The sequence below is a fragment of the Mycobacterium barrassiae genome (genome assembly GCF_025822765.1).
In the GTDB taxonomy this organism is placed as follows: Bacteria; Actinomycetota; Actinomycetes; order Mycobacteriales; family Mycobacteriaceae; genus Mycobacterium; species Mycobacterium barrassiae.
In genome coordinates this window covers 54,893-110,478 of the sequence record NZ_JACKUK010000035.1, presented here as the reverse complement: position 1 = coordinate 110,478, position 55,586 = coordinate 54,893, and the positions used below count along the sequence as shown (strand labels likewise).

Annotated in this window: 57 protein-coding genes, 2 tRNA genes and 2 pseudogenes (2 of these 61 running past the window's edge); 27 read left to right on the top strand and 34 right to left on the bottom strand. The window is 66.3% G+C overall.

What is annotated here, in order from left to right; translation table 11 throughout:
* Positions 1 to 581, bottom strand: partial view of a TPM domain-containing protein gene (locus H7J93_RS23820; protein ID WP_267308756.1) — the 5' portion only. Its footprint begins 1,429 nt before the window's first position; only the first 581 of its 2,010 coding nucleotides appear in the window; it begins with the start codon at positions 579 to 581; its stop codon lies off the left edge, out of view.
* Between H7J93_RS23820 and H7J93_RS23815 the strand changes: the two genes are divergently transcribed.
* From H7J93_RS23815 to H7J93_RS23805, 3 genes are all read left to right on the top strand, one after another.
* A complete protein-coding gene (locus tag H7J93_RS23815) occupies positions 580 to 1,878 on the top strand; it encodes a deoxyguanosinetriphosphate triphosphohydrolase (RefSeq protein WP_267308755.1) in 1,299 nt (432 codons plus the stop codon). The two genes, H7J93_RS23820 and H7J93_RS23815, sit on opposite strands and share 2 nt — an antisense overlap.
* Before the next feature lie 34 nt (positions 1,879 to 1,912).
* Positions 1,913 to 3,829, top strand: a complete 1,917-nt coding sequence (gene dnaG, locus H7J93_RS23810) for a DNA primase (protein ID WP_267308754.1) — start codon at positions 1,913 to 1,915, stop codon at positions 3,827 to 3,829.
* A 64-nt stretch (positions 3,830 to 3,893) separates the two neighbouring features.
* The gene (locus H7J93_RS23805; RefSeq protein WP_267308753.1) at positions 3,894 to 4,214 is read left to right on the top strand and encodes a DUF7155 family protein; all 321 of its coding nucleotides are present in this window, start codon (positions 3,894 to 3,896) and stop codon (positions 4,212 to 4,214) included.
* Here H7J93_RS23805 and H7J93_RS23800 read toward each other — a convergent pair.
* Positions 4,211 to 4,474, bottom strand: coding sequence for a hypothetical protein (locus H7J93_RS23800; RefSeq protein WP_267308752.1), 264 nt, complete (start codon positions 4,472 to 4,474; stop codon positions 4,211 to 4,213). The two genes, H7J93_RS23805 and H7J93_RS23800, sit on opposite strands and share 4 nt — an antisense overlap.
* Positions 4,475 to 4,623: 149 nt before the next feature.
* Between H7J93_RS23800 and H7J93_RS23795 the strand changes: the two genes are divergently transcribed.
* Positions 4,624 to 4,696 (top strand) — tRNA-Asn (locus tag H7J93_RS23795).
* A gap of 56 nt (positions 4,697 to 4,752) precedes the next feature.
* Here H7J93_RS23795 and H7J93_RS23790 read toward each other — a convergent pair.
* The 11 genes from H7J93_RS23790 to H7J93_RS23740 all read right to left on the bottom strand — a co-directional run bounded on the left by H7J93_RS23790 (position 4,753) and on the right by H7J93_RS23740 (position 15,057).
* Positions 4,753 to 5,061 (bottom strand): hypothetical protein, encoded by a 309-nt coding sequence (locus H7J93_RS23790; RefSeq protein ID WP_267308751.1) that lies wholly within the window; start codon positions 5,059 to 5,061, stop codon positions 4,753 to 4,755.
* Positions 5,061 to 5,375 carry a hypothetical protein gene (locus H7J93_RS23785; RefSeq protein WP_267308750.1) on the bottom strand — a complete coding sequence of 105 codons (315 nt, stop codon included), beginning with the start codon at positions 5,373 to 5,375 and terminating at the stop codon, positions 5,061 to 5,063. The genes H7J93_RS23790 and H7J93_RS23785 overlap by 1 nt, the downstream gene beginning before the upstream one ends.
* A 111-nt stretch (positions 5,376 to 5,486) precedes the next feature.
* Positions 5,487 to 6,350 (bottom strand): phage major capsid protein, encoded by an 864-nt coding sequence (locus H7J93_RS23780; RefSeq protein ID WP_267308749.1) that lies wholly within the window; start codon positions 6,348 to 6,350, stop codon positions 5,487 to 5,489.
* A gap of 303 nt (positions 6,351 to 6,653) precedes the next feature.
* Positions 6,654 to 7,106, bottom strand: a complete 453-nt coding sequence (locus H7J93_RS23775) for a hypothetical protein (protein ID WP_267308748.1) — start codon at positions 7,104 to 7,106, stop codon at positions 6,654 to 6,656.
* Positions 7,103 to 7,672, bottom strand: a complete 570-nt coding sequence (locus H7J93_RS23770) for a VG15 protein (RefSeq protein ID WP_267308747.1) — start codon at positions 7,670 to 7,672, stop codon at positions 7,103 to 7,105. The genes H7J93_RS23775 and H7J93_RS23770 overlap by 4 nt, the downstream gene beginning before the upstream one ends.
* Positions 7,669 to 9,033 carry a phage portal protein gene (locus H7J93_RS23765; protein ID WP_267308746.1) on the bottom strand — a complete coding sequence of 455 codons (1,365 nt, stop codon included), beginning with the start codon at positions 9,031 to 9,033 and terminating at the stop codon, positions 7,669 to 7,671. The genes H7J93_RS23770 and H7J93_RS23765 overlap by 4 nt, the downstream gene beginning before the upstream one ends.
* Positions 9,030 to 10,484, bottom strand: a complete 1,455-nt coding sequence (locus H7J93_RS23760) for a terminase large subunit domain-containing protein (protein WP_267308745.1) — start codon at positions 10,482 to 10,484, stop codon at positions 9,030 to 9,032. Before H7J93_RS23760 ends, H7J93_RS23765 begins: the two co-directional genes overlap by 4 nt.
* Before the next feature lie 478 nt (positions 10,485 to 10,962).
* Positions 10,963 to 11,220, bottom strand: a complete 258-nt coding sequence (locus H7J93_RS23755) for a hypothetical protein (protein WP_267308744.1) — start codon at positions 11,218 to 11,220, stop codon at positions 10,963 to 10,965.
* 459 nt (positions 11,221 to 11,679) lie between these two features.
* Positions 11,680 to 13,416 carry an AAA family ATPase gene (locus H7J93_RS23750; RefSeq protein ID WP_267308743.1) on the bottom strand — a complete coding sequence of 579 codons (1,737 nt, stop codon included), beginning with the start codon at positions 13,414 to 13,416 and terminating at the stop codon, positions 11,680 to 11,682.
* Positions 13,417 to 13,490: 74 nt separating this feature from the next.
* Positions 13,491 to 13,724 carry an excisionase family DNA-binding protein gene (locus tag H7J93_RS23745; protein WP_267308742.1) on the bottom strand — a complete coding sequence of 78 codons (234 nt, stop codon included), beginning with the start codon at positions 13,722 to 13,724 and terminating at the stop codon, positions 13,491 to 13,493.
* A 187-nt stretch (positions 13,725 to 13,911) separates the two neighbouring features.
* Entirely contained in the window at positions 13,912 to 15,057 is a 1,146-nt protein-coding gene (locus H7J93_RS23740) for a tyrosine-type recombinase/integrase (protein WP_267308741.1), read from the bottom strand.
* Positions 15,058 to 15,383: 326 nt separating this feature from the next.
* Here H7J93_RS23740 and H7J93_RS23735 point away from each other — a divergent pair, with 326 nt between their 5' ends.
* Together H7J93_RS23735 and H7J93_RS23730 are read left to right on the top strand one after the other, a co-directional pair.
* On the top strand, positions 15,384 to 15,761 hold the full coding sequence (locus tag H7J93_RS23735; RefSeq protein WP_267308740.1) for a hypothetical protein: 378 nt from the start codon (positions 15,384 to 15,386) through the stop codon (positions 15,759 to 15,761).
* A 106-nt stretch (positions 15,762 to 15,867) separates the two neighbouring features.
* Positions 15,868 to 16,032 carry a thiazole synthase gene (locus H7J93_RS23730; RefSeq protein WP_267308739.1) on the top strand — a complete coding sequence of 55 codons (165 nt, stop codon included), beginning with the start codon at positions 15,868 to 15,870 and terminating at the stop codon, positions 16,030 to 16,032.
* 6 nt (positions 16,033 to 16,038) lie between these two features.
* Here the strand turns inward: H7J93_RS23730 and H7J93_RS23725 are convergent, their stop codons facing one another.
* Together H7J93_RS23725 and H7J93_RS23720 are read right to left on the bottom strand one after the other, a co-directional pair.
* Positions 16,039 to 16,881, bottom strand: a complete 843-nt coding sequence (locus H7J93_RS23725) for a hypothetical protein (protein ID WP_267308738.1) — start codon at positions 16,879 to 16,881, stop codon at positions 16,039 to 16,041.
* Between the two features lie 147 nt (positions 16,882 to 17,028).
* A complete protein-coding gene (locus H7J93_RS23720) occupies positions 17,029 to 18,948 on the bottom strand; it encodes an acyl-CoA dehydrogenase family protein (RefSeq protein WP_267308737.1) in 1,920 nt (639 codons plus the stop codon).
* A gap of 100 nt (positions 18,949 to 19,048) precedes the next feature.
* Here H7J93_RS23720 and H7J93_RS23715 point away from each other — a divergent pair, with 100 nt between their 5' ends.
* A complete protein-coding gene (locus H7J93_RS23715) occupies positions 19,049 to 19,762 on the top strand; it encodes a VIT1/CCC1 transporter family protein (protein ID WP_267308736.1) in 714 nt (237 codons plus the stop codon).
* 31 nt (positions 19,763 to 19,793) lie between these two features.
* Positions 19,794 to 20,894: an esterase-like activity of phytase family protein gene (locus H7J93_RS23710; RefSeq protein WP_267308735.1), complete on the top strand. Its 1,101-nt coding sequence runs from the start codon at positions 19,794 to 19,796 to the stop codon at positions 20,892 to 20,894.
* Positions 20,895 to 20,950: 56 nt separating this feature from the next.
* On the opposite strand, the pseudogene H7J93_RS23705 reads toward H7J93_RS23710, so the two are convergent.
* From H7J93_RS23705 to H7J93_RS23695, 3 genes and pseudogenes are all read right to left on the bottom strand, one after another.
* Positions 20,951 to 22,119 (bottom strand): annotated as a pseudogene (locus H7J93_RS23705) (MFS transporter).
* Positions 22,120 to 22,222: 103 nt separating this feature from the next.
* Positions 22,223 to 22,465 (bottom strand): hypothetical protein, encoded by a 243-nt coding sequence (locus H7J93_RS23700; protein WP_267308734.1) that lies wholly within the window; start codon positions 22,463 to 22,465, stop codon positions 22,223 to 22,225.
* 170 nt (positions 22,466 to 22,635) lie between these two features.
* A complete protein-coding gene (locus H7J93_RS23695) occupies positions 22,636 to 23,073 on the bottom strand; it encodes a MarR family winged helix-turn-helix transcriptional regulator (RefSeq protein ID WP_267308733.1) in 438 nt (145 codons plus the stop codon).
* Between the two features lie 97 nt (positions 23,074 to 23,170).
* On the opposite strand from H7J93_RS23695, the gene H7J93_RS23690 reads away from it, so the two are divergent.
* From H7J93_RS23690 to H7J93_RS23670, 5 genes are read left to right on the top strand one after another with little or no spacing between them, the layout of a single operon-like run.
* A complete protein-coding gene (locus H7J93_RS23690) occupies positions 23,171 to 25,216 on the top strand; it encodes an ABC transporter ATP-binding protein (protein ID WP_267308732.1) in 2,046 nt (681 codons plus the stop codon).
* Positions 25,213 to 26,061, top strand: coding sequence for a CbiQ family ECF transporter T component (locus H7J93_RS23685; RefSeq protein ID WP_267308731.1), 849 nt, complete (start codon positions 25,213 to 25,215; stop codon positions 26,059 to 26,061). The genes H7J93_RS23690 and H7J93_RS23685 overlap by 4 nt, the downstream gene beginning before the upstream one ends.
* A gap of 42 nt (positions 26,062 to 26,103) precedes the next feature.
* The gene (locus H7J93_RS23680) at positions 26,104 to 27,621 is read left to right on the top strand and encodes a TldD/PmbA family protein (protein WP_267308730.1); all 1,518 of its coding nucleotides are present in this window, start codon (positions 26,104 to 26,106) and stop codon (positions 27,619 to 27,621) included.
* A gap of 3 nt (positions 27,622 to 27,624) precedes the next feature.
* Positions 27,625 to 29,001, top strand: coding sequence for a TldD/PmbA family protein (locus tag H7J93_RS23675; protein ID WP_267308729.1), 1,377 nt, complete (start codon positions 27,625 to 27,627; stop codon positions 28,999 to 29,001).
* An 8-nt stretch (positions 29,002 to 29,009) separates the two neighbouring features.
* Positions 29,010 to 29,855 (top strand): carboxymuconolactone decarboxylase family protein, encoded by an 846-nt coding sequence (locus H7J93_RS23670; protein WP_267308728.1) that lies wholly within the window; start codon positions 29,010 to 29,012, stop codon positions 29,853 to 29,855.
* A 113-nt stretch (positions 29,856 to 29,968) separates the two neighbouring features.
* On the opposite strand, the gene H7J93_RS23665 is transcribed toward H7J93_RS23670, so the two are convergent.
* Positions 29,969 to 30,622: a nitroreductase gene (locus H7J93_RS23665; RefSeq protein ID WP_267308727.1), complete on the bottom strand. Its 654-nt coding sequence runs from the start codon at positions 30,620 to 30,622 to the stop codon at positions 29,969 to 29,971.
* Positions 30,623 to 30,691: 69 nt separating this feature from the next.
* Here H7J93_RS23665 and H7J93_RS23660 point away from each other — a divergent pair.
* Positions 30,692 to 30,765 (top strand) — tRNA-Ile (locus H7J93_RS23660).
* Between the two features lie 246 nt (positions 30,766 to 31,011).
* On the opposite strand, the gene H7J93_RS23655 is transcribed toward H7J93_RS23660, so the two are convergent.
* From H7J93_RS23655 to H7J93_RS23640, 4 genes are all read right to left on the bottom strand, one after another.
* On the bottom strand, positions 31,012 to 31,215 hold the full coding sequence (locus tag H7J93_RS23655) for a hypothetical protein (RefSeq protein ID WP_267308726.1): 204 nt from the start codon (positions 31,213 to 31,215) through the stop codon (positions 31,012 to 31,014).
* A 268-nt stretch (positions 31,216 to 31,483) separates the two neighbouring features.
* Positions 31,484 to 31,699 carry a hypothetical protein gene (locus H7J93_RS23650; RefSeq protein WP_267308725.1) on the bottom strand — a complete coding sequence of 72 codons (216 nt, stop codon included), beginning with the start codon at positions 31,697 to 31,699 and terminating at the stop codon, positions 31,484 to 31,486.
* A 2-nt stretch (positions 31,700 to 31,701) separates the two neighbouring features.
* Positions 31,702 to 33,039, bottom strand: a complete 1,338-nt coding sequence (locus tag H7J93_RS23645) for an ammonium transporter (RefSeq protein WP_267308724.1) — start codon at positions 33,037 to 33,039, stop codon at positions 31,702 to 31,704.
* Positions 33,040 to 33,264: 225 nt separating this feature from the next.
* On the bottom strand, positions 33,265 to 33,960 hold the full coding sequence (locus H7J93_RS23640; protein ID WP_267308723.1) for a C39 family peptidase: 696 nt from the start codon (positions 33,958 to 33,960) through the stop codon (positions 33,265 to 33,267).
* A gap of 135 nt (positions 33,961 to 34,095) precedes the next feature.
* On the opposite strand from H7J93_RS23640, the gene H7J93_RS23635 reads away from it, so the two are divergent.
* The gene (locus tag H7J93_RS23635; protein ID WP_267308722.1) at positions 34,096 to 34,932 is read left to right on the top strand and encodes a hypothetical protein; all 837 of its coding nucleotides are present in this window, start codon (positions 34,096 to 34,098) and stop codon (positions 34,930 to 34,932) included.
* Between the two features lie 4 nt (positions 34,933 to 34,936).
* Here the strand turns inward: H7J93_RS23635 and H7J93_RS23630 are convergent, their stop codons facing one another.
* Positions 34,937 to 35,581, bottom strand: coding sequence for a class I SAM-dependent methyltransferase (locus H7J93_RS23630; protein ID WP_267308721.1), 645 nt, complete (start codon positions 35,579 to 35,581; stop codon positions 34,937 to 34,939).
* A gap of 18 nt (positions 35,582 to 35,599) precedes the next feature.
* The gene (locus tag H7J93_RS23625) at positions 35,600 to 36,841 is read right to left on the bottom strand and encodes an MFS transporter (protein ID WP_267308720.1); all 1,242 of its coding nucleotides are present in this window, start codon (positions 36,839 to 36,841) and stop codon (positions 35,600 to 35,602) included.
* A 207-nt stretch (positions 36,842 to 37,048) separates the two neighbouring features.
* On the opposite strand from H7J93_RS23625, the gene H7J93_RS23620 reads away from it, so the two are divergent.
* The 3 genes from H7J93_RS23620 to H7J93_RS23610 are packed head-to-tail and all read left to right on the top strand — an operon-like array spanning position 37,049 to position 40,325.
* A complete protein-coding gene (locus H7J93_RS23620) occupies positions 37,049 to 38,434 on the top strand; it encodes a class I tRNA ligase family protein (protein ID WP_267308719.1) in 1,386 nt (461 codons plus the stop codon).
* 36 nt (positions 38,435 to 38,470) lie between these two features.
* Positions 38,471 to 39,622 carry a hypothetical protein gene (locus H7J93_RS23615; protein WP_267308718.1) on the top strand — a complete coding sequence of 384 codons (1,152 nt, stop codon included), beginning with the start codon at positions 38,471 to 38,473 and terminating at the stop codon, positions 39,620 to 39,622.
* Between the two features lie 16 nt (positions 39,623 to 39,638).
* On the top strand, positions 39,639 to 40,325 hold the full coding sequence (locus tag H7J93_RS23610) for an HAD family hydrolase (RefSeq protein WP_267308717.1): 687 nt from the start codon (positions 39,639 to 39,641) through the stop codon (positions 40,323 to 40,325).
* On the opposite strand, the gene H7J93_RS23605 is transcribed toward H7J93_RS23610, so the two are convergent.
* The gene (locus H7J93_RS23605; RefSeq protein WP_267308716.1) at positions 40,299 to 41,645 is read right to left on the bottom strand and encodes an adenylate/guanylate cyclase domain-containing protein; all 1,347 of its coding nucleotides are present in this window, start codon (positions 41,643 to 41,645) and stop codon (positions 40,299 to 40,301) included. The two genes, H7J93_RS23610 and H7J93_RS23605, sit on opposite strands and share 27 nt — an antisense overlap.
* Before the next feature lie 76 nt (positions 41,646 to 41,721).
* A complete protein-coding gene (locus H7J93_RS23600; RefSeq protein WP_308204952.1) occupies positions 41,722 to 42,537 on the bottom strand; it encodes a lytic transglycosylase domain-containing protein in 816 nt (271 codons plus the stop codon).
* Between the two features lie 218 nt (positions 42,538 to 42,755).
* Between H7J93_RS23600 and H7J93_RS23595 the strand changes: the two genes are divergently transcribed.
* The 3 genes from H7J93_RS23595 (at position 42,756) to H7J93_RS23585 (ending at position 44,075) form a co-directional block, all read left to right on the top strand.
* Positions 42,756 to 43,133 (top strand): Dabb family protein, encoded by a 378-nt coding sequence (locus tag H7J93_RS23595; protein ID WP_267308715.1) that lies wholly within the window; start codon positions 42,756 to 42,758, stop codon positions 43,131 to 43,133.
* A gap of 58 nt (positions 43,134 to 43,191) precedes the next feature.
* On the top strand, positions 43,192 to 43,503 hold the full coding sequence (locus H7J93_RS23590) for a hypothetical protein (protein WP_267308714.1): 312 nt from the start codon (positions 43,192 to 43,194) through the stop codon (positions 43,501 to 43,503).
* 92 nt (positions 43,504 to 43,595) lie between these two features.
* Positions 43,596 to 44,075 (top strand): carboxymuconolactone decarboxylase family protein, encoded by a 480-nt coding sequence (locus tag H7J93_RS23585; RefSeq protein ID WP_267308713.1) that lies wholly within the window; start codon positions 43,596 to 43,598, stop codon positions 44,073 to 44,075.
* A 6-nt stretch (positions 44,076 to 44,081) separates the two neighbouring features.
* On the opposite strand, the gene H7J93_RS23580 is transcribed toward H7J93_RS23585, so the two are convergent.
* Positions 44,082 to 44,237 (bottom strand): hypothetical protein, encoded by a 156-nt coding sequence (locus H7J93_RS23580; protein ID WP_110810574.1) that lies wholly within the window; start codon positions 44,235 to 44,237, stop codon positions 44,082 to 44,084.
* Between the two features lie 180 nt (positions 44,238 to 44,417).
* Here H7J93_RS23580 and H7J93_RS23575 point away from each other — a divergent pair, with 180 nt between their 5' ends.
* From H7J93_RS23575 to H7J93_RS23560, 4 genes are all read left to right on the top strand, one after another.
* Positions 44,418 to 45,698: an acyl-CoA dehydrogenase family protein gene (locus tag H7J93_RS23575; protein WP_267308712.1), complete on the top strand. Its 1,281-nt coding sequence runs from the start codon at positions 44,418 to 44,420 to the stop codon at positions 45,696 to 45,698.
* 38 nt (positions 45,699 to 45,736) lie between these two features.
* Positions 45,737 to 45,928, top strand: a complete 192-nt coding sequence (locus H7J93_RS23570; RefSeq protein WP_267308711.1) for a hypothetical protein — start codon at positions 45,737 to 45,739, stop codon at positions 45,926 to 45,928.
* Between the two features lie 33 nt (positions 45,929 to 45,961).
* The gene (locus H7J93_RS23565; RefSeq protein WP_267308710.1) at positions 45,962 to 46,120 is read left to right on the top strand and encodes a hypothetical protein; all 159 of its coding nucleotides are present in this window, start codon (positions 45,962 to 45,964) and stop codon (positions 46,118 to 46,120) included.
* A 148-nt stretch (positions 46,121 to 46,268) separates the two neighbouring features.
* The gene (locus H7J93_RS23560; protein WP_267308709.1) at positions 46,269 to 47,891 is read left to right on the top strand and encodes a hypothetical protein; all 1,623 of its coding nucleotides are present in this window, start codon (positions 46,269 to 46,271) and stop codon (positions 47,889 to 47,891) included.
* Between the two features lie 6 nt (positions 47,892 to 47,897).
* Here the strand turns inward: H7J93_RS23560 and H7J93_RS23555 are convergent, their stop codons facing one another.
* The 5 genes from H7J93_RS23555 to H7J93_RS23535 all read right to left on the bottom strand — a co-directional run bounded on the left by H7J93_RS23555 (position 47,898) and on the right by H7J93_RS23535 (position 53,709).
* Positions 47,898 to 48,638 carry an SDR family NAD(P)-dependent oxidoreductase gene (locus H7J93_RS23555; protein ID WP_267308708.1) on the bottom strand — a complete coding sequence of 247 codons (741 nt, stop codon included), beginning with the start codon at positions 48,636 to 48,638 and terminating at the stop codon, positions 47,898 to 47,900.
* A gap of 109 nt (positions 48,639 to 48,747) precedes the next feature.
* The gene (locus H7J93_RS23550; protein ID WP_267308707.1) at positions 48,748 to 50,352 is read right to left on the bottom strand and encodes a dipeptide ABC transporter ATP-binding protein; all 1,605 of its coding nucleotides are present in this window, start codon (positions 50,350 to 50,352) and stop codon (positions 48,748 to 48,750) included.
* The gene (locus H7J93_RS23545; protein ID WP_267308706.1) at positions 50,349 to 51,224 is read right to left on the bottom strand and encodes an ABC transporter permease; all 876 of its coding nucleotides are present in this window, start codon (positions 51,222 to 51,224) and stop codon (positions 50,349 to 50,351) included. Before H7J93_RS23545 ends, H7J93_RS23550 begins: the two co-directional genes overlap by 4 nt.
* Positions 51,221 to 52,189, bottom strand: a complete 969-nt coding sequence (locus H7J93_RS23540; RefSeq protein ID WP_267308705.1) for an ABC transporter permease — start codon at positions 52,187 to 52,189, stop codon at positions 51,221 to 51,223. Before H7J93_RS23540 ends, H7J93_RS23545 begins: the two co-directional genes overlap by 4 nt.
* The gene (locus H7J93_RS23535) at positions 52,186 to 53,709 is read right to left on the bottom strand and encodes an ABC transporter substrate-binding protein (RefSeq protein ID WP_267308704.1); all 1,524 of its coding nucleotides are present in this window, start codon (positions 53,707 to 53,709) and stop codon (positions 52,186 to 52,188) included. Before H7J93_RS23535 ends, H7J93_RS23540 begins: the two co-directional genes overlap by 4 nt.
* 126 nt (positions 53,710 to 53,835) lie before the next feature.
* On the opposite strand from H7J93_RS23535, the gene H7J93_RS23530 reads away from it, so the two are divergent.
* Entirely contained in the window at positions 53,836 to 54,375 is a 540-nt protein-coding gene (locus H7J93_RS23530) for a hypothetical protein (RefSeq protein WP_267308703.1), read from the top strand.
* A 43-nt stretch (positions 54,376 to 54,418) separates the two neighbouring features.
* Positions 54,419 to 55,510, top strand: a complete 1,092-nt coding sequence (locus H7J93_RS23525) for a glycoside hydrolase family 183 protein (protein WP_267308789.1) — start codon at positions 54,419 to 54,421, stop codon at positions 55,508 to 55,510.
* Here H7J93_RS23525 and H7J93_RS23520 read toward each other — a convergent pair.
* A pseudogene (locus tag H7J93_RS23520) lies at positions 55,507 to 55,586 on the bottom strand (3-oxoacyl-ACP reductase family protein) (it continues 681 nt past the right edge of the window). The gene H7J93_RS23525 and the pseudogene H7J93_RS23520 overlap by 4 nt on opposite strands.

Sequence of the window (55,586 nt, the reverse complement as noted above, 5' to 3'; positions counted from 1 at the left end):
AACTCGGCTTCACGCCTCTTGCGGCGACGGCGCCGGGACCACAGCCACAGCCCCAGAATGATCAGGCCGAAGATCGCCATCGCGACCAGCAGGCCGTACCAGGTGATGCCCGCGCCCGACGAGGGCGGCTCCTGTAGGCCCTGTGCCGCGGCGATGGCCGCACCCGCCCAATCGCCCTGGCGCAGCGCGGGTTCGATGGTGTTGCGCTGCAGGGCCGCCGCGTTGGACTGACTCATGACGTCCGACGGCACCTGGAATGCGTAGGCACGTTCGCGGGTGGCGACCGCCAACAGCGCGTCGCGGTCACCGAAATCGCTGATCTGCATCGTCGTTCGCGCCCAGCCGACGGCGCCTTGTCCGAAGCTGTCGACGTACACCACCCACAGCCGGGTGCGGTTGTCGTTGTAGAGCTCGTTGATCGCGCTCTCGACCTGCGCGCGCTGGCTCGGCGACAGCACGCCTGCCCTGTCGGTGACGTAGTCGGGGACGCGGAACGGTGGTTCTGCCGTCGTGGCCGGAGCCAGGACGAGACCGGCAACGAGTATCGCGAACACGACGCTGAACAAGCGGGCGATGCGCATGCCCGCCAATCTAGTACTGGCAGACTGTGCGGCGGTGGCTGCGAATCAAGGACCCTATGACGAGTTCGACCGCGAACGGCTGGTGGTCGAGCCGCAGAAGGGTGCCGCGCTGCCGGGCACGGACACCGAACACCGCACGGATTTCGCCCGTGACCGGGCCAGAGTTCTGCACTGTGCCGCGCTGCGGCGGCTGGCCGACAAGACCCAGGTGGTCGGTCCCCGGCAGGGTGATACCCCCCGCACCCGGCTGACCCATTCGCTGGAGGTCGCCCAGATCGGCCGGGGGATGGCGATCGGCCTGGGCTGCGATCCCGACCTGGTCGACATGGCCGGTCTTGCCCACGACATCGGCCACCCGCCGTACGGCCACAACGGCGAGCGGGCGCTCAACGAGATCGCTGCCGATTGCGGCGGCTTCGAAGGCAACGCGCAGAACTTCCGCATCCTGACCCGTCTGGAGCCCAAAGTCCTTGACGCCCAAGGTCGTAGCGCCGGACTGAACCTCACCCGGGCTGGACTGGACGCGGTGACCAAGTACCCCTGGCGTCGGACCGGGCAGCAGGGCAAGTTCGGCTTCTACGAGGACGACGCCACCGCCGCCGACTGGGTCCGCTCCGGCACGCCCGACGCGAGGCCGTGCCTGGAGGCGCAGGTCATGGACTGGGCCGACGACGTGGCCTATTCAGTGCACGACGTCGAGGACGGCGTCGTGTCGGGCCGCATAGACATGAGGGTGCTGGCCGACGACGACGCGGCCGCCGAGTTGGGACGTCTCGGCGAATCCAGCGGGATGGGTGCCGGACTACGCGCCGACGACCTGGTGGCCGCTGCGAACCGCTTGTCGAACCTGCCCGTCGTCGCCGCCGTCGGCAAGTACGACGCCACCCTTGCGGCGTCCGTCGCGCTCAAGCGGTTGACCAGCGAGCTGGTCGGCCGGTTCGCCTCCGCCGCCATCGCCGCGACCAGGGAGGTCGCCGGGGCAGGTCCGCTGGTGCGGTACCAGTCCGAGCTCCATGTGCCCGACCTCGTCCGGGCCGAGGTGGCGGTGCTGAAGATCCTGGCGTTGCAGTTCATCATGTCCGATCCGCGACACCTGGACCTGCAGGCGAGGCAGCGCGACCGCGTCCACCGCGTGGTGGAGTGGACGCTCGCGGGCGCCCCCGCGACGCTGGATCCGGTCTTCGCCCCGGCGTTCAACGCCGCCGAAACCGACGGTGCCCGGCTGCGGGTCGTCATCGACCAGGTGGCCTCCTTCACCGAGGGACGACTGGAGCGATTGGAACCCGCGTTCGCGTGACCGGGCCCCACCCCCGGCGCTCTAGACTGGCCCGGTGGCCGGCCGCATCCCCGATCGTGACATCGCGGCCATTCGTGAACGCGTACGCATCGAAGACGTCGTCGGAGACTACGTGCAGCTGCGCCGGGCTGGCGCCGACTCGCTGAAGGGGCTGTGCCCGTTCCACGACGAGAAGTCGCCGTCGTTTCATGTGCGACCCAACCACGGCCACTTCCACTGCTTCGGCTGCGGCGAGGGCGGCGACGTCTACGCGTTCGTCCAGAAGATCGAGCACGTCAGCTTCGTCGAGGCCGTCGAGCTGCTGGCCGACCGGGTGGGCTACACCGTCACCTACACCGGCGGCTCGACGACGAACGTGCAGCGCGACCGCGGCAGCCGCAGCAGGCTGCTCGCCGCGAACGCCGCCGCCCAGGAGTTCTACGCCGAGGCGCTGAAGTCCGACGAGGCCGCCCCCGCCCGCGCGTACCTGCTCGAGCGCAACTTCGACGCCGAAGCCGCCTCGAGGTTCGGATGCGGGTTCGCGCCCTCGGGGTGGGAGACGCTGACAAAGCACTTGATGCGCAAGGGATTTGAGTTCAAGGAGCTGGAGGCCGCCGGTCTGTCGCGGGAGGGCAGGCGCGGTCCCATGGACCGTTTCCACCGTCGTCTGCTGTGGCCCATCCGGGCGGCCGGCGGGGAGGTCATCGGGTTCGGGGCGCGACGCATCTTCGACGACGACCCGATGGAAGCGAAGTACGTCAACACCCCCGAGACCGTGCTCTACAAGAAGTCGTCGGTGTTGTTTGGCCTCGACCTGGCCAAGCGTGACATCGCCAAGGGGCATCAGGCGGTCGTGGTGGAGGGCTACACCGACGTGATGGCGATGCACCTCGCGGGGGTGACCACCGCTGTCGCCTCCTGCGGCACCGCATTCGGTGACGAGCATCTGGCGATGCTGCGCCGACTCATGATGGACGACAACTTCTTTCGCGGCGAGCTGATCTACGTCTTCGACGGGGACGCGGCGGGACGCGCGGCGGCGGTGAAGGCCTTCGAGGGTGAACAGAACCTCGCCGGGCAGTCCTTCGTGGCCGTGGCGGACGACGGGATGGACCCGTGCGATCTGCGCCTCAAGGCGGGCGACGGGGCGCTGCGGGACCTGGTGGCGCGCCGCACGCCGCTGTTCGAGTTCGCCGTTCGCACAGCGCTTGCCGAACACGATCTCGACAGCGCCGAGGGCCGGGTGAACGCGCTGCGGCAGTGCGTGCCGATGGTTGCGCGGATCAAGGACAGCATGCTGCGCGACGAATACGCGCGCCGGTTGGCCGGGTGGGTCGGCTGGGATGAGGTCAACCAGGTGATCGGCCGGGTGCGCGAGGAGGCGCAGAGGCGCGGTATGCCCGAGCGCACCGGTCGGCGGCGCGCCCCGACCGAAGCCGCCGCGCCCCGACGCGCGGCAGCGCCTGCTGTCAAACGCCCCGATCCGGCCGATCCGACGCTGTGGCCCCAGCGCGAGGCATTGAAATCCGCGCTGCAATACCCGGCGCTGGCCGGTCCGGTGTTCGACTCGTTGACCGTGGAGAGCTTCACCCATCCCGGGTACGCCGCGGTGCGGGCCGCGATCAGCGCGGCAGGCGGTGCGGCCGCGGGGCACTCCGGCGCGCAGTGGATCGACGCCGTCCGCGGGCAGGCGGCATCGGAGGCGGCCGCGGGGCTGGTCAACGAGCTCGGCGTGGAGGCCATCAACGTCGACGACGACGAGAAGATGCCGCGCTACATCGCCGGGGTGCTGGCCCGGCTGCAGGAAGTCTGGGTCGGACGGCAGATCGCCGAGGTCAAGTCGAAGCTTCAGCGCATGTCGCCGGTGGAGCAGGGCGACGAGTACCACGCCCTGTTCGGGGACCTGGTCGCAATGGAGGCCTATCGCCGCAGCCTGTTGGAACAGGCCAGCGGCGACGACCTCACTGCGTGAAGTCCGGTAACGCGATAGGGTAGGGCCGCGATCTACGTCGGGGAACGCTGAGAAAGGCACACTCGTGACAACGACCAGGAACCGGGCGACCAAGAACCGGGCGCGGAAACTCATTGCCGCTGGCGCGTTCGCAGTGGCCGCGGTCGCGGCGCCCTTCGCCGCATCGGCGCTGACCACGACTGATAGTTCTGATGCCGTCGCGCTGCCCCCGGGTTGCCTGGCGTGGTACGGCAACCAGGAGACCGGTAAGTGCCTGGGCTACTCCCAGGGCAACGGCGTCAACCTGGGCACGCCGGCGGTCGGTGCCTTCGGCGAGAACGGTGGCATCGGCGTCAACACCGGCCCGCTGTTCCCGGGTACGACCATCAACCGGGGAATCGGCTAGCGCACACGCCCCTTGGGCGCGGCCTTCGCCGACTCCGGTCCGATCACGGCGGTGCCGCGGTCGATTTCGGTGAGTGTGACCATCGGCGGATCCGGCGATACCCGGTCGGCAATCTTGCGGCGGCCCGCGTCGATCACGGCTTTGGCCGCCGGACTCTCGGTGACCGCCTTGTAGGTGCCCGCGATCTGTTCATATCGGCGCCGGCCCGCCTTTGTGCCCAATACGTAGCCGACGGCCAACACGGCGAGATACCGGATCACAAGGCCCCTCCCGAACGACGGTGCAGTACCTCTCTATCCTGCCTCACTCGCCTGAGTGCGCGCTGGGCGGCGGCGTATTGGCGGCGCGAACGCCGGGTGCGCTAAAGTCATGCCTCGGCCCGCGCTATGGCGACATCGCGGGCGAGCCGTCCCCTGTAGCTCAATTGGCAGAGCATTCGGCTGTTAACCGAAGGGTTGCTGGTTCGAGTCCAGCCGGGGGAGCAAGGTCAGCGCATATTTCTGGCAATTGCGTGCAACATACGTGCAAGATCGGGCAGTCAGCTCGACCGCACGACCCCCTCCCAGTGGCGCACCCGGCCGCGGGCGTCGTAGACCCGCACGGGCGGCGTCTCGAATCGCGCACCGACCTTCGTTCCGAAATCCACCGTCACGATGTTGCCGCCACTGAGATCAAGGGTCCGCGGGAGGATCAGCCGGTAGTAGTTCAAGAACACCAGCACGTTAGAGAACGGCTGTAGCTTGCCGTCCAGATGCTCGGTGACGATGGTCCCGTAGACGGTCCGGCTGAAACGTGGTCCGGTCCGACCTTCGGAGAAGTTGATGGTGATCTTGTCGCGGCCCAGCATCACAGCGCCCGCACTCGGTAGCGATTCAGGACGATCTGCTCCGCCAAGTTCCAGCCTTGCCAGCCGCCGCGAATCGCCACGCTGCCGACCTCGGACGCCAACTGTTCCGGGTTGGCCACCAGACGAGCCGTAGCGGTGACGATCACGGCGGCGATGTCCTCGGCCGGGTCCGCGCCCGCGAATCCGCGGCCTCGCGTGTACGACCGTGCGAGCGCGGTCATGATCGCGGCGTGCTCGGATGCCAGCTCGACGAGTGTGTCATCGTCGCCCTGACCGAGGAAGTCGGCCACGGCCTGCCCGGTGACTGCCGCCATTCTCGTTATCCTTTCGAGTGGGTGACCCTCCGCAACCGCTGTCCGGGACTGGAGGGTCACCCGCCTTTTACGTTGCGGGCGTTGACAATCCCTATGTCAGCTAGGCGTTGTCTACGCCTCGGTCAGCAGCGTGACGGCCTTGGACTGCAACAGCGCTGTGTCCCAACGGCTGACGACGCGGATACCGATGCTGTCGTAATCGCCCCAGGTCTGATCGAGAATCTTGACCTCGGCGTTGACGTCGCGGGCCACGACCACCTTGGACATGTCCACGAGCGCCACACGTGCCTTGGTCGGCGTACCGGCCGCGTTCGGGATGTTGTCGGTGATGATGACCGGTAGACCCAACAGCCGCAGATCGGTCCCGTTCTGAATCGTGTTCGGGTCGATCACGTAGCGGGCATCCCCGGCACCGACCTTGATCTTGCGAATGGCCGCGAACGACGCAGCGGTCATCACCCAGTGAGTCGGCGTGACCTTGTTGCCCTGCGCGACGGCCAGGCCGTCAATGAGGCTGTCCGGGTCGGTCAGGTCCAGCACGCCGGTCGTGATCCCGGTCTGGCGAAGGATGCCCTTGATGGTGTTCGACGTGCCAGCACCGTCCCACAGCGCCGCGTCGAGCGCGTTCGCCACGTCGGTGACCAGACGGGTCCGCAGCACCGCCTCCAGGCCGACGACCGAGGTTCGGATCAGCTCATTCGAGAGCTTCACCAGCACCTTAAGTCCCTTGAGCGTGCTCGGCAGCAGCGTCACCTCATCGAACGCCACATCGCCGTCACTGATCTGGGCACCTTCGGCGACGAATCCGGCAGTGACGCCGTTGACGATGCGCGGCACCCGGACCGGGCTGGAGCTGTCGAGCACGACCGGCCCCGCGGCAAGGAACGTCGATACCTGCTCTAGCGGCTGAACGAGCAGGCTGGCGACCTGCGACTGAATCAGGGTGGAATTGCCCGAAGTTACTTCGATGGCCACGATGGCGTCCTAACGCTTTGTGTCGGTGGGGGATTCGACACGCCGCCAGGGCGTCAATCGGGATTCGGGCGCCAGGCCCTACGTGACCATCTTAACGATTGGTCGTGAAGAACTTCGACAGCCGTCTCTGTTGATCGAGCGAGCAACCCTGGGTCCAACAGGTAGGACCGTCTACGCGGAACCTGGGCGAAGACGCCGCGTTGCCAATCTCCATCACTTCGGAGTACATCTGTTGCCTGCATTCCGAGCAGATGTCGTCCGTGTACTCCCTGATCGTCGCCACGCTCGACGATGCTAGTCCGACTACGTCCGCTCTTTGAGCATTCCCAGCAGCGAGAACGGCTCAGACGAACCGCCGCGGTGACCCTGCCCGATATCGCCAACCGGCTTGCGGGACGCCAGGTGCGGTTTATCGGTCAGCAGTTCGTCAATCGCCGCAGTCAGCGCCTCGGCGTCGTCCAGGTGCTCGGCGTCGAACTCCAGATCGGACGGGTCGGCCAGGCGTCCGGTCGCCCGCACTAGCTCGGTGTGCAGCCGCTGCGCGTAGGCGTCGGTCTGCTGGGCACGCTGCCGGTAGCGCCCGTTCTCCTGACGCAGCTTTTCGACCACCGACCGCGGGAACGTCTCGGCGTCGTCGGGCTGATCGTCGCCGGTCTCTGCGGCGTCCTCCTCGGTGGCCGTGTCCTCGGCCGCGATGTCGTCGAGGTTTGGGGCCTCCTCGGTCGTGGCGGCGTCCTCGGTGGCTGTGTCGGTCATGATCCTGTTCCTTTCGTTGTAACGATCTCGGCCTGGCAGTTGCAGCCGTAATGCCGCTTGAAGTGGTGACCTTTCGGGAACACTCGCCCGTCCTCGGCCCACCGCTGGCAGCGCTCGCAGGGGTCGGCGTCGAGGACGCGCCGCCAGCCGGTGACAACCGGAACCGTGGCGATGATGTCCGTGACGGCCTGCTGTCCCGCGTCCAGAACTTCGCTCCGGGCAAGCCGTTTTACGCGCATCGGTGCTGACGATTCGGGGGCCGCGTCATCGAGGACGGTCGCCACAGCCCGGGTCAGCCGCTCGGTGCCGTCAACGGGCGGTAAACCCACCGCCGACACGGGGTCTCCCGCGGACTCCTCCAGCACCGCGCGGACGAACAACGCCGCCAGCGTCACCGCTGCCGCATTACCGGCCGCGATCACAGCGGCTATCGCGGCAGCGATCTCGGCTCGCGACAGAGCGCTGCGAAAGTAGACGTGCACCGCCGCAGCGGCCGTCCAGGTCGCCAGATCGTCGGTGAGCGTTTGGTAACGGCCCACGCCGGTCATCGCCGTTGCCGTCGTCATGCGTTGCGGCCGCCCAACAGATCAACCCCGGCCCCGTCGAGCGCTTCACCGCGTCGGGCCACCCGGATCGCGGCAATGTCGTCATCGGAGTAACCGAGCTTGGCCAGCGCGTAGGAGATCGGCAGTAGACCGGCCTGGTACAGCTTGACCACCGCGTCGGCCTCCTGTGCGACCGAACGGGTCGCGGCATTGGCCCACTGCACCCGCGCCTCAACCTGTGCCGGGTCGCGGCCGTCCTTCACCGCAACCATCAGCTTGGCGACCTGTTCCCACGCTCGGCCGAACGTCTGCTGACGGGCCTCGGCACGGGCGGTCAACGACGCCTCGGCAGCACGCAGCGCGTCCGCGCTGGCCGGGTTGTCGGTCAGCACTCCGACGTAGTGCGCGGGCAGCGTTGACACGGCCATGATCTGACCGAGGATCGTCCGCACGCTGGCCTCATAGCCAGACAGGTCCGCAGCGGCCAACTGGCCGAACTTGGCCTGATCGCTCTCCGAGATCATCGCCCGGTGCCCTTCGGGAATCGGGTTGACTTCCCGCATGATGGGCTGGCCGTCGTCGTCCAGTACCGGGTTGCCGTCGTCGTCGGTCACCGGTTCCTCGGTCAGCTCGATTCCGGTCGCCCAGCGGCGCGGACGGCCGACGAATTCGCTCGTCACCATCATGTCGGCCAGCGACTTGTTGAGCGCGTCCACAAGCGGTTTCAGGTCGTCAACCTCCGAGCTACCCCAGTCGCCGACGATGCGGTCGGTGTTGGACAACCGCACGACCGGCACCACACCGAGCGGGTTAGGAATGACTTCGAGAGTCTGGAAACCGTTGGCCACCGCGCCCTGCTGATCGGCGCGCAGCCGACGAATCTCGTCGGGCTGATACACCACGGCCTCGGTCGTCTTGGCCTGTGTGTCCTCCCACCGCTTCACCGCGGCGACGATCTGCCGGCTACCCGGATCGGTCAGCACAGCCACCTGTTTCGCCGACTCGACGGTCACCCGTGGACGGCCGAGCGGGTCAGCCCACACGATGACGTAGCTGTCCCCGAGCAGCAACGCCTCGCGGTGTGCTACACCGCTGGTCTGGTCGAGGTCGTTACGCAGCCAGTCCGGCCACACCGCCGCAGCCTCCCCGGTGAAACCGGTCACCCGCAGCCGCTCGGCCAGCGCTGTGACGGCCAGCCGTGGCAGGTTGCTGGACATGATGCCGAACCTGTTGCCCAGCGCAGCTTTCGCCTCCGGGGACAGGAACGCCAACGGCTGATTGCCGGTGTAATAACGGTCCAGATCGGCATAGCGCGCCAGCGGTTCGTTGAGTCGCTGGAGCAGAGCGGTCAGCAGCTCAGTCTGTGTTTGGGTGGTGATCATGATGCAAATGACCTGACTCTCTTGCGATTTCGTTGCTGATGGAACGCTGCCCGGTCGTAGGCGACGATGGCGGCTACCGCGGCGTCGATCTTGCGGGGCGACCCCCGTTTGTCCTTGCTCACCAGGTCGCCCATCGGGGTCGATTTCGCCACGCAGTGCGCGACGTGCGCGGCCATTCGCGGATCGCCATCGTGGGTCACCGATTTCGTGCTGACCGCCTGGTAAAGCCGGTCGGTGGCCGGTGCCATCCGCTGCGCGTTGGCGGTGTTCCACTCCAACACCCGGCGCTCACCGTGACGCTGCGCCCACTGCTCGATCTCACTGCGCCATCCCCACGGGTCGGCAGCGAGCTCGATCACGTCGTACTTCTGGAAAGCCATCTGCACAGCCATGTCCACGTCGGCGCGCGGCACCCGCCAGCGCGGATCGCCGGGGTTGTCCCACATGCCCTCAAGCCACAGGTGACCGTCGAGCGTGCAACCGACCAGCGCCGTGGAGTCACCCGATGCCGACCCGTCGAACGCCAGGACCACCCGATCACGCGGTTGTACGGCACGCTGCGCCGCGCAGGCGTCCCACATGCCCCACGGCAACCACGACTCGACGCCGGTCACCCACTGCCCCAACCGAAGCTGTCGGAACACCGGCTCACGGATGGTTTTGCGGGCCGCTTCGATGCCGTCCTCACTGAGGAACGGGTCACGGCACGCCAGCGCCGGATTACCGATGCGCCACGCCCTGCGGTCGGTCACCGCGCAGCCCTCGGGTGCGGCGAACTCGCGCAAGTAGAACGACGGGTCATCGCCAGCGCGGCCGTGCTCGACAAGCCGCCACATGATGCTGTCGGGTGAGCTGGCCGGGGTGCTGATCGCCAGCGTGAGCGATTCCGGCCGCTTACCCGACACGCTCGTCACGGCCTCCCAGACGGCCTCGGTCACCACGTGCAGCTCGTCCACGATCAACAGCGAGGGGTCATGGCCGTGCAGGGCACCGGGCTCGGCGGGCAACGGCAACAGAGTGGCGTCATTCTCGGGGAGATACAACCGGTCCGCATACACCTGCACACGTTCTGCCAGAACAGGATTCAACTCCACCATCCGCTTGGCATACTTCAGCGTGATATTCGCCTGACGCTGATCGCTGGCGACGACCAGCACCTCGGCACTGGGCAGGCCGACGAACAGCTCCGCGAGGGCCAGTGCCGCAGCCAACATCGTCTTGCCGTTGGCGCGTGGGAGGCTCACCAGCGCGGTACGGATACCCGGCGCGAACGCGCCGCCGATGATCTCCCGCTGAAACGTCCGCAGCCGGAACGGCTCACCGGCACCCTGCCCGCGCGGGGTCACCAGGTACTTGCCGATGAACCGCTCTCGTCGTCGCGCACGGTCGGCCGACCAGCGCGACAGGTCCAGCGGTGCCGCGCGCACGGTGCCCTTCGGTCCAGCCCTCATGCCGCCACCCGCTTTGCTGGACCGGGTTTGCTGTTTGCTGGCCGCAGCGCCACAGCCGGGAACTCGGTGTGTAACTCAGACTTGGCCTCAAAGCCGGGGTCCTTAGGGGTCTGACCAGGGGTTACCCCCCTGGTCGCGCTCACGGGCGTGTTTGCTGGCCTGTCCGTGATGTTTGCTGGACGGGCAGCGCCTCGGCGTCGGTTGCACGGTCCGCACACCACGTCCACGTCCCGTAGCCGGATGGCCTTGCCAGCAGCCTTGCGCGCCCACGCCTGCGGGCTGTGATCGCACTGCAAGTCATCGGTGGCCCCGCAGTCCGAGCACCACGGCTGCAACCGGCGCGCACGGGCGCTCAGACGCTCCCAGGCGGCATCGTATCCACGCTCGGTAGCCGAGAGCTTTGGCGGCGACTTGCGCGTGTGAGCGTCGCAACGAGAGCCATTCGACGGCTCGCCGCATTCGATGCACGGCCGCAGGGTCATGAGTCCAACCCCTTGTGTGCGATCTGCGCGAGCGTGCTTTGACGCAGTACGTCAATCGGCTTGAGCGGATCGACCTGCGTGACGGCCGCGATGATGCGCAGCAGCCGGTGAGTCACCTCAAGCAGATTGGACACGACCGGTCCAGCGTCCTGCCCGTCGAGCAGCGCGGTAATTGAATCCTCGTCGCGGTCGGCATATGCGTCGATCAACGCGAGCGCGGTCAACAGCGCGCCGTATTCGTCCGTCGTCGCCATAGCTGTCTATCCTCCCATTCCCTTGGCGTCCAACAGTTCTGGCGACCAGTGACACGTCCACACATGTCCACAACCACACACATACCTAGCAGTCAGCATGGAACCTGTTCCGTCCCAATCAATCTGAAATGGATCGGTGAGCGTGTCAGTGCGGCCACAGCCGCATTCGGTGACGCAGGTTCGGCAGTAGTCGAGCAGATCAGTCATGAAATTCACTCCGTCCCATCGGTTTGCTGTCGAACCTCTGCGGGTGCAGACGAACGAACGTATGAGTGCCAGTTGGGCCAGTCGCGACAACAGTCGTGCCATGTGTCTCTGGCTTGACGCGACTGGCGTCACTGCGGGAATTCCGTTCAGTCGCGCCAACTTGTTTCCGCAGGTAGCGTCCAGTTGCGCCTGTCGCGCCAAGGTTTCGAGACACGGGTGGCGTGGTTGGCGTGACTGGCGCAACTGTGGGCGTCACTGCTCGCCCCTCTCGCAAAGGTTGCTGTAGGGATCGGTCCCATCTACCGCCAGACCGCCGACCAGTTCCCACGCGGTGACGCGCGGGAATCCCTCGGAGAAATACGCGAGGTCACCTGCTCGCTTCATCTTCTCCGCTGCGCGCTGCAATGTGCGCTCGGTGATTCCGTCCGCACGGGCTGCACTCTTGACGTCCTTGCTCGGCGTCCGACCATGCGCGGTGAGGAAGTCATCGAGCCAGTTCCTCGCCTCGGTCACGTCGGAATCGTCGTCGTCCTCGCCGGGTCCGTAGAACGCATCGGTGATCAGTTCGCGTGCCGACCGTCCGACCGATTCGACGTACTCGATCCGTGGCACCGTTCCGTCACTGGAATCGGTCGGCTCGAAATGCTGCACCGGCGTGATACGGAAGCGGTCGGATGATGTTTGACCGGCAATGTTCGACTTCTCGGGACCGATGAGAACGCACTCGGGGTTGTCCGGGTCGGCCTGTGCGAACAACGTCGACCGGGCTTTCTTGCGCAACTCCGACGTGATGCCGTACTTGTCGCGCGGGTTGGCTGTGGCGACCCTGTTCGTGTGCGTGAGCAACAGCACCGACGCGCGGGTGCTGGCCGCGTACTCGCGCCACGGGTGCAGTGCTTGCCGTGCCTGTTGGGGGTCGCGAACCTGCAACCCGGACGGCACCGTATCGAGCCAGGCGTCAACCACGACCAGAGCCGGTGTCACCTCGGCGTCGGCCAGGACGCCGATGTCTCGCGGGAACGTCGGTGCACCACTGCCGTCCTCCTCGACGCAGACCACATGCACGTAGTCGAGATCCACTCCGGCCACTTCGAGCCGGGGCAACACAGCCGTGGCCCAGTCGTCTTCGGTCGCGACGACGAACACGTGACCCGGATCGCGCGCCGGGATGCCGTACTCCAACACCGCCTTGCCGGTCGTGACGGCACCCGCGAGCCAAACCCAATAGAGGCTCTTGCCAATGCCCTCGTCGCCCACCAGCAGCGTGACCGCCGCGGTAGGCACACGACCACGGGCCAGCCAATCGAGCTGCGCAGCGGGCACCAGGGAGCGCGCACGGCGTACATGAGGACGGTCGGAGTCGGCGTCGCCACTGCGCGCGGCCCGCCAGTCCTCGGCCTCCCAGCGGTCTACCAGGTGCGCGGTAGCGGCGTCCGATGCCGTGGTCGCTACCGGCAACAGCAGCACGTCAGAAACCGGCACGTTGAACTCCCAAACCAGCCGCGACGCGGTGAATTTCACCGCCCGATCTGCGGGCCGTCGCGGCCGTTGGACAGCCAATGAGTTGCGCGCGTGCTCGACCAGGTTGGTAGCCCAGTCCCCGACAATCCCGGAGTCGCCCGCAGCGACGATGCTGGACAGCGAGAACTCGGCAAGCGGTGCGACGCCGTGATCCAACGCCAGAGCGGTCCAACTATCGCGAGCGTTCGCGCTCGGCCCCGCCATCGCGGGATCGCCGACGCCGTTTCTGCTCGCCCACTCGGCCGCTGTGTCGGTAGTCGGAATCTCGCTGTCGCTGATCAGGTTTCGGTCAAGCAGCACCTTGACCGGCATCACATGCTTTGTCATCGACGCCAGCGCGGCGCGTCGGTCGGTCGCAACGTTGATCAACTCGGCGGCGTGAGCGCACCACAGCCGGGTTGCGCGCTTGTCGAGCCGTTGTGGTAGTGCGTCACCCGCATCGGACGGGGTATGCTTGGGGCCAGTCATCGGGAACCTTGTCTCCTAGTGGCTAACTCGGTCGATCGCCCCGCGGGTTCACTGCCCCGCGGGGCGCTCACTTTTCAGCAGCGCTCAAGCGATCCCGTCCGAAGTTCTGCGGGAATGACGGGCTTCATCAGCGCCTCAAGGTCGGTGATCTTGATCCGAATCGCACTGCCAGGCTTGTCGGAGAACCGGTAAGCGGGCAGTCTCCCCGTGTTGATGAGTTCTCGAATGGTGCAATCCGCGACGTCATACCGTTGGGCGGCACCCTTGACTGAGGTGTAAATGCTTGTGGCTGTGTGCTTCTCACGCACGATCTACTCCATCGGTGTGATGAATGATCCCCGCGTGTGTGGTGTGCGTGGGATGTGATGTGTGCGTGTGCAGAGGGTCCGGGGCTATGACCGAACCTCAGGATACACCTGGGACTGTAAGGATTCGTCAGGACACGACAGGCGCACGACGAATTAAATTACCTGCGGCACAAAGGATTTAATTAGATCACGTGCTCGCGGCCAGCGCCGACAACCGCTCAGCCAGCGCGTCGGCCCGACCCGCGGCAACGTGCTGATAGCGCATCGATGCCGAGCTAGTGGTGTGCCCCAGGCGGTCCATGACCTCCTTGGTGGTGGCTCCGGCCACCGCCGCCATCACACCGCCGAAGTGGCGCAGATCGTGAAAGTGGAGATCGTCGTGCCCAATGGCCTTGCGGGCGGCGAAAAACGGACCTCGGAACCGGCCCTCGGTGTAGAACGAGCCGGTTTCGGGGTCAGGGAACAGCAACGCGCCTTTTGCGTCGCCCACATGGGCGCTCAGATGGCCGGTGAGCGCCGAACGCACGTGCACCGGCACCGTCACCACCCGGTTGCTCTCACGGGTCTTGGGCGGGCCACAGAGGTATTTGTGCTCGCGGTAGGTGACCGCCTTGTCTACCCGCACCGTCGAGCCGTCGGCGGCGACGTCTGCACGGGTCAGCGCGAATACCTCACCGCGCCGCAGTCCGCACCACCCGGCCAGCAAGACGGTCAGCGTCAGTTCGTCGGGCATGGCGTTGGCCAACGCGGTCAGCTCGCGCGGCTCCAGCAGCACCACAGATGAGCGCTTAGTGTGTTTGACCGCCGTCCCACCTTTGATGCGCGCCGGACTGCGGCCGAGCAGATCGTCGTCTACCGCTGTGTTGAACACTGCCGTCAGCACGCCGTAGGCGCGGGCATTGCGGGTCTGGTAGGTGGTCCCCAGACCGGAGAACCACTCCCGCACGTCCTCGGGCGTGATCTCGGCCAGCGCCTTGTCGCCGAGCACCGGGTAGATGTTCGACTCCAGGTGATACCGGTAGTTCTCGCGGGTGCGCCGGGAGATATTGCGGTGCTCGAGCCACGTCGTGGCGTAGGTCCGCAACGTCAGCTTCTCGGCCTCCCTGCGCGCGGCGCGCTCTGCGGGCGGTGTCCACTCACCAGGCCGACGCCGGTCCAGGTCGATCAGATCATCTTCGGCCTGTAGCCAATGACCGGCGCTGCTCTTGGTGGGAAACGTCGCCAGCGCTTTGTACACGGTCCCGTTGTGCAGGTAGCTCGCCTGCCACCGGCCGGACGGCAACTGACGTAGCCGTCCGAACTGCCGCCGCGTCCGCTCGCTCTTCGCCGCCATCTGCCACGCTCCCGTGTCGTGCAACCTCCGTGCAATAGTGACCCTAGCGCAGCCCAACAGAACCCCACAGCGCAAAACGTGTGTTGTACTGCATATTCAGAGGTCAGAGGGTTAATGTCGTGGTCAACGCCGGTGTGGCATTAGGGGCTTCGGCTGGTTCGAGTCCAGCCGGGGGAGCACTTTCTCAGACGCATGGCCCTCCTTTTCCTTACCTGGCGGATAGGAAATCCTGTCGAATCGGCGGAGGAATCTGGCTGTCCGGAGATTTCGGAGGCCCCGCGTGGATCGGCATAGTCGCTGTCGACAAGCCACGCGAAGGAGAAATCATGACCGGATCGGCCCGCCGCAACCGCCTCGTCCCACGACTCATCGTCGGTGCTTTGGCCGTCGGCGCCTTTGGCCTCACCGCACCGTTGGCCGCCGCCGATGGGATCGACGGCATGAACCCGAAGTTCGAAACGAGCCCGAACCAGTCTTCTAACCCGCTGCACCGGCCTTCGCTCATCGCGACGCCGGGGCGCACCTTCGCCGAGGTGAATACGCCTCGTTCGACGTTGCGCGCGGTGGAGAAGGAGGCGCCCGCCCCGAACGTGGTCGAGGCGGAGAAGGCGGCGCCCGCCCCGAGGGCGAACCCGGCGGAGGCAGAGCAGGCGCCTACCCCGCCCGAGCGGCCGGCTGAGCGCACCTCGGACGCCTCGGAGTAGAACAGCACGATCACTCGGCCCCGTCACACGATCCCCCATACGTGTGCCGGGGCCGAGCCATGTCGCGTCCAAGAAATCTCCAAGTGCCACATCCGAGTCTGGACGCATGTTGATACGACGCACCTCGCGCTGGATCCTCGGCACTGCGATGGCCGCCGCGATCGCTCAGCTCACGGGATTCGCCCAGACCATCGCTGACGCCTTCGAGCCCGACCTCGAGGCATGGGAGACGATGCCGCTGCCGCAGGCCACCGCCAAACGAGCGGTTTAGACCGCCTTACCAGCAGGCTTGGCGCCGGTCAGCCTGGAACAGGTTGTCGGCCGCGCATGTTCCGGAGTCGGCGGCGACGAGGTCGTGCACCTGCCAGTAGAGATCGGTCGTGGCCTTGGTGGCGAGCTGCGCGGCCAGCTCGAAGTAGTTGATCGGCGGGTTGGAGCCCGGCACCATGACGCCGCCGCGCGGCGTGCTCCAGTCGTCCTTGTTCAGCGTCGAGTGGCATTCGATGACGCCAGGTGGGGGGCCGCCGGGCGGGCAGCCGCCGAGGGGATCGTCGCGGTTGGCGCCCGGTTCGAAGAATCCCGTGTGCAGGCCTGGCGGCAGCGTCTCGGGATCGCAGGTGGGCATCAGCGGAGGCGGCATCCGGTCCGGCTCTCCGATCGCGATGTTGTCCTCGACCCAGTTGGAGTGCGAGTAGAAGTCCTGCAGGGCGTGTGCCAGTCCGCCGAATGCAGCCCGCGCGGCGAAACCGTCGACCAGGTCACTGCCGCCGGGGCCGGTGGGTTTCGCGCCGGACAGGATGAGCGGCGTGAAGAAGTTCCACGCCTCGACAGTCGCGTTGCAGATATCGACCGGGTTGTTCGCGTTGTCGATGTGGCGGAACTGGTCATCGAAGAAGGCGTCGCTGCCGACCGCGCCTGCGCCCGGCGGCGGGCCGACCAAGATTTGAGTCAGCGCAGCCTGATCCACCCCGAGCGGTGTCAGCGCGTCGCGGGTGATGCGCTCGTGGTTCTGGATCTGGAACGCCTGCGCCGGCGGGGCGAGTGCCCCCACGAGCGCGGTGACCGCGGTGATCACCCCGGCAACTGAAAGGCCCAACCAGGGCCGGCGGGACGCGGACATCGAAACCCCCTTCGAAGCCTGGCAAGTCCTCGCGGACGCACCGCTCCGAATTCTCCCAGCGTCTATGGGGCAAGACCACAGGAATGGGCAAATGTTGTCGCTGTTGGGGCGGGTGGGAACTATGTGTCGATAACTATGTATCGATAGCTATGTGTCGATGATGTTCTCCGGGTGCAGCATCTCGGCGTACCGAAGCTGCTCCGGAATGCCGAATCCATCCACCAGCAGTTCGGCGTGCGGACGCAGTCGGCGGCAACGGTCGTTGATCCCGCGGGTGACGGCCTTGGCGCGTTCGGTGGACAGGAAGCGGTGTTCGACGAACCACGCCTTGTCTTCCTCGATCACCGTGAGCGCGTACAGGTCGCACACCAGGCCGAGTACCTCGCGAGCCTGCCGGTCCTCACAGGCGTCGATGCCGGCGACGAACGCCTCCAGGACAATTCGGTCGATGTGGGCCTGCGCGACGTGGAGCACATGGTCCTGGACGGAGTTGAACGCGTCGAACGCGCTCATCTCCTTGGACTTGCCCTGCAGCCGGCGCGCCACCGACGCGACCATGTACTCCTCGCGGTCCTCGAACATCTTGACCTGGGTGCCGCGGTTGAAGAGGCTGCCCTCCTCCTCGTTGTCCTCGCGGGTGTCCAAGATGGTCTGCATGATCGTCTGCGCCGCAGTGCGTTTGAGCACGCGCTCGCCGGCGAAATTGGCCGCAAACCGGACCCATTCGACCGGGCTCATGCTCTTGATGTCGTCGGCATAGGCGGTGAGCAGCTCCTTGGCCACCAGCTGGTAGAGCACGTGGTTGTCGCCCTCGAAGGTGGTGAACACGTCGGTGTCGGCCTTCAGCGCGATCAGCCGGTTCTCCGCCAGATAGCCTGCGCCGCCGCATGCTTCGCGGGCCTCCTGGATGGCGCGAGTGGCGTGCCACGTGTTGGCGGCCTTCAGGCCTGCGGCGCGGGACTCGAGCTCACGTTGTTCCTCGGGATCGGGGTCGTCGGCGGTCTGCAGCTCGTGACATTTTGCGACGAGCTCGTTCTGAGCGAACTGCAGCGCGTAGGACCGGGCGATCAGCGGAAACAGCCGGCGCTGGTGCACCAGATAGTCCATCAGCAGCACCTCGCCGCCGTCGGGGTCCTCGAACTGCCTGCGCTGCAACGCGTATCGGGTCGCGATGTCGAGCGCGACCCGGGCGGCGGCACCGGCGCTGCCGCCGACCGTTACGCGGCCGCGGATCAACGTGCCCAGCATGGTGAAGAACCGCCGGTTGGGGTTCTCGATCGGCGAGGTGTACGTGCCGTCCTCGGCCACGTCGGCGTACTTGTTGAGCAGGTTCTCGCGGGGGATGCGGACATGGGCGAACTGGATGCGGCCGTTGTCCACGCCGGGGAGACCGCCCTTGTAGTGACAGTCACTGGTTGTCACGCCCGGCAGGTCGTTGCCCTCGTCGTCACGAATCGGCACGACGAAGCAGTGCACGCCGTGGCCTTCGCCATCGGGGGTGATCAACTGGGCGAAAACCGCTGCCACCCTCGCGGTTTCGGCGGCACCGCCGATGTAGTCCTTGCGTGACGTGCGCGTGGGGGAGTCGATGATGAACTCCTGCGTCGCGGGATCGTACGTCGCGGTGGTCTCCAAAGACTGCACGTCGCTGCCGTGGCCGGTCTCGGTCATCGCGAAGCACCCGAGCAGGTCCAGGTCGATGATCTTCTGCACGTACGCCTCGTGGTGGCGTTCGGTGCCGAGGTTCTCGATGGCCCCGCCGAACAGACCCCACTGCACGCCCGCCTTGACCATCAGCGACAGGTCGGACATGGCGAGCATCTCGATCTGGGTCACCGCCGCGCCCACGTCGCCGTTGCCACCGTGTTCCTTCTTGAAGCCGTCCTCGGCCGCGCCGTGTGAGGCCATGATCTTCAACTGTTCGGCCACCTTGGTGCGGGCGATGACGGTGTTGGGGGTGTAGTGCGGTTTGAAGACCTCGCTGGAGAGTTCGTCTCGCATCCGGTTCTTCACATCGCGCCAGCGGCCGTCGAGGGTATTGCGCAGATGTTCCGCAGTGGTGGTCATAATTCGACGGTAGCCTGTTCGGGCGCCTCGGAAACGTGATGCGGCAAACATAGCCAAACCTCGCTAGACCAGGCGAAACCTTTGGCGTTGAATCGTGGGCATGACCGCCCCGACCGGAGTGCCGCACACCTCGACACACCGGCACTCCGATGTGACCGGCGGCTGGTTGCGCGCCGCGACCTTCGGGGCGATGGACGGTCTCGTCAGCAACACCGCCCTCATCGCGGGCGTCGCCGCAGCGGCTAGCGCGCACACGGTCGTGATCAGCGGTGTGGCGGGGCTGTTGGCCGGCGCATTCTCGATGGCGTTGGGGGAGTACACGTCGGTGACGACCGCCAACGAGCAGATCGAGTCGGAGGTCCTGGTCGAGCGGCGAGCCTTCCGCAAGCACCCACAGGCCGAGAGGGCTGAACTGGTGGCAATGCTCATGGACATGGGGATGACGCGCGAAACCGCGAAGAAGGCCACCGACGAAGTCCACCGCGACGAGAACCGCGCGCTGAACTTCCACCTCGTCCAGGAGTTGGGTGTCGACCCCCGGGAAAAGCCGTCCCCGTGGATCGCGGCGGGATCGTCGTTCGTGATGTTCACCATCGGTGCGATCGTCCCGCTGATCCCGTACCTGCTCGGATTCGAATCGCTGTGGGCAGGGCTGGCGTGCGGCGGCCTCGGCCTGCTGATCGCCGGCGGTGTGGCGGCGCGCTTCACGCGGCGCCCGATCTGGTTCGCATCGGTCCGCCAACTGGCGTTTGGCGCGGTGGCCATCGCGGCGACGTACCTCGTCGGCCTGCTGGTCGGCACAGCCGTTACCTGAGTTCGGCGGTTAGGCGGCTAGGGTTTTTTCGGTGCGCGTGTTGCACCGAATGGGCCTGGCGTGCTGCCTGACGTTGACGGCGTGCGGGGTCGGCGGCGCGGATTCCGCACCTACGTACCTCGGTCAGGAGCAGTTCGCCCCGGATACCTACTTCGACGGCACCCTCGTCGGTGGGCTGTCGGGCATCAGCTACGACCCGGGTTCGCAGCTGTACTACGTCATCAGTGACGACCGTTCGGCGCGCAATCCGGCTCGGTTCTATACCGCACGAATAGCGCTGTCGGACAATGAGATCGGTCGGGTCGAGTTCGTCTCGACGCATCCGTGGCAGGCGATGAACGGGCAATTGTTCCCGCCGCTGGACGCCGCCGCGCGGCCGCCGGTGGTGCCGCCGGACCCGGAGGGCATCGCTTTCGACGCGCGGCGACAGTTGTTGTACTGGTCCAGCGAGGGTGAGCGCCGCATCGACGAGCCGAACGGGCCGGTGCTGCTCGATCCTTGGATACGGATCGCCACGCTCGACGGCGGCTATGTCGGCGAGTTCGCGCTGCCGCCGGTGTTGCGAATGTCGGTGGACGCGACCGGACCGCGGCGCAATCGGGGGCTCGAAGGGCTGACCCTGACGCCGAGTGGATGGCATCTATGGGCGGGAATGGAGGGGCCGGGCGACAACGATGGCCCGCCGCCGTCTGAGACTGCCGGTGCGCTGACGCGGATCACTCGCTTCGATCCCGAATCACGTGTCGCGACAGCCCAATACGCGTATCCGCTCGACGCAGTGACCGCTGGACCCGGCGGCGATAACGGCTTGTCAGATTTGGTGGCGCTCGACGACGACAACTTCCTGGCGATCGAACGCGGCTTCGGCACTCACGCCGCGGCGCGCATCTACCGGGTCAGTGTGGGTGACGCGGAGGACGTGCTGGCGCGCCCGTCACTGACGGGGGAGCCGGTGCGGACCATGACGAAGAGTCTGCTCGTCGACCTGACGGATACCGTGCGGCCGTTGGACAACATCGAGGGCATCACTTTGGGGCCGAGGCTGCCCGACGGTCGGCAGTCACTGGTGTTGGTGAGCGACGACAACTTCTCGCCGCGACAGTTCACTCAATTCTTGGCGTTCGTTCTTTAGCGGTTTCGGCGTGCTAAGTCTCGCTGAGCGTGACCCAGCACGCCGAAATCGCAGTACTACGAGTCGCTGCCGACGGTGATCGCCGTCGCCTCGCTGAGTTCGTCGAACTCCTCCTCGTCGGCGTCGATGCCGAGCAGGTGCGGGCGACTGACGGCCAGCACGCCTGCGGCCAGCAGCACCGCCGCCGCACCGACCCAGAATGGCACGTGCACGTTGCGCTCACCGAGCACACCCGCGAGCCACGGCGCCATCGCGGCACCGGAGAACCGCACGAAGCTGTACGCCGCAGAGGCCACGCCCCGTTCGACGGGCGCCGCCTTCATCACGGTCTCGGTGATCAACGTGTTGTTGATGCCGATGAACAGGCCGGCGACCACCACACACGCCGCCAGCACGGCCTTGTGATCGGTGCCGACGGCCATCACCACGAGGACCGCCGTCATGGCCAGCAGGTTCGCCAGCAGCGTCGGGCCCGTGCCGAAGCGATGTTGCAGTCGCGGGGCGACGACCACCGACGTGAACGCCAGCGCGATACCCCAGCCGAAGAAGATCAGCCCGATCTCGTGGGCGCTCATGTCGAGCGGGAACGGCGTGAACGCCAGCAGGGTGAAGAAGCCGAAGTTGTACAGCAGCGCAGTGATCGCGACGCCGAGCAGCCCGGTGCCGCAGCGCGCGGAACGGATCGGCCAGGGTGGTGGCCCGCCCGGCAGGTGGCGTCGACGGCAGCAGGAAGGCGGTGACGACGACGGCGACGGCCATCAGCACCGAGACACCGAAGAACGGTCCACGCCACGAGATCGAGCCAAGGACTCCGCCGACCAACGGCCCGACGATGCCCAGTCCGAGTGCCGCCTCGTACAGGATGATCGCGTGCGCCACCGACCCGCGCGCCGAGTCGACGATCGTCGCCAGTGCCGTCGCGACGAACAGCGCGTTGCCCAGACCCCAAAGCGCCCGCCACCCAACGATTTCGGTCACCGTCTCCGACATGCCGGCCAGGCCTGCGCCGGCGATGATCACCACCAGGCCGAGCAGCAGGGTGCGTTTCGGGCCGACGCGGCTGGCCACCACGCCGGTGATGAGCATGGCGACGCCCATCACCGCCATATAGCCGGTGAACAGCAGCGACACCTGCGGCGGCGACGCGTTCAGGTTGTTCGGCTATCGGCTTGAGGATCGGGTCGACGAGACCGATGCCCATGAACGCGACGACGGACGCGAACATGGGCGACGCCGCGTTCTACGTGGCGTGCAGCAGGATGCTCTGCTGATCGTGTCGGTGCTGCTGACGCAGAGTGTGATAAAGGCCCGGGCAACGCCTTGACAGGCTAGCCGCTGCGCTGCTGCGCCGATGCCAAGTACTTAACCAATTCGCAGAGGTTTACAACAGCTGCGCTCAACTTGTAGATAGTGTCGTCCCGATCTTCTACGCACGACTGCCAGTCCGGGAACTCTTGCGGGGGTTTCTGGTTGTCTGCGCGGAGGTGGATTTTCTGCTCGATCTGGTCGCAGACATCTGCGATGGTCAGCTCTCCCGGCGCACCGATGTCGGAAAACCACTTATCGGTCATGTCAGAACGTCTCCCGCCTGAAGAGCAAAGCTCCCCAAAGCCGCAGGATAGCGCAGTCGCTGTCACGGACTCTCTTCGGGCACCCTAGTGACCAACTGACGCGTTTGCACTAGCAGTTCTGGTCTGTAGAAACGCAGTGGATCGCGAATGCAACGGCCGAAACCGCAGGGTTAGCTGGCGGAGGAAGGGGAGGACGCGTCGGTGAGCAGGCGTCGCAGCACCTCGACGGCATCGCTGAGTGTCTGCTGATCCTTCGCATCAAGGCGCTCGAGATACGGATCGATGGCGGCGCCCCGGTCCAACCGCACCTGCCTCAGCGTTTCGACACCCTTGGGAGTGATCTCGATGAGCACGGCCCGTGCATCGTCGGGATCGACGGTGCGCGATACATAACCCCCGTCTTCGAGCCGGCGAACCTGGGTCGTCATCGTCGGCTGCGAGCAGTGATCCAGCGCGGCGAGGTCGGATATCCGGGTCGGCCCCTGGTCCTCGATCGTCGACAACAAGCGCGCCTGGGCGTATCCGAGCGGCAGCCGTGCGCGTTGCGTGGCGAGTCGATTGATCCGGGCGACCACAGCCAGCAGGTCAGCTCCAAGGGTCTGAGACATAACCTCCAGATTACATAGTTTTACTATGCAGTTCAAACCCTCCGCAGGTCGGAACGCCGCGGCGACCACTCCACGCGACGACTGGCAGAATCATGAAATGGCCGTGACCGGGGATTCGAGCATGTCTCGACGTTCCGGCCCGCTCAATCCCGTGGAGCTCGCACAGGCGTCGGTGATCGCAGCCCTGTCCGCCGCCACGGCGATTATCGCCGTCGTTGTTCCCTTTGCCGCCGCGCTCTCGTTGGTGGGCACGGTCCCGATGGGCCTACTGGCCTACCGATACCGACTGCGGGTGCTGCTCACCGCGACCGTCGCGGGCGCGATCATCGCCTTCCTGATCGCCGGCATGGGCGGCTTCATGACCGTCGTCAACTGCGCCTACATCGGCGGGCTGACCGGCATCGTCAAGCGCCGCGGCCGCGGCACCACAACCGTCTTCCTCTGCTCACTGGTCGCCGGCTCCGTCTTCGGCGTCGCGGTGGTGACCGCGCTGGCTGTCCTGGCGCGGCTGCGCCACCTGATCTTCGAGTCGGTGACCGCCAACATCAACGGCGTCGCCGCGATCATCGCGCGCATCCCCGACATGCAAGGCGTGGCCGACCAACTCAAGCGCGATTTCGCGACCGCGCTCGAGTACTGGCCGTTCCTGTTCTTCGCGACCTCGATCTTGTCCATCTCGATGGTGACCCTCATCGGCTGGTGGGCGCTCTCGCGCGTGCTGTCGCGGCTGTTCGGCATCCCCGACGTGCACAAGCTCGACGCGTCGACCGACACCGGGCCCATCGCGCCGGTGCCGATGCGCCTGCAGGACGTCCGCTTCCGCTATCCCAACACCGACCACGACGCGCTGGGCCCGATGTCGCTGACCGTCGAACCGGGCGAGCACCTCGCGATCACCGGCGCCAACGGGTCGGGCAAGACCACGCTGATGCTGATGCTCGCCGGGCGTGAGCCCACCGCGGGCACCATCGAGCGGCCCGGCGCCGTCGGACTCGGCCGGCTCGGCGGCACGGCGGTGATCATGCAGCACCCCGAGAGTCAGGTGCTCGGCACGCGGGTGGCCGACGACGTGGTGTGGGGGCTGCCGCCGGGCACCACCACCGACGTGCACAAGCTGCTCAACGAGGTCGGCCTCGACGGGCTGGCCGAGCGCGACACCGGCGGCCTGTCCGGCGGCGAGCTGCAGCGCCTCGCGGTCGCGGCGGCACTCGCCCGTGAACCGTCCCTGCTGATCGCCGACGAGGTCACGAGCATGGTCGACCAGGACGGCCGCACGGGGCTGATGTCGGTGCTGTCCGGGCTGACCCAGCACCACGACATGTCGCTGGTGCACATCACCCACTACAACGACGAAGCCGACGCTGCCGACCGCGCCGTGAACCTCACCGGCAACGGCGGTGCCGCAGACAACACCGAGATGGTGGAGACCACCGAGGCGCCCGACGCGACGGTCGCGCACGGCCACCACGCCGACACGCCGGTGCTCCAGCTGATCGACGTCAACCACGAATACGCCAGCGGGACACCGTGGGCCGCAACGGCTCTGCGCGACATCACCTTCACCGTCAACGAGGGCGACGGGTTGCTGATCCACGGTGTCAACGGCTCCGGCAAGTCCACCTTGGCGTGGATTATGGCGGGCCTCACCGTCCCGACGTCCGGCAGCTGCCTGCTCGACGGCAAGCCGGTGTCCGAACAGGTTGGCGCCGTGGCCATCTCGTTCCAGGCGGCCCGACTGCAGTTGATGCGCGGCCGCGTCGACCTGGAGATCGCGTCGGCGGCCGGGTTCTCCCATCGCGACCGCAAGCGGGTGGTCGAGGCGCTGGCCACCGTCGGCCTGGATGCGGGTCTCGCGAAGCGCCGCGTCGATCAACTCAGCGGCGGCCAGATGCGCCGCGTGGTGCTCGCCGGGCTGTTGGCCCGCTCGCCACGTGCGCTCATCCTCGACGAGCCGCTCGCGGGACTCGACGCCGAGAGTCAGCGCGGGCTGCTGCGACTTCTGGCCGAGTTGCGGCGCAACGTCGGCCTGACCGTGATCATCATTTCCCACGACTTCTCGGGTCTCGAGGACGTGTGCCCGCGCATCCTGCGCCTGCAGGACGGCGTGCTCGCCCCGATACCCACCGCGGGAGGCGTGTCATGACGGCCCCGACGGCGACCAAGCGGCAGCGCAAGCCGGTCGTGCTGCTGCGGCCGGTGCCTGGCGACAGCGCGATCCATCGGCTGTGGGCGGGCTCGAAACTCCTTATGGTGGCGGGCATCGGCGTGCTGATGACGTTCTACCCGGGCTGGGTGCCGATCGCCGCGGTCGCCGTCCTGGTGGTGGTGGCCGCGTGGATTGCCCGGATCCCCCGAGGTGTGCTGCCATCGATTCCGGGCTGGCTCTGGATTCTGATCTTCTTCGGCGGCCTCACCGCCACCTTCGCGGGCGGCAGCCCCATCATCGACTTCGGTTCGGTCGAGATCGGGCTCGGCGGGCTGTTCAACTTCCTGCGCATCACCGCGCTGTCGATCGTGCTGCTCGGTCTTGGCGCCATGGTGTCGTGGACGACGAACGTCGCCGAAATCGCCCCCGCCGTCGCCACATTGGGGCGCCCGCTGCGGGTGCTGCGGATCCCGGTCGACGAGTGGTCGGTGGCGTTGGCGTTGGCCTTGCGCGCGTTCCCGATGCTGGTCGAGGAGTTCCGCGTCCTCTACGCGGCGCGCAGGCTGCGACCCAAGAACGTGGCGGCCAGCCGACGAGGACGCTTCCGCGGTGCCTGGCTCGAGCTCATCGATCTGCTCGCGGCGGCCATCACGGTCGCGTTGCGCCGTGCCGACGAGATGGGCGACGCCATCACCGCCCGCGGCGGCGCGGGCCAGATCTCGGCCTTTCCGTCGCGCCCGAAGATGATCGACCTGTGGGCGTTCGTGATCGTGATCTTGGTGTGCGGCACGGCACTTGCGCTCGAGCTCACGATTCTGGGCACCAGCGCCGTCACGACCTGAGTCCGTGCAGCGAGCCGGTGGGGCCGCTATTACGGTGGGGGCGTGACAGCGCAACACCGGGTCGACGCCGACTTCCTCGGGCTGCCGCGCCATGAGCTGGCCGACGCGGCACTGTCCGCGGCCATCGCCGCCGGAGCCAGCTACGCCGACCTGCGTATTCACGGCATCACCACCGAGCTCATTCAGCTGCGCGACGCCGAGCTGGAGGCCGCCCTCGTCAACCGCGAGATCGGTCTGGCGGTGCGGGTCATCGTCGACGGCAGGTGGGGCTTTGCCTCGCACGCCGAACTGGATCCCGCCACCGCCGCCGAGACTGCGCGCCGGGCCGTGCATGTGGCGGCGACGCTCAAGCCGTTGAACGCCGAGCGCCTCGAGCTGGCCCCCGAGCCGGTGTACTCCGACGTCAGCTGGGTGTCGGACTACCGCATCGACCCGTTCACCGTTTCCGCCGCGGACAAGATCGCCGTGCTGAGCGAGTACTCCGGACGGTTGCTTGCCGCCGACGGCGTCGACTACGTCTCGGCCGGACTGCATGCGACCAAGGAGCAGACCTTCTACGCCGATACATTTGGCTCGTCGATCACCCAGCAGCGGGTGCGGCTGATGCCGACGCTGGAGGCGGTCACCGTCGACGCCGCGGCGGGCACCTTCGAAACCATGCGCACACTGGCACCCCCGATGGCCAGGGGCTGGGAGGTCGTCGCGGGCGACGACGTGTGGAGCTGGTCCGACGAGCTGGCGCAGATACCGTCGCTGCTGGCCGAGAAGGCCAAGGCCCCCAGCGTTTCTGCCGGGCCGACGGACCTGGTGATCGACCCGACCAACCTGTGGCTGACGATCCACGAGTCGATCGGGCACGCCACCGAATACGACCGCGCTATCGGCTACGAGGCCGCCTACGCCGGCACGTCGTTCGCGACGCCGGACAAGCTGGGGACGATGCGCTACGGTTCGCCGATCATGAACGTCACCGCCGACCGGACCGTCGAATACGGTTTGGCCAGTGTCGGTTTCGACGACGAGGGCGTGGCCGCGCAGAGCTGGGATCTGGTGCGCGACGGGATCTTCGTCGGCTATCAGCTCGACCGGGTGTTCGCCCCGAGGCTCGGGGTCGCGCGGTCCAACGGCTGCTCGTACGCCGATTCACCGCATCATGTGCCGATACAGCGGATGGCCAACGTGTCGCTGCAGCCCGGCACCGACGGTCTGAGCACCGACGACCTGATCGCGCGCGTCGAGGACGGTATCTACATCGTTGGCGACAAGTCGTGGTCGATCGACATGCAGCGGTACAACTTTCAGTTCACTGGGCAGCGGTTCTTCCGTATTCGCAACGGGCGCCTGGACGGACAGCTGCGGGACGTCGCCTACCAGGCGACCACGACCGACTTCTGGGGATCGATGGAGGCGGTCGGCGGGCCGGCGACATGGCGTCTCGGCGGTGCCTTCAATTGCGGCAAAGCGCAACCGGGCCAGGTCGCTGCGGTCAGCCACGGCTGCCCGTCGGCGCTGTTCCGCGGGGTGAACGTGCTCAATACGCGCGACGAGGCGGGGCGGTAGCCGGTGATCGGAGCACAGAAGGTAGTCGAGCTTGCGCTGGCCGAGGCCGCCCGACTGGGTAAGGCCGACGAGACCATCGTCCTGGTGAGCGATCGCGCCGACGCGTCGTTGCGGTGGGCGGGAAATTCGATGACCACCAACGGCGAATCGGTGAGCCGCATTACGACGGTGATCTCGATTGTGCGCCAAGGAAAGACCGCGCGAGTGGGCTCGGTGGGAACCAGTGACGTGGATCCGTCCGCGATCGCCGGACTGGTGGCCGCGTCGCAGGACACCGCACTCGCCGCGCCCGAGGCCCGCGACGCCGCCCCGCCGCTGCCGGGCGGCGGCGACCCCGACGACTGGGACGCCCCGGTTTCGGGCACTAGCGTGCAGGCGTTCCTCGATGTGGCGGGCAGCCTGGCGGCGCGAGGGTTCAGCGGCCCGGATCAGCTGTACGGCTTCGCGCGGCACGGTGTCGAGACGACCTTCCTGGCCACGTCGAACGGCGTGCGCCGACGCTTCACTGAGCCGACGGGGTCGGTGGAGATCAACGCCAAACGTGACGGTGCCAGCGCGTGGGCGGGCTTCAGCACCCCCGACTTCACCGATGTCCCAACGGATTCGATGCTCGAGCGGCTGTCGACGCGGCTGGGCTGGGCGCGGCGCACCGTCGAACTGCCTGCCGGTCGGTACGAGACGCTGCTGCCGCCGTCCGCGGTGGCCGACCTGATGATCTACCTGTGGTGGTCGATGGAAGGCCGAGGCGCCCAGGAGGGTCACACCGCGCTGTCGGCGCCCGGCGGCGGGACCCGGGTGGGGGAGAAGCTCACCGATCTGCCGCTGACGCTGTACTCCGATCCGTTCGCCGAGGGGTTGGAGTGCGCGCCGTTCGTCACGACGTCGGCGTCCTCGGAGCGGGCGTCGGTCTTCGACAACGGCATGGATATCGGGCGTACGGACTGGATCCGCGACGGCACGATCGCCACGTTGGCGTATCCGCGGGCGTCGGCGGCGGAGTTCGACGCGCCGGTGGCGGTGTCGGCGGACAACCTGTTGATGACCGGTGGGTCGGCGAGCATGGCGGACATGATCGCGAGCACTGAGCGCGGCCTGCTGCTGACCACGCTGTGGTACATCCGCGAGGTCGACCCGGCGGTGCTGCTGCTGACGGGACTCACCCGGGACGGCGTGTACCTCGTCGAGGACGGCGAGGTGACCGCGGCCGTCAACAATTTCCGGTTCAACGAGAGCCCCCTGGACCTGCTGCGACGGGCCACCGAGGCCGGCGCCACCGACCGCACGCTGCCGCGGGAATGGGGCGACTGGGTCACCCGTGTGACGATGCCGCCGCTGCGGATCCCCGACTTTCACATGTCCTCGGTGAGCCAGGCGCAATAATCCCTGGGGTGACTGACGTAAAACTGGCCGACCGCGTGGCCGCCCTGGTGGCGATGTCGTCAGGGGACGGGCGGCGGGACACGCTGACGCGGCTGACGTGCGGACGGGTGCTGTCGCTGCGGCCGCTGCCGATGGAACTGGACTGGGACGAGGGTGCCTCCGAGTCGGAGGCGGTGGTGGCGGCGTTCACCGAGCAGTTCGCGGTCGACGTGTCGGGTATCGGGGCCAATCAGCGCAAGCAGCTGCTGACGGTGTTGGGCGACAACGTCTTTCGAACGGTCGTGATGATCTTCGTCGCCGACTATGTGCCCCGCGTGTGGGCCGGCCTCGACGCGCTGGGGCTCGGCAAGGCGGGCTACACCACGGAGGTGGCGTGGGATCACGAGTCCGACCCCGTTGACGCGCTGCTGAACGGGTTTGTGCCCGCGGTGGCGCGGATGCGGGCGCTGGATCCGGTGACGACGGAGGTCGTGCGGTTGCGTGGGGCGGCCCAGCACAGCTGCCGGCTGTGCAAGTCGCGGCGGGAGACCCACGCGCTGGACGCCGGTGGTTCCGAGGACCTCTACAGCCAGATCGAGCAGTTCGAGTCCGCCGACGCGCTGACCGATGCGCAGAAGGCCGCGCTGCGGTACGTGGACGCGTTGATCTGGACGCCGTCGCAGATTGATGACAACGTGGCGGCGGGGGTGACCAAGCACTTCTCGCAGGACGAGGCGGTGGAGCTGACGTTCGACGTGATGCGTAACGCCTGCAACAAGATCATGGTGTCGCTGGGTGCCGATGCGCCGCTCGTGGAGGAGGGCATCGAGCTGTTTTCGGTCGAAGCGGACGGGCAGACGGTCTCGGCCCAGTAGCCGCTCAGTCCTTGAGGGCACCTTCACGGCCGCCTTTGGGCGCCGAACGTGCGGTGAGCGCGAGATTTCGCGTGGTTTTTCGCAGTGCGTGCACGCTCGGCGGCGGTCTCGGCTCAGTAGTCGTGGAAGACGACGTTGTCGCCGATCGGGTTGCGCGGAATGTGTAGCTGGTTGGCGGGGAAGTCGGGATCTGGATAGCCGATTGCGAGCCCGCACAGGATCCGGTACTCGGGCTGTATGGCCAACTGCGCGTGCAGGACTTGGGGGTAGCCGGCGATCGACACCTGCACGCACGTGCCGACGCCGCGCGCCGTCAGCGACAGGATGAAGGTCTGCAGGAACATCCCGACGCCGAGGCTGTCGACGTAGTCGAGGTCGCTGTGCATGCAGACGATGCCCGCCAATGGCGCGTGGAAGAACTCCCAGTTGCGCAGCACGGCCTCGCGGCGGCCGTCGATGTCGTCGCGGGTGATGCCCATCGAGCCGTACACCACGGCGCCGAGTTCGCCACGCCGGTGGGCGAAGGACGGCGGGAGCTGCGGGACGACGGGAGGTCTGGCCCTGGCCTCGTGCATGAGGGCGGCGACGACGCGTTGCAGGGCGTCGCCCGAGATGAGAACCAGGTGCCAGGGCTGGATGTTGGAGTTCGACGGGGCGCGGATGGCCAGCTCCAGCGCCTCGTCGACGAGGTCGCGCGGCACCGGGCGGTCGGGCTGGAACATGCGGATCGAGCGCCGGCCGGTGATGGCTGATTCGAGGTCGTACATGGTGCTCCTCCTGCCGCGGGGACGGCATGTGGAGCGTATGCGACCATTGGTGCCGCGAAACTGTGAGCAGGGGCGGTAGCTCAGTTGGTTAGAGCCGCGGACTCATAATCCGTTGGTCGCGGGTTCGAGCCCCGCCCGCCCCACTACAGCTTGATGACCTTGGTTTTTGGCTGCGATTTCTATGGCGGGCGATGCTTGCGGTGTTTCGGCTGATGATTGACAGTTGCTTCGGCTGATCCTTGACCCTCCCGGAATGAGGGAGTTGAGCGTGGCACTCGACGGGCACTTCGAGAAGGGCCTCGCGGGCCAGCAAACGCCATTCGCGTTGACAACATCCTTCAAAGTATTTGGATTTCTGCCCTGCTAGGCGTGTCGTCGTCAGGCTGCGATCATCTGGCGCGCGGGCAGTATGACGCCGACCAAGCGATGAAGTCGCCCCGAGGCTTGCGGGGTGCCCCGATCCGCACGTCGGCAACGGTCTCTCCAGCCCGGCGGGCGAGCATATGAATCTCGGCGGTGACGAAACTGTTGATGTGCACCGGATGCATGTTGACCGGTACCGCGACCTCGACGGCCTTCCAGTAATCGCTCATAACGCTGCCCTCTCGCCTCGGTGAGCGACGGTCGATTTTGCGTTGCGTCGCTGCTCGTACTTGGGGTGGTTTCGCAATGCGGGAACCGATGTAGGCAGTGTTGGTCGATGATCTTGGAGGTTTCTAAACGGGAGAGAGCATCGTCAGGACGCCCGCGTTGTTTACCCACTAAAAGCCCACAGCCAGCTCGATTGAGCTGGCTGTGGGTTCGAGGTCAGGGGGCGATACGCCGTGCCACTTTATTAAGTGGCACTGCGTATACGCCCGATCAGTACGCCGTCGGCTCGCCTTCCGCCACCGGGCCCTTCTCGATCGGTTCATGCTCGATGATCGCCTTGTACGCGCGATTCTCGTGCTGAACCATCCGGACGAAGAAGCCGATGAACAGCAGGACGGCGAGGACGAACACGATCCAGACACCCACCGAGTACCCACCGAAGGTGAACACCACGGTGGCGTCGTCATAGCTGTCGAAAGGATTCACGGTTACACCTTCTCCTCTTCGATGACCACCATGGCGTGAATGCCGTTGGTGGGCATGGCCGTAACGGGAATGCCCTCTGGGTATGGCGTCGCCGGAACTTCGGTGAGGTCGAGTCCCTGGTTCTCCACCTCGGCCGGAATGCGAAGCATGCCGGCCTTCTTCATGGCCAGCGACACCAGGTACGCCGGAATGAAGCCGAGCGCGGCGAAGACCACGGCGCCGGTCAACTGACCCCACAGCGAAACCGACGGATTGCCATCGGTGTTCGGGTAGCCCCACAGGAAGACGCCCGCCATGACGACCGAGTACAGGCCGATGCCTCCGTGCACCGCGACGGCACCGACAACGTCGTCGATGCGGAACTTCTCGAGCAGCTTGCCGATGTAGGGGATCAGCGCACCACCGACGAGAGCGATGATGAATCCGAGCGCCGGGTGGTACAGGTCCATTCCGGAGGCCACCGAGATGACGCCGGCCAGGCCGCCGGAGATCGTCCAGAACGGTTCACCACGCGACGTCAGGTAGGCGCCGATGATGCCGCCGGCCAGACCCATCAGTGTGTTGAACGCGAAGGCGGACAACGTCGTCGGGCTCGCGTAGATGGTGGAGTAGCCGCCCGCACCGTAGATCACGCACCCCATCAGGAAGCCGAAAAAGCCGGTGAAGATCAGCATCAGGCCCAGCATCGTCAGCGGCAGGTTGTGCGGACGAATCGTGACTGCCGTGCCGTCGGGCAGGAACCGCCCGATGCGCGGGCCGAGATTGATCAGGATGCCCAGTGCTGCGAAGCCGGCGATCATGTGCACGCAGCCGGCGGCGCCGACATCGTGGAACCCGAGCTTGGTGAGCATCCATCCGGCGCCGTGCCATCCCCACGCGGCGCCGATGATCCACACCACCGAACCGACGAGCACCGTCAGAACCAGGAACGCGCTGGTACGGATCCGCTCCAGCACCGCGCCGGACATGATCGAGCCGGTGGTCGCCGCGAACAGCGCGAAGGCGCCCCAGAAGATGCCGCTGGCCGGATCGTCGATGTTCGGTCCCATGTTGTCGCTCCACGGGAGCGCCGCCTTGGCCGCATCGTTGAACTCGATGAACCCGCTCGGCATGGCGTTGTAGAGGAACCAGCCCACGAAGTAGAACGACGCGACGATGGTCGCGAAGGCGAGCAGGTTCTTCATCGCGGTGGCCAACACGTTCTTGGACCGCGATGCGCCGACCTCATACGCCAGGAACCCGGCGTGGATGAGCATCATCAGCGCGATCGACACCCAATAGAAGAACTCGTTGTTGACCGCCGCCATCGATGCGATGGCGTCTTCGACTTCCGGTGTCAAGGCAACCTCCACCAAACAGGGCACTGTGCGGCAACGCAGTTGCGCGCACGAGTGCGGGTGTGCGATCCGTGAACTACGAACGCTGACGCTAGTGAGGTGAAAGTGTCACACCGGTCACGGCGGGTTAACTTCATGTGAAGTCCTTGACGGATGCCCGTGAGAACGGCACCCGCCGTGCCGCCGCAGAAGCTCAGCGGCGGCCCACAATTCGTGCCAAGTAGCGGATCAGGCGGCGTCGGTGACGATCATCGTCTCGTCACCGGTGTCCCACGCCGCCAAGAAGGTGTCGATGGGGACCTGCTCGTTGGCGCCGTTCTCTTCGGCGCCACTGTCGTTGAGATGCACCGAGTTCGTGTTGGTATCGACCCCGGTCACCACGAGGTAGTGATCACTTGAGTCGCGTTGTTCCTCGTCGTCCTTCCAGATGATCGCCGAGTTCACGAACGCGATGATCTTTCGGCCCTGGCCCAGATACTGCTCCAACGCGGGCAACCCAGTCGGCAGCCCGGTCTCGTCGGCGATCTCGCTGTAGGTGACCTTGGAGGGGATGTCGAAATGCGCGAGCAGCACCACCAGATCCTTGTACGAGATGCCCTCACCGCCACCGGGCGCGTCCGGGTCGACATAGATGGGGCCCGCTTGACTCACCGAAGGCGTGTCTTCCGCGAGGTCGACCATCTCCTCCTCGGTGGGCAGGTCGCCGGTGACCTGACCGACCACGTCGGCGACGGCCATGAGCCCGCAGCTGTCGTCGGCCAGCTGGGGTCGCCAGTATTCGGCGGCGGCGACAGGGTCGCCGTAGACACCGGGGGTGATGGGGTTCGGGTCGGCGGCGGCGGGTCCGGCCAGGCCGACTGCGGCGATGACACCGGCCGCCAGTCCGCAGCGCAGGATCGATGTGGCTCTCACGGCAATGCGCATCGGGGCCATCCCTTCTCGACCCCCAGGAACAATGCGCTGAGAATAAGGTGCTCGGTCACCGCAAGAGAGGTTTCGTCGGAATCGCCGCCTGTGGAACCTCATGCGTGCGGGTTTGTGCTCTAGATTTGACGCGTTATGCCCGAGGAGATCGGCGGCCAGCCCGCGGCGCCGCAGAAGCGGCCATTCAGCGTGTCCAAGGTGCTCGACGGCTTCCTCGATTCACCGCTCTCGGGCATCGCACCGTGGATCCTGCTGGCGGTGGTGGGGAGCCCGGGTCGGTACGAAGGTGCCATCGCGATCGCGTTCGGGTTTTCGATTTTCGTGATGTGGGCGGGCCGGCGGCGCGGCGACAGTCTGCACTCGCTGACCGTGTTCGGCGTCGTCTTCTTCGGCGTCCTCCTCGCGGTCAGGATGCTCATCGGAACAGGTGTCGAAGACTGGCTCAGCACCTGGACCGGGGAGATGTCCAACATCGCGCTCACCGTGTTCGCGGTGACCACGCTGGTGGTGCGTCGGCCCTTCACCCTGTCCTACGCGAAGGACATGACCCCCGAGGAGTACTGGGAGACACCGGTATTCCTGCGGACCAACTATGTCATCTCGGCAGTGTGGGCTGCGGCGTTTGCGTTCTGCGCGGTGTTCGGATTCATCGGAATCACCTTCCTGCATGACTCCGACAACTTCTGGACCGGATGGATCCTTCAGCTCGGCGCGACGTTCTTCGCCGTCGCGTTCACCGACGTGTACCCCGATTACGTTGGGGCCAAGGCGGACCGGGAGGCGGGGCAGTCCACCGAACCACCGCCCTCGGTGCTCCCGGTCGTGGACTGGATACCGACGTACGTTCTGATCGTCGGCATCATCGGCTGGGTCATCGACGCGATTCCCGATTGGCTGGCCATCACGATGATCGCCGTCGGCGCAATGGGTTCGGCGATCGTGCGCCGTTTCGCCCCGGCATCCGAGTCATAGCGGTTCACCGAACCTCGGTCAGAATCACGCTCGCCGCGTACCTCGCCGGCACATGCCCGAGATAGCGCCAGCGGACGCCCGTCTCTCCGAGTTCGAGGAGCGCCCGCATCTCGTGCTCGTAATACCGGTCGTAGTTGAAGATCTCGTCGAACACCAACACTGTCCCGACCGCGAGGCGGTCACGCAACGCGGTGAACACGCAGTCGGTCGAACTGTAGAGATCACAGTCGATGTGTGTGAACGCGACCTGGCCCGGGTGGGTGTCGAGAAACCCGGGCAGCGTGTCCTGGAACAGGCCGGCCACCAACTCGACGTTGTCGGGAACCTCCGAGGGACGGCCGCTGAATGCGCCGCGCTCCCATGTCTCGTCGTCGGAGACCACCCACTCCTCGGGTAGACCCTCGAAGCTGTCGAATCCGTACAGGCGCGAATCGGCTGCCCTGGCGCAATCGGCCAGGGTGGCGGTGGACGTCCCGATGCTGACGCCGAACTCCAGCCAGAGGCCCGGGGTCTGGATATGCGTTGTGGCCGTGCGCAAATGGCGCGCCCTCGCGAGATCGCTCGGTTCGTCGTCGAAGGCGCGCGAAGCCCGCAGACGTTCGACTTCGGCACGGGCCGCAGCCTCCAGCGAGAAGGTGTTCGTCAACATGATGTTTCCTTTCGGTGTTTAGAGGTTGCTGGCAGCCAGTCGGCGCGCCAGCGGGAGACAGAGCGCCGCGGCGAGCAATCCCACGAGCATCGTGGTGGCCGCGACCAAATGCTGTCCGCCGAACTCGAGGCTGAACGAAGCCAACAAGGGCGAGACAATCCATGCGACGGGTAGCGCCGTGGCCCAGATCCCGTGGTAGACACCACGCTGCGCCGCCGGCGCGATCCGATGGACGATCCCGACGGCGACGACGAACCAGGCCGTTTCGGCGACCGCGACGCCCAGGCACGCCAGGCTGAACTGCGCCGTCGTCGTCGCATAAGCGGCGCCGGCCATACACACGGCGGCCCACAGGCTCGCGGCAGCAAGAATGTCGAGCCGAGACCGTACCGCGATCCGCTTACTCAGCCACGGTGTGACGACCGGGGTGAGCGCGGCGACACCGACCGCGCTCGCCACCTGCGCCCAACCGAACGCGTCCGCACCAAGGCCCTGGATCGACATCAGCATCGGCATATCGGCGAGTACAGCGGTCATCGCCGTCAGCGTCGCGACGCTCGAGAGGTACACCAGGACAAGGCGCCTATCGGCGAACGCCACCCGGTAGCCCGACATCGCGGTCGACGGTGCGGCACTGCCAGTGCGGCGGGGGAGAAACCATATCGCCATCGCGGCGAACGTCGTGCAGGCGATCGCGTGCACCAGGAACAGGGCCGGCACACCGATCCGAACCGCCAATAGCCCTCCGAGCGCGCCCGTGATGGCGCCTCCGGCGTTGACGACCCATCCGTAGCGGAATGCGTCGATCCTGGCTCGCTGTGCGCTATCCGGGATCAGCTCGGCGATCGCGGCGCTGAGGACCGGTCGCGGCGCGTCGAATACGAGACCGAAGGCGACGGCGCCGCCGATCAGCATCGGCACTCCATGCGACATCGCCAGCATGCACAGCACGACCGCCGCAACGGCCATGGCGACCACCAGCGTCAACCGCTCGCCGATGCGGTCCACCAGCGAGCCGCACACCAGCTGGCCGATCACCCAGCCCGCACCGAACGCCGCCAACACAAAGCTGACGACCGTGGGTCCATGCCCGCGTTCGGCGACGAAATAGCTCAGAAACGGATAGGCGAAACCCAACGCGCGCACCAGAAAGCTGCCGCCCAGCAATAGCCAGATCTGCATTGGGTAGCGGCTTTGTTTGCGGGTCCGCGGTATGTCGGCCCAACTGCGCAGCGCAGCCTCGCAGGCCGTCGATGTCATGGCTCAACGCTATGAAGCGCCAGCCGAGATGGGCATCCGCCGATCAGCCGTGACATCGGATGAGCCGGCACGTCCCCCAATCGGGGGACAACAAGTTCATCCTCCTGGGGGCCGATCGGCGGACTCTGCCGCTGACCAGGCGTTCATATCGTTTGCCGTGACCCACAAAAAGCTTGCGACACAGCCCCATCAAGGAGGGCAGGCACCATGACGAAGCAGTACCTCGACGTGATCTTCACTCCACCGCCGACACCCAACGGTGGTCTTCACGTCGGCCATTTGTCAGGGCCCTATCTGCGAGCGGACCTCAACCGCCGGCTGCTGGAGGCGGTCGGCAGTCCCGCGGTGCATGCGTCGCACATCGACAGCTACCAGACGTACGTGGCCAGGAAGGCACGCCAGTTCGGCAAGGACACGTACGAGTTCCGCGACGAGATGTCCGCGCTCATCCGTTCGGATTTCCGGCGCTTTGGTGTCCATTTCGATCAGGTCGTCGACAACACCGCCGATGACTACCGCAAGTATCTGGCTTCGGGTCTGATCGAGCTGTTCGGCAACGCGCGGGCGATCCGGCTGCCAGAGTTCGTCGCCGAGGACACGCGGTACGGCGCCGTCGAATCGTTCGTGTCCGGCACCTGCCCGAACTGCCTGCAGCGCGCCTATATCAACGTGTGCGAGCAGTGCGGCAACCCGATGGACCTGCCGCGTGCGTTGAGTCCCGTCGAAGAGTCCACCGGATGCACCGAGTTCTCGGAGATCGACGATTCGCCGTTGCCGACGGTGCTGGTGATCGACGACCAGGATGTCTCCTGGCTGCAGGGCTGGCATCTGGAAGTCGACTCGGACAACCCGGCGTTGGTGAAGTTCATCGACGAGTTGGAGCCCAGCCGCGTCACGCTGACATTCCGGAGCGACTACGGGTACGAGGTCGCGCCGGGCCGGGTGGTCAACCCCTGGTTCGACATCTTCTTCGCTCACTGCTACGCGGTGGGACAGGCGCTCGGCTTGCCGACGGATATCAGCTTCGCCGAGTTCAGGCGTGAGCTTGCGGCGGCTGAGACCCGGCCGTGTGTCACGTACTACTTCGGGTTCGACAACAGCTACTACTACAGCGTCCTGTTCCCGCTCCTCGCGCGGATCCTCGACGTTCCCCGGATGATTCCAACCACCCTGAAAGCCAACAGGTTCCTGCGAATCAACGGCAGCAAGGTGTCCTCGAGCCGTGGCAACGTCGTCTGGGCGCACGACCTCGCGTGGCGCTATTCGACGATGTCGCTGCGGGGCGCACTGGCGCGAGTCTCACCGGAGCTCGCTGAGCTGGATTTCCGCGAAGACATGCTGACGCAACCCTCGTCATGGCCGAGTCCGTCGGTTTCGGCGCGACCGATCTTCGACAATCCGGCGACCCTGACCGGGAAGAACTTTCGCGCGACTCTGGAGCGGATGGCCTGTCCTGACCGGTTCTCCGTAGCCGAACTGCTCAGCCGGATCGACAACGCCGTGACGTTCGCCGAATCCGAGCACGCGTACGGCGCCGAACGCGTCGAGCTGATGGGGATGGTCGCGCACTTGCGCGCTGTCCTCGAAATCTAACCCCACAGGACTTATCGAATCCTCGAAAGGATCATCATGAACTCCAAGGCACCCAAAATTCTGTTGATCGGCATCGGCGACGTCACCATCCGGCTGGCGCACCTGCTGGCCACCGGTGATCAGCCCGTCGACCTCGTCATGGCTGGCCGCTCGCTGGAGCGGGCCACCCGCTTCGCCAACCTGACCAAGCTGGCGGCCTCGAATCTCGGCTATTTCCGCGACGTGGAGGCACTGGCGCTCGACCTCGCCGACATCGATCGCACCGCGGCCGAAATCCGCCGCATCCAACCGGATCTCATCTTCATGGGCGCCTCCATCCAGGCCGCGCGGGCGATCATGGATGTCTCGCCGGAGGACTTCAAGAAGCTGGATCAGGCGCAGCTCGGGCCGTGGCTGCCGATGCATCTCGCGCTGAATTACGAACTCATGCAGGCGGTTCGCCTGGCCGAGTCGCGGGCCACCGTCGTGAACGCCGCCTATCCCGATGCGGTCGGGCCCGCACTCGCGACCGTCGGCATGGCCCCGCACGTCGGGATCGGCAACATCGCCAACGTCGTTCCCGGCATCACCTGGGCGGCGGCGCAGGAACTCGATGCGCACCCCACCGAGATCGACATCAACCTGGTCTGCCACCACGTCTTCAGCCACCACGTGCACCGTTTCGGCGAAGCACACGGGATCCCGTATGCACTGGCGGTCTTCAGGAACGGCGAAGAAGTGGCTGTCAATCACGAATCCGTCTTCGCGCGGTTGGCGGCCAATCTGCGACGCCAGGGCGGCAAGGACGGGCAGCAGGTGACCGCGACGTCCGCGGCGCGCACGGTCTGGGCATTGCTTGGCAGCGAGCCGCGGCAACTGCATTCGCCCGCACCGGGCGGCATGACCGGAGGCTACCCACTACGCGTCTCACGGGAGCGGATCGAGCTGGTGCTGCCGGAAGGCCTTTCCGTGGGCGAGGCGCAGGATGTCAACCGCAGGGCGCAACTTCTCGACGGTATCGAGAGCATTTCGCCCGACGGCACCATCGTTTTCGCCCGCGAGCAGATGGCTGTTCTGAACGAGCTTCTCGGATATGACTGCGAGAAGCTACATGTCGTCGATGCCCGGGCAGCGGCGACCGAACTGCGGATGAAATACGAGCGGTATGTTGAGCGGCTCGGCGTGTCCCAGCTCGCCGGAATCGTTTAGCAGAAGGAGGTTTGACGTGTTCACCCATGCCACGTCCGGCGTCGCCGTCCTCTTCGACCTGGACGGCACGTTGGTGGACTCACAGGATGCGGAGACGCTGGCACTGCAACGCCTGGCGACGCAGTTGGGCGGTGAGATCTCCACCGATGAGATCGCACACCTGGCCGCAGGCCGGCGTATGCAGGAGGCGATCGACATGCTGTGCGCGTACATCGACGTGATCCCGCCCGTGAATGCGCTTCCGCGAGCGCGTCTGCTCGCCGAGGAACTGCTCGAGGGACGCCTGTGCTGCGTTCCCGGTGTGGATGAGGCGCTGCAACGGAGCGAGTATCCGAATTTCGTGGTGTCCAACTCGCCGTTGGACATGATCGGCGACCGGCTGTCGCGCACCGGTCTGCTGCAGCACTTTCCCGGACCGCATTTCTCGGCGTACGAGTTCCATACCTGGAAGCCGGCCCCCGACCTGTACCTGGCGGCGGTCGACGGTCTCGGGCTGGACCCGGACGCGGTCATTGCCGTCGAGGACAGCATGGTGGGTGTGCAGGCGGCCATCGCGGCCGGACTCCGCGTCTACTGGTACCGATCCGACTTCGTGGGTGAGGCGCGCTGGGATGATTCGGTGCGAGTCTTCGGTGAGATGTCAGCGCTTCCAGAGATGCTCGCGCAGGATCTGAGTTCAGTGGGGGAGGTCGTGTACGGCTAGGACCGGCCACCGGTCGGGTACGCCTTTGAGTTCGTAGCTGCCGCGTTCGTCGAACGCCAGCCCGGATCCCAGCACCAGCGGTGGAACCGAGCCGGACACCAGGACCTCATCGGGTCCGGCGATGCCCATGATGCGTGCCGCGATATGGACCGCGATGCCGTGCACGTCGTTGTCGTCGACCTCAACCTCGCCAGTGTGCAGACCGGCGCGGATGTGCAGGCCGAGATCGCTGACCGCATCACGGATTGCGCACGCGCAGTTGATCGCCCGCGCAGGCCCGTCGAAGGTCGCGAGCGCGCCGTCGCCGGTGAACTTGACGATCTTGCCCCGCGCACCGAGAGCCTCACGCTCGATGGCCCGGTTGTGCGCGGCAAGGATCGACCCCCACGCCTCGTCGCCCAAAGCCGTTGCCCGCTCGGTCGACCCGACGATGTCGGTGAACAGCACCGTCGAGAGCACACGGTTGGTCGGTCTGATCCGTCGGGCGCCGGTGAGGAAGGCCCCGATCTCGTCGAGCACCCGCTCGGAGTCGCCGGCGAACCATTCATGGTCGTTGCCCTCGAACTCGACCCGCCGCGCGTGGGGAATCCGCTCGGCCACGTACTGGGCATGGCCGGCAACGACAAAGCGATCATCTCGTCGATGCAGCACCAACGTCGGCGCCTGGATGCTTTCCAGCACCCGTCGCATATCGGTGTGCTGGAACATGTCGCTGACAGCTCGGAAATACCCTCGTCCGCCCGCTAGCCGCTCGCCGCGGCCGTACCAGCGTCGCTTTGCCATGTCCTTGGCCCAACTCGGCGCCAACAGATCGATCGCCAGACCGCTTCCCGCGGTGTGGCCGACGACATCGGACAAGTTGTCGAGCGCGTGCTCCGGGATGGCGAAGGGCTGATCCGGTGTGCGCAGGAAATACGCGTACGGGCTCCACAGCACCAGCGATCTCACCCGCTCGGGGTGCGTTGCCGCCAAAAGCATTGCCGGCAAGGCCGATCCGGCCATCGCGAACACCGAGGCGCGTTCGGAACCGGCCGCATCGAGCACGGCGATCAGCCCATCCGTCCACCCCTGCATGGCGGGCCGCTCGTAGATCGGCACCGCATCCGAACTGCCTACTCCGAGCAGATCGGTCAGGATCAACCGGCCGAACGACGAGAGCCGACGGAGATGGCCCGCCACCGTGTAGTCGTCCCAAATCAGATCGATGGGGAACCGGGGTGTGGGCACGAACAACAGATCTGGCCCAGGACCATCGACGACCTGATACGCCAGGTTGGCGTCATCATCCCGCGCGTAGACGGTTTCGGGGATGGCCACCATGCGAAGATCATGCCAGCTAACCAGCGGAAACGCGTGTTATCTGCACAGAGTTCCACCCGGCGCAGACGCGCTCCCCTTACTGAGGGTGGTCGGCCAGATACGTCTCGACCGGGATCGGTGTCATCGACTCGTAGCCGATCGGAAGCAGCACATCGCCGGCGGTCGTGCGGTAGTAGACGTCCCAGCGGTAGTACGCGCCGAATGCGGCGGGATCGGCGGCCATCACTTCGGCGTAATCGTTGACTGCGCGCACGTAGAGGTCCGAATTGTTGTACCGGAAGATGGCGTTATCGCGGTTGCCGGCAAAGTTGTTCGCCGCGAGGTAGCGTCCCGCCGCCATGATGCTGTCGCGCAGCGAGTGGATGTCTCCGCCGTCGCCGTAGGCCTCGAATGTCGACGGCAGGAACTGCATTGGGCCTTGTGCACCTGCCGTGCTGGTGCCTTCGATGCTGCCGAAGCGAGTCTCGATGAGATGGATCGCCGCCAGGTAGTTCCACGGAACGCCCGTCGCGGCCTCGGCTTCGCGATAGTTGGCCAGCAACACGTCCGCCGGGGCAGGAGCCACGATCCGCCACGCCGGGACCGTGTCCTTCACTTCGGTCAGCGGATACAGCTGACGCCTGGCGTCGACGTTGAGGTCGTAGGTCGCAGTGAGCCACGCCGGAATTCGGGGCCGGATGATGGGGTCCCACTCGGGGCTGCGCCCGATGGCGCGGTAGGCCGCCTGCTGACGTCGGGCAGCGGAGGTGAGTGCGGGTTCCGGGGTCGACGGGTTGCGCAGCGCCTCCTCGTCGGCGACCAGATCATCGGCCAATTGAGCGGGATCGGACGCGAGTATGGGCTGCGCGCCCGACGGGACCGCCGGAGGGCCGGGCGACGTCGGCTGGTCCATCGTCTGTGCGGGCACGGTTTCCGGCGCGGCCGTCGACGCGGGTGGTGGCGCCGGGGGTGCGCTGTGCGTACAGCCCGCAAGCAGGACGGCACCGGCGGCGAGGATCAGTACCCCGTTGCCGCAACGTCGCGTGATCACCGTCCGAGTGTGTCGTATCGCATGCCCGCCACGCGACAAACCTCCGATAATTCGCGCTTCGCGGGCGTCTACTGGGGACCGTGAATCGACATGCAGCGGCGATAACGCACATCGTGGCGTTCAGGTACAAGGCGAGCACCACGGAACAGCAACGAGCCGAAGTCTTGAGTCGATTCTTGGCTCTCGAACACGAATGCAAGCGCGCGGGGGAGAACTACATCGTGTCGTTGATCGGCGGGGACTGCACGCGAAGCCTGGAGGGACTGACAGCGGGCTTTGAGCAGGTCTTCGTTGTCACGTTCGAGAGCCGCGGTGATTTCGAGTACTACCTGGGTGCGCCGTTCGTGTCGGATTTCGATCCCGCTCACGACGACTTCAAGAAGTTCGCGATACCACTGCTTTCGGTCGACGAGGACGGAAACACGAACGGAGCCATGGTTTTTGACATCGGTGTCTGACGTAGGCGGCCAACAGGGATGGTTGACACCATCGTCCTGAGTGGCAGACTCGGCAACGATGACCGATATCGGTCGCTTACACAAGGAGCTCGTCGACCGCGTTCTCGGAGACAAGGCGACGGCGCCCTCGCAGATGCGTCGAGCCGCGTTCGACGATTCGGGCCTCGACGAGCCGATGCGCACTCTGGTCGCCAAGGTGGCCCAGCACGCCGACCAGGTGAGCGACGACGATATCGCCGCCGCGCGGGCCGCGGGTCTGAGCGAGGACCAGATCTTCGAGATCGTCGTGTGTGCGGCGATCGGCCAGGCCGACCGCCAGTACCGCAGCGCTCTCGCCGCGCTGGCTACCGCGACAGGACGCCCGACATGAGGCTCGAAATCCTCGATCGGGGCCACCCCCGGCGAACGAAGGCCCTGTTCGCGATGATCCGGCTCGTCACACGTCAGCCCGTGGTGGACGCCGTGAAACTGGCGCTCTATCGGCCCGACTTCTACGGCGCGGGCGATCTCACCCACGAGGCGATGCGCGGGCCGTCGGACTGGTCGGTCGGCGATCGTGAGCTGATGGCGGCGGTCGTGTCGAAGGCCATTGCGAGCCCGTTCTGCGTCGCCGCGCACACAGCTACGTCATCCCTCTGGTATGGCGATGCTGCGAAAGTCATTGCCACCCTTGCTGACTTGGAGACCGCACCGATCGAGGAGCCACTACGCGCAACGCTTCGGATGCTTGCCAAGCTCAGCGCAGAGAACACGATCGATGCCGACGACATCCGGACCGTGCTGGCGGCCGGCGCCACGCCGGCGCAGGTCAAGGATGCGCTGGCTGTCAGCCTGGCCTTCGGCGTCACCGCAAGGCTGGCGAACGCGTTCGATTTCGACACCGCCAGCCCCGAGGCAATGCACGCCGGCGCGCAGCACCTGCTGCGGCGCGGCTATCGGTGAGGCGTGCTAGAACCAGACTTTTCGGCCGCCGACGGGGCGTCCGACTGCGCCGAGGATCCACAGCACGATGCCGATGACGACGAGGATTCCGCCGATGGTGTAGAGGATCGACAGGCTGGTGAAATAGCCGATTATCAAGAGGATGATGCCGAGGATGATCATGGGAATCTCCGTCTCGTGAGTACATCGATGGACCCGACGCCTGGTTGACTAGCCCGTTCCCGCGAATTCAAACCTCTCGGACCCGGGTGGCCGCCCCTCTTCGAGCCGATTGCCGGGCGTACCGTCTCTCAGGTGACACACTGACGTCGGCGGCATCCGACAGCAGCCGAGGAGGACTGCATGGCTTGGGATTTCAGCACCGAACCGGAGTTTCAGGAGAAACTCGACTGGGTCAAGGAGTTCTGCGAGGAGAAGGTCGAGCCGCTTGACCACATCTTTCCGCATGCGGTGCGCGTTCCCGACCCCGCGGTGAAAGCCTATGTGCGCGAACTGCAGCAGGAGGTCAAGGACCAGGGCTTGTGGGCGATCTTCCTGGACCCCGAACTCGGCGGCCCCGGCTACGGGCAGCTCAAGCTCGGCTTGCTCAACGAGGTCATCGGCCGGTATCCGGGTGCGCCGCACATGTTCGGGGCCTCGGCCCCCGACACCGGCAACATGGAGATGCTGGCCGCCTACGGCACCGAGGAACAGAAAGAGCGCTGGCTCAAGCCTTTGCTCAATCAGGACATCTTCTCGGCGTACTCGATGACCGAACCCCAGGGCGGCAGCGACCCGAGCCTGTTCAAGACCACGGCCGTGCAGTACGGCGACGAGTGGGTCATCAACGGCGAGAAGTGGTTCACCTCAGCGGGCCGCGTCGCCGACATCCTGTTCGTGATGTGCACCAACGGAATGTTCATCGTGCCGCGCGATACGCCGGGTGTGGAGATCATGCCCGAGCCCCGCAACCACAACCACATCATCTATCGCGATGTACGGGTGTCGCTGGACCATCTTCTGGGCCCGCCGAACGGTGCAAAAGTCCTGGCGCAGCGCCGACTTGGCGGCGGCCGCATCCACCACGCGATGCGCACCATCGCTCAATGCAACCTGGCCTTCGACATGATGTGCGAGCGGGCGCTGTCGCGCGAGTCGCACGGCAAAATCATCTCCGACCATCAGATGGTCCAGGAGAAGATCGCAGAGTCGTACGCGGCGATCAAGATGCTTCGCCTGTTCGTTCTCGAGACGGCGTGGAAGATCGACAACACCTCGACGCAGGAAGCGCGCACCGAGATCGCCGCCGTGAAGTTCACGATGGCCAAGGTGCTGCGCGAGGTGTCGTTCAACGCGCTGCACATCCTGGGTTCGCTGGGCACCACCGATCTCACGCCGATCCAGGCGATGTACGCCGCCGCGCCGACCATGGGCATCGCCGACGGTGTCGACGAAGTGCACATCGCCACGGTCGCGCGTCGGGTACTGCGGGACTACCGTCCGCACGAGGGGAACTTCCCGACCGAATTCCTGCCGTACAAACGCGAACAAGCGCGTAAGAAGATGCAGCCCGTGCTTGATGCCCGTCCGGAGTTGGCCGCTGCCGCCGAGGCGTACCAGAAGTACCTGCAACGCCGTCGCTAACCGCCATCCTGGGTCGTGGGCGGGCCTAGGGTGAGGGCATGCGGATCGCCATCATCGTGCTGGGCCTGCTCGTCACCCTGTTCGGAATCATCTTCACCCTGCAGGGTTTCGGGGTCATCGTCAGCGACAGTCCGATGACCAACACCACCACATGGTCCATCCTCGGGCCGATCATCGCACTGGTCGGTATCGCCCTGGCTGTCGGCGCGTGGCGCCGCCGCGGTCCCTAGCGAGCCTCCTCCGCCGTGGCCGGTGGGGCGGAAGTGAAGGCCGATTCTGGTGTGGTCGACTTCTCAGTGGTCGAGTCGGAGACCGTCAACTCACCGCCGGAACCGCAGGCCACCAGGCAAATGGCGGTCGTCACTCCCGAGATCGTCCGCACGCCCCGGATCCGCATCCCCACCTCCTCGGTCCGTGTGTAACACCCCGGCCGAACCAGCGATGAATCTTCTGAGACCGGAGCATGCGACAGCTTCTGTTTCCAGGCAAAGATTCGGGGGCCAATGGCATAAGCCCTGGCGGCAGTGGTGAACGCACTCAGCTCCCGATGACAGAAGGAGTCGATGAACGATGGGTGCACCCCTCGAGTTTTGCTCGAAGAAAGGCGTCGTTGCCGTCCTGGCATCGGGCGTCGTGATTTCCCTGACGGCGCTGACCGGGGGAATCGCCCCGGCGCTGGCCCAACCCGGCGACGACAGCGGTGCGACCACCACCGTCGTCGCTCCTGAGCCCGAGGTGGCGGCCCCAGAAGAGGCGGCCCCGCAGGCTCCACAGACCCAGGCTCCGGCGCCACAGACCCAGGCTCCGGCGCCCCAGACGCAGGCCCCCGCGCCGGCCCAGGTCGAGACGGAGGTCGAAACACAGGCGACCGTGCAGGCGCCCACGACCACCGTCGCGCCTCCGGTGACGACGGTCGTACCCGCCGAGCCCAGTGAGGAGGACGTGACGACGGCCTCGCAGGCACCGATCACGACCGCACCCAGCACCACGGCGGCACCCGAAACCGCGTCGACATCGGTGACCTCCGCGACGACGTCGGCACCGACCACCACCGCCACCGAGGCGGCCGAAACGTCGGCGACGACGACCGCACCGTCGGACGCTCTGACCCCCACGTCGGAGACCAGCGCGACCACGTCGACGTCGGCGCCGAGCACCACTGAGACGTCGGGCAGCGAGACGACCGAGTCGGCGAGCGGTGACGAATCAGAGACGCCCACGGTGTCCATCACGCAGGCGGCCAACATCGAGACGGTCCTGCCGAAGACGCTCGAGGCTCCCGAGGCGGACGTCGAACTCGCAAGCAAGGCAACGGTTGTCGACGAGACGATTCCGGCGCCGGCGCCCGAGCAGGATCTGGCGTCGTTCTCGCAATCGATCGAAACCAGCCTCAAGATCCCCGGTCTCGATGTCGGTACGAGCGCGTCGACGAACTTCGCGGTGAACCCGCCCGTCGAGTTGGTCAGCCCGGTCCGTCAGTGGCGGCCGGAGTGGGTGCAGTACGACGAGTACTACCGCCCGATCATCATCAACCCGTACCGGGACCCGGTGCGCATCGTCTACATGTACGAGATGGCGCCGCGGATCATGGTGATCCCGCCGCTGGGCCGGATGATGTTCGAGGCGGCCCAGTACGCGGCGTACAGCTTCACCGCGGCGCTGCTCAGCCCGGTCATCGCGGCGGCCAACGTCGCGCAGGCCGTCACCAACATCGCGGTCGGCAGCTTCTTCGGTGGTGGCTACTACCCGGGCGTCGGGATGCCGCCGCCTCCGCCTCCGCCGCCGGTGCTGCGGTACGACAACGTGCCCGTGCTGGTGAACTACTCCAACGCGCGGTACGAGCCGTTCCGGGTGCGCCAGATCGTCGACGTTGGCGATGACGCGCAGTTCGGCGAGCGCAAGGTGCTGCTCGACGGCGTCACCCCGGCGTGGGGTGTGTGGGCCGAGGGCCAGGGCGGCGAGCGCACCTTCGAGGTGCACCGCACCCAGCAGTTCCCCGGTCTCGGCGCGCCCGCCGAGGGTCCGCTGCCGGGCGACTACCGCCTGCGACTGGCGTCCGACGAGGCCCCGACAGCCGGTCTGACCGGTCGGGACATCTTCCTGATGGTGTCGGCCGGTGTCATCGGGACGCTGGGCTTCGGCGCGATCGGCCTGGCGTTCTTCCTCGGTCGTCGGCGCAACCAGGAGATCTGAGTCGGGTCAGCCCGCGCCCTTGCCGTTGTCGACCCGGTAGACGGCGCCGTGGATCGCCGCGGCGTCGTCACTGGCAAGGAACGCAACGGATTTGGCGACGTCGACGGGATCCATGAATCCGCGCGGTGAGGCGATGCGCAGGATGAGATCCCAGTCCGCGTTGTCGGGGGCGGTGAACTCGGTGGCCTGCGGGGTCGGCATGCCGCCCGGGCAGATCGCGTTCACTCGGATCTTCTCCTTGGTGTACTCGACGGCCAGCGCGCGGGTCAGCCCGACCAGCCCGTGCTTGGCCGCGCAGTAACCCGCCGAGTAGACCTCACCCTCGACGCCCGCGATCGACGTGACGTTGACGATGTTGCCCGCGGTCTCGAGCAGGTGGGGCAGCGCGGCGCGGCAGAGATAGAACGGGCCGTTGAGGTTCACCGCGAGATCGTGGTCCCACTCCTCGTCGGTCATCGACGTGGTGTGGCGCATCTGGTGAAAGCCCGCGACGTTCACCAACACGTCGAGCCGGCCGAACGCGTCGACGCACTGTGCGACGGCGTCGCGGCACGCGGCCGATGTGGTGATGTCCACCGACGCGTACTTCCCGCCGGGCACCGACTCGAACACCGTTGACATCTTCTCGGCGTCACGGGAGATCCCGAATACCGAGGCGCCTCGTTCCGCGAACACCTGGGCGACCACCGCGCCCAGTCCTGACGATGCGCCGGTGACCAATGCGACCTTGCCGCTGAGCTGACTCATGGCCATGACCCTCTCATGGCCGGGCCTTCCCTTTTGCGGCCTATGACCGAGATTGCACACAGGGTCGTTGTGGCGACCACAGCCCTGGTTTCAATCTCGCCGATAGGACCTAGATCGCCACTCGGGGACGGCGGGGCGGCACCGCGGCCAGCAGCGCCCGCGTGTACTCGTCCCGCGGTGCGGCGAACAGCTCGGCGGCCGGCCGGTACTCGACGGCGGCGCCGTCGCGCATCACCAGCACGTCGTGGCTCACCTGCTGCACCACGGCGAGGTCGTGGGCGATGAACAGGTAAGTCAGGCCCATGTCGCGTTGCAACGAGGCCAGAAGGTCCAGCACGCGGGCCTGCACCGAAACATCCAGCGACGCAGTGGCTTCGTCGAGGATGAGCAGCTCGGGTTCGCCCGCCAGCGCTCGCGCGATGCTGACCCGCTGTCGCTCGCCGCCGGACAGTTCATGCGGATAGCGCGATGCGAACGACGTTGGTAGGCCGACGAGTTCGAGCAACTCCCCGACGCGCTCTCGGCGTTCCTGCGTGCCCTTCACGACGCCATGCACGCGCAGCGGCTCGTCGATCGGCGCGCCTATCCGGGCACGCGGGTTGAGGGTGGAGAACGGGTCCTGGAACACCAGACTGATGCGCCTGCGCAGCGCCTTTTCGGCCGACCCGCGCACCCCGAATACGTCCGATGTCCCCAACGTCGCGGTACCGGCACCGGGTTTGATCAGGCCCGTAAGCGCCGCGGCGACGGTCGATTTCCCCGAACCCGATTCACCGACCAGCCCCAGAGTGGTGCCTTTACGGATCTGGAACGACAGATCTTTCACCGCGTGGACGACGGTCTTGCCGACCGGTGTGCTCACGTCGAACCGAACGTCGAGGCCCGAGACATCGAGCAGCGTCTCGGTTTCTGACGGTGGCGGCGGGGGACCGCTGCCACCGACCAGCGGGCGGGCGTCCAACAACTCGCGGGTGTAGGCATGCTGCGGACGGTCGAACACATCCATGATCGGCGCCTGCTCCACGGCCAGGCCCTCCTGCAACACCGTGACGTCGTCGGCGACCTGACCGATCACTCCGAGGTCGTGGCTGATCCACACCACCGCAGTGCCGAAGTCGCGCTGCAGATCTCGGACCAGTTCGATGATCTGTGCCTGTGTCGTCACGTCCAGCGCGGTGGTCGGTTCGTCGGCCACCAACAACTCCGGGTCGCACGCCATCGCGATGGCGATCATCACGCGCTGCTTCTGCCCGCCCGACAGCTGGTGCGGGTACGCATGCAGCCGCGTCTCCGGATCCGGCAGCCCCACCGCCTCCAACAACTCGAGCGCACGACCATGAGCCTGCCGGCGGGTCATATGGCGGTGCGTCTCAAGGGATTCGGTGATCTGCCGGTCGAGGGTCAGCAGCGGGTTGAGCGACGTGCCGGGATCTTGGAACACGAAGCCGATCCGGCCGCCGTGCACGCTGCGCAGGAGTCGGGGAGAGGCGCCGACGAGTTGGGTGTCGCCGGCGAGCGTGCTGGTGCCGTCGACCTTCGCGCCCGGGGCGTCCAGCAGTCCGGTGGCTGCCAGCACGGTCATGGACTTGCCGGAGCCCGATTCGCCGACGATGCCGAGCGTCTTCTCGCGCTCGACGTCGAACGAGATACCGCGCACGATGTCGCGTCTACCGATGCGCACCCGCAGATCGCGGACACTGAGGACCGGGGTCACTGTTTCCTCCGCGCCTCGATCATCGTGCGCTGCTTGGGATCCAGCACGTCGCGCAGGCCGTCGCCAAGCAGGTTGAACGCCAGCACCGCGACGAAGATGGCCGCGCCGGGGAACACCGCCATCCACCACGCCATCGTCACGAAGCCCTGCGAATCGAAGATCATCCGGCCCAGCGACGGCTGGGGCGGTTGGATGCCCAAGCCGAGGAAGGACAGTGCCGCCTCGGACAGAATCGCGAACGCCAGCGACAGCGACGTCTGAACAACCAACGGACCGGCCACATTCGGCAGGATGTGCCTGCCGAGGATGTACAGATGGCCGGTGCCCATCGTTCGTGACACCGAAACGTACGGTTCCACGCGCACACTCAGCGTGCTCGCCCGGGCCACGCGCGCGAAGATCGGGGTGTACACGATGCCGATCGCCAGGATCGTCGTCGTCACACCGGGACCGAGGATCGCCACCACGGCCAGCGCGAGAAGCAATACCGGAAACGCGAACATCACATCGACGATGCGCATGAAGATCGTGTCAAGCCAGCCGCCGCGGTAACCCGCGATGATGCCGACCGTCACGCCGACGATAACGGCGAACGCGACACTGACGACGGCCACCCGCATCGACGCCTGAATCGCGACGAGCACCCGGGAGAGCACGTCGCGCCCCAACTCGTCGGTGCCGAACCAATGCGCGCCACTGGGAGGCTGCAGCGCATCGGGCACGTTGACATCGTTGACGCCGTAGGGCGCAATCCAATTGGCCGTCACCGCGATGACGGCGATCGCGACGAGCACGGCGGCGCTGACCAGAGTGACCGGATTGCCGAGCAGCAGGCGCCAAGACGACAGCCGCGCACTGGTCTCGGTCGTCATGAGAGCCGGATCCTCGGGTCGACGACCGCGTACAGCACATCCACGATCAGGTTGATGAGCAGGAACAGCGCGGCGATCAGCAACACCGCACCCTGAATGACCGGATAGTCCCGTGCCGCAACGGCGTTGTAGACGAGGCGGCCGAGGCCGGGCCACGCGAACACGACCTCGACGACGATGACGCCGCCGAGGATTGTCGCCAGCTGAATGCCGGTGATGGTCAGCACCGGGATCAGCGCGTTGCGCACTGTGTGCCGGAACGTGACGGCCCGCGGCGCCAGCCCCTTCGACCGGGCGGTGCGCACGTATCCCATCGACGCGACCTCAAGCACCGCGGACCGCACATAACGCGTCATGATGGCGCCCGCGACCAGTCCCACTGTCAGCGCGGGCAACACGATGTGGCGCAGCCATCCGCCCGGATTATCCAGCAGCGGTTGGTATCCCGACGTCGGCAGCCAGCCCAGCGTCGTCGCGAACAGCGCGATGAGCAGGATGCCCATCCAGAAGTCCGGCACCGACACCCCGAACTGGCTGGCGACCCGGATGATGGCGTCGCTCACGCGGCCCTCGTGCAACGCCGACCAGATCCCCGCGGGCAATGCGATCGCCAGCGCGATGACGATGCCGACCACCGCCAACGACACAGTGGCGGGCAGTCGTTCGAGCAGGATGACCGTCACCGGGTCACCGTTGCGGAAGCTGACGCCGAGATCGCCGGTCAACGCCGAACCGAGGTAACCGAAGAACTGCTCCACGATCGGCTTGTCGAGTCCGCTCGCCGAGCGCAGCGCGTCGTACGCCTGCGGTGTATAGCGCGTTCCCAAGGCGATGCGCACGGGATCGCCAGGCACCAAATGCACGAGGGCGAACACCACGATGAGCACGCCGATCAACACGACCGCGGAGTACAGAAGCCGCCGAGCGAGGAAGCGTGCGATCGGATGAGTCAGGAACCGGGTCACGATGTTTCGCCCTCGGCCAGGCTGGCGGTGCGGAACCGGATCGCGCCGTCGCGGCGAGACTCGAAGCCGGACAGGCCGGTGCTCCACCCCTGGATCACCGACGGGTTGTAGAGATAGATGTAGCTCACCTCGTCGGCGATCAGCGTGGCGGCCCGGCGGTAAAGATCAGCGCGCGCTTGGCGATTCGTCTCAACGCGTCCCGCGTCGAGCAGCCGGTCGACCTCGGGATTGGAGAACTTCTGCGCATTGCTCGTGCCGTCGGTGTGGTGCTGCGCGTAATAGAAGTCGTCGGGGTCGATGTTGCCGAGCCAGCCCATCATCAGCATGTCGAAGTTGCCGGTGTTCTGTTCGTCGAGCCAGGTGGCGAAGTCGACGGTGCGGATGTTGACGGTGAAGCCCAGCGGCGCGAGGTTGTCGGCGATGACCTGCGCGGCCGTCACCGTTTCCGGATACTCGCTGGTGACCAGCATGTCGAGATCACCACCGCTCACCCCCGCCTCGTCCAGAAGGGTCTTCGCCTTGTCGATGTCGTAGCGGTAGCGGTGATAGTCGGTGTACCAGGGATTGCCCTCGGGGATCGCGAGCTGGTTGGCCGCGGCGGTGCCGTAACTGGTGACCGCCACGATCGCGTCGCGATCGATGCCATAGGCGATCGCCTGACGCACCCGCACGTCGTTCCACGGCTTGCGGGCCTCGTTGAGCGCCAGATACCAATAGTCGTTGCTCGCGGTGACCGCGAGGTTCATCGAGTCGTCGTCGCGCAGCTGCGCAACCCGTTGCGGCGGAATCGAGTCCGTCCAGTCGATCTCGCCGGCCTGCAGCGCCGACAGCGCGGTCGTCGGCTCGGAGATGAACCGGAACGTGACGCCCGAGACCTTGGGTGCGCCAGCCCAATACGACGGGTTCGCCTTGAGAGTGATGGAGTCACCGCTCTTCTGGCCGCTGAACGCGAACGGACCGGTCCCGATCGGGTGCGTGGCGATCTGACCGCTTTCGACATTGCGGCGCGACACGATCGCCATGCCTTTGAAACCGCCGATGTTCGTCAGCAGGTTCGGTGTCGGCTGCTTCAGCCGGATGACGACGGTTTCGGGGTTCGGGGCGCTGACATCGGTGACGGCGCTGAACTTGTCGGCGTTGGTCAGCTGCTCGTCGATGATGCGGCGGTACGAGTACACGACGTCGTCCGCGCTGAACGGGCTGCCGTCATGAAAGGCGACGCCCGGCCGCAGGCGGAAGGTCCAGGTGAGCTGATCGGGGCTGACCTCCCACGATTCGGCCAGCGCAGGGCGCATCTCGAGGTTGGCGTCAGGTTCGACCAGCGAGTCGAAAACGTTCTCGAGCACTTCGAACGAGAAATACGCGCTGGTCTTGTGCGGGTCCAGTTGGTCGGGCTCGCCGGCGATCGCGGCGATCAGATTGCCCGACGACTCGCCGAGGTCCACCCGTTCGCCCGTCGAGCAGGCGGAAAGGCCTGGCCACAGGACGACGACAGCGACCAACGCCGCCAGTCGTCTCATCGCCATCACCCCGAACGCATCTACCCGCTGGCCGCGGTGCTTGAAACGCCGAGCGACGTCGAAAGGGGTTACGGAGGCACCTGCGCACTGGAATACTCGACGAGGTCCTTGTGAAGGAGGCGCATCGTGAGGTTGATCCGGGGGCTTGCCACAGCCCTTATCGGTATGGCCGTCGTCCTCGGCCTCGCGGTTCCAGCCCACGCGCAGGGCAACGTCAAGGCCCCTGGAGTGCCGGAGGGCTACTACAACGTCAACATCGACGGTCAGGCGACCGCGACGTGGGAGATCTACCCGATCTGCGTACCGACGGTCGGCGACCTGCGCGAACCGCTGTTACTACCGATCGCGTGCCGGTTGAAGGTCACGCCGAATACCGGCCAGGGCGGCGCCGAAGCCGTGATGGTCATGAACCAGTGGCAGTTCGTCTATAAGGACCCCGAGGGACGTACCTGCCCCGACGGCAGCAAGGCGCCGCAAGAGACCGTCTACCGATTCGACCCGTACAACTGGACCGGCACCATGAAGGTGCTCCACGGCGGGGAGTGCGGTGACCAGCCCGCGATGGTCGTCGCGCCGCTGACCATGTCGTTCAAGGGCCCGTTGCCGAACCCGGTCACGCAATACCCGCTGCTTTGCGAGCCGGGCGGCCTGCGCCGCTGCTTCTGACTTGCCCGACGAGTCCTCGGTCGGCCGGGCAGCCGGCCGCGGTCTGCGCCCAGGTGGGCGTGCTCGAGTACCCCCGCGTGATGGCAAGGTCGTCGACCTGACGGGTCCCGGACTGACCGAGCGCTGGGGTGTCACGTGTACCGATCTCGGTGCCTCGGTCGTGGCACCGAACGGGAAGCTGGTGTCGGTGTTCGGCGACACGTTCTCGGGTCGCAAGGTCGGCCAGGGAGACTGGCGCTCACCGGTGGTGCTGATCGGCACCGGGGACGCCGATCACGAGATCGTCTACGAACGAGCCGGCGGTGCGGATTCCGACTACGCCCGCCAGCTGTGGCACTACGTGCACGACGATGCGTCGACCGGATGGACCCGCGGCGGCATCAGCACCGTGATTCCCTCCGATCTGCTGCGCGTCGACGACTCGATCTATCTGCACGCCATCGTCAACCGCGGCTTTGGCAACGTCACATGGACGGAGATCTGGCGGTCCGACGACAGCGGTGTGTCCTGGACGCACCTGGGTTCGGAGGCAAAGTTTCCGGCTGATCTGCACGGCGGGCACGCCCAGTGCTGGTCGTGGGACTTCGACCCCGACGACGGCTGGGTTTATGTGGTGGCCACGGGATTTCAGCGCGACAAGGGCATCATCCTGATGCGGGTGCGGCCGGAGCACATCGGACACCGGACGCGCTATTCGAGTTGGGGATTCGTCGACGGACGTTGGCGGTGGGGCAGCACCGCGACACCCATCACGCCGGCCGGTGAGCGGTGGGGTGAGCTGACGTTTCGCCGTATGGCGCAAGGAAAGTGGGTCCTGGGCGGCTTCCTCGCGTCGAAGTATGCGCTGGGCTATCGGGTCGTGGAATCGCCTGTCGCCAACATGCATACGACGCCGTTGCAGACGCCGGTGCTCGGATCGGCATGGCATGCCGAGAACCACGGGAAGAATGCGGTCGCCCAGTTGTACGGCGGTTACGTGCTGCCGGGGTCGAGGTTCGACATGCACGGTGGCGTCGGGCTCGTGGTGTCGCAGTGGCACACCGACCACGGGTGGCCGTATCGGGCAATGCAATTCAAGGCCGCGCTGAGGGACACCACGAAAGCGCGTGATCCGTCCGACCCGATCAACCTCTAGACCGTGAACCCGCCGTCGACGTTCCAGTGCGCACCGGTGATGTATCCGGTGTCGGGGCCTGCCAGATACGCGACCA

What these genes read in the sequence shown, in the direction of transcription:
- H7J93_RS23775 (WP_267308748.1), bottom strand. Translation starts at nt 7,106, where the DNA reads ATGACCGACACAGCCACCGAGGACGCCGCCACGACCGAGGAGGCCCCA.
- H7J93_RS23740 (WP_267308741.1), bottom strand. Translation starts at nt 15,057, where the DNA reads ATGGCGGCGAAGAGCGAGCGGACGCGGCGGCAGTTCGGACGGCTACGT.
- H7J93_RS23640 (WP_267308723.1), bottom strand. Translation starts at nt 33,960, where the DNA reads ATGCGCATTGCCGTGAGAGCCACATCGATCCTGCGCTGCGGACTGGCG.
- H7J93_RS23685 (WP_267308731.1), top strand. Translation starts at nt 25,213, where the DNA reads ATGACGGCCCCGACGGCGACCAAGCGGCAGCGCAAGCCGGTCGTGCTG.
- H7J93_RS23580 (WP_110810574.1), bottom strand. Translation starts at nt 44,237, where the DNA reads ATGATCATCCTCGGCATCATCCTCTTGATAATCGGCTATTTCACCAGC.
- H7J93_RS23750 (WP_267308743.1), bottom strand. Translation starts at nt 13,416, where the DNA reads ATGACTGGCCCCAAGCATACCCCGTCCGATGCGGGTGACGCACTACCA.
- H7J93_RS23735 (WP_267308740.1), top strand. Translation starts at nt 15,384, where the DNA reads ATGACCGGATCGGCCCGCCGCAACCGCCTCGTCCCACGACTCATCGTC.
- H7J93_RS23590 (WP_267308714.1), top strand. Translation starts at nt 43,192, where the DNA reads ATGACCGATATCGGTCGCTTACACAAGGAGCTCGTCGACCGCGTTCTC.
- H7J93_RS23770 (WP_267308747.1), bottom strand. Translation starts at nt 7,672, where the DNA reads ATGACGACGGCAACGGCGATGACCGGCGTGGGCCGTTACCAAACGCTC.
- H7J93_RS23535 (WP_267308704.1), bottom strand. Translation starts at nt 53,709, where the DNA reads ATGAGACGACTGGCGGCGTTGGTCGCTGTCGTCGTCCTGTGGCCAGGC.
- H7J93_RS23625 (WP_267308720.1), bottom strand. Translation starts at nt 36,841, where the DNA reads ATGACATCGACGGCCTGCGAGGCTGCGCTGCGCAGTTGGGCCGACATA.
- H7J93_RS23575 (WP_267308712.1), top strand. Translation starts at nt 44,418, where the DNA reads ATGGCTTGGGATTTCAGCACCGAACCGGAGTTTCAGGAGAAACTCGAC.
- H7J93_RS23570 (WP_267308711.1), top strand. Translation starts at nt 45,737, where the DNA reads ATGCGGATCGCCATCATCGTGCTGGGCCTGCTCGTCACCCTGTTCGGA.
- H7J93_RS23600 (WP_308204952.1), bottom strand. Translation starts at nt 42,537, where the DNA reads ATGGACCAGCCGACGTCGCCCGGCCCTCCGGCGGTCCCGTCGGGCGCG.
- H7J93_RS23815 (WP_267308755.1), top strand. Translation starts at nt 580, where the DNA reads ATGCCCGCCAATCTAGTACTGGCAGACTGTGCGGCGGTGGCTGCGAAT.
- H7J93_RS23725 (WP_267308738.1), bottom strand. Translation starts at nt 16,881, where the DNA reads ATGTCCGCGTCCCGCCGGCCCTGGTTGGGCCTTTCAGTTGCCGGGGTG.
- H7J93_RS23720 (WP_267308737.1), bottom strand. Translation starts at nt 18,948, where the DNA reads ATGACCACCACTGCGGAACATCTGCGCAATACCCTCGACGGCCGCTGG.
- H7J93_RS23785 (WP_267308750.1), bottom strand. Translation starts at nt 5,375, where the DNA reads ATGGCGGCAGTCACCGGGCAGGCCGTGGCCGACTTCCTCGGTCAGGGC.
- H7J93_RS23760 (WP_267308745.1), bottom strand. Translation starts at nt 10,484, where the DNA reads ATGAGGGCTGGACCGAAGGGCACCGTGCGCGCGGCACCGCTGGACCTG.
- H7J93_RS23665 (WP_267308727.1), bottom strand. Translation starts at nt 30,622, where the DNA reads ATGTACGACCTCGAATCAGCCATCACCGGCCGGCGCTCGATCCGCATG.
- H7J93_RS23700 (WP_267308734.1), bottom strand. Translation starts at nt 22,465, where the DNA reads ATGACCGATAAGTGGTTTTCCGACATCGGTGCGCCGGGAGAGCTGACC.
- H7J93_RS23755 (WP_267308744.1), bottom strand. Translation starts at nt 11,220, where the DNA reads ATGGCGACGACGGACGAATACGGCGCGCTGTTGACCGCGCTCGCGTTG.
- H7J93_RS23615 (WP_267308718.1), top strand. Translation starts at nt 38,471, where the DNA reads ATGAACTCCAAGGCACCCAAAATTCTGTTGATCGGCATCGGCGACGTC.
- H7J93_RS23695 (WP_267308733.1), bottom strand. Translation starts at nt 23,073, where the DNA reads ATGTCTCAGACCCTTGGAGCTGACCTGCTGGCTGTGGTCGCCCGGATC.
- H7J93_RS23715 (WP_267308736.1), top strand. Translation starts at nt 19,049, where the DNA reads ATGACCGCCCCGACCGGAGTGCCGCACACCTCGACACACCGGCACTCC.
- H7J93_RS23765 (WP_267308746.1), bottom strand. Translation starts at nt 9,033, where the DNA reads ATGATCACCACCCAAACACAGACTGAGCTGCTGACCGCTCTGCTCCAG.
- H7J93_RS23655 (WP_267308726.1), bottom strand. Translation starts at nt 31,215, where the DNA reads ATGAGCGATTACTGGAAGGCCGTCGAGGTCGCGGTACCGGTCAACATG.
- H7J93_RS23635 (WP_267308722.1), top strand. Translation starts at nt 34,096, where the DNA reads ATGCCCGAGGAGATCGGCGGCCAGCCCGCGGCGCCGCAGAAGCGGCCA.
- H7J93_RS23555 (WP_267308708.1), bottom strand. Translation starts at nt 48,638, where the DNA reads ATGAGTCAGCTCAGCGGCAAGGTCGCATTGGTCACCGGCGCATCGTCA.
- H7J93_RS23690 (WP_267308732.1), top strand. Translation starts at nt 23,171, where the DNA reads ATGGCCGTGACCGGGGATTCGAGCATGTCTCGACGTTCCGGCCCGCTC.
- H7J93_RS23620 (WP_267308719.1), top strand. Translation starts at nt 37,049, where the DNA reads ATGACGAAGCAGTACCTCGACGTGATCTTCACTCCACCGCCGACACCC.
- H7J93_RS23560 (WP_267308709.1), top strand. Translation starts at nt 46,269, where the DNA reads ATGGGTGCACCCCTCGAGTTTTGCTCGAAGAAAGGCGTCGTTGCCGTC.
- H7J93_RS23605 (WP_267308716.1), bottom strand. Translation starts at nt 41,645, where the DNA reads ATGGTGGCCATCCCCGAAACCGTCTACGCGCGGGATGATGACGCCAAC.
- H7J93_RS23790 (WP_267308751.1), bottom strand. Translation starts at nt 5,061, where the DNA reads ATGCTGGGCCGCGACAAGATCACCATCAACTTCTCCGAAGGTCGGACC.
- H7J93_RS23730 (WP_267308739.1), top strand. Translation starts at nt 15,868, where the DNA reads ATGTTGATACGACGCACCTCGCGCTGGATCCTCGGCACTGCGATGGCC.
- H7J93_RS23630 (WP_267308721.1), bottom strand. Translation starts at nt 35,581, where the DNA reads ATGTTGACGAACACCTTCTCGCTGGAGGCTGCGGCCCGTGCCGAAGTC.
- H7J93_RS23545 (WP_267308706.1), bottom strand. Translation starts at nt 51,224, where the DNA reads ATGACGACCGAGACCAGTGCGCGGCTGTCGTCTTGGCGCCTGCTGCTC.